Source organism: Pedobacter sp. (genome assembly GCF_031119335.1).
Classification (GTDB): domain Bacteria; phylum Bacteroidota; class Bacteroidia; order Sphingobacteriales; family Sphingobacteriaceae; genus Pedobacter.
This window is the reverse complement of sequence record NZ_JAVHXT010000017.1, coordinates 1-57,671: the sequence shown is the minus strand read 5'-3', so window position 1 is coordinate 57,671 and position 57,671 is coordinate 1. Positions and strand designations below refer to the sequence as shown.

General features: G+C 37.7%; 39 protein-coding genes. 16 read left to right on the top strand and 23 right to left on the bottom strand.

The window, feature by feature from the left end; all coding sequences use genetic code 11:
- Positions 1-133: 133 nt before the first annotated feature.
- Positions 134-2,689, top strand: a complete 2,556-nt coding sequence (locus REI64_RS15875; RefSeq protein ID WP_308851122.1) for a zinc-dependent metalloprotease — start codon at positions 134-136, stop codon at positions 2,687-2,689.
- A gap of 459 nt (positions 2,690-3,148) precedes the next feature.
- Here the strand turns inward: REI64_RS15875 and REI64_RS15870 are convergent, their stop codons facing one another.
- From REI64_RS15870 to REI64_RS15845, 6 genes are all read right to left on the bottom strand, one after another.
- A complete protein-coding gene (locus REI64_RS15870) occupies positions 3,149-3,526 on the bottom strand; it encodes a DUF423 domain-containing protein (RefSeq protein ID WP_308851121.1) in 378 nt (125 codons plus the stop codon).
- A gap of 324 nt (positions 3,527-3,850) precedes the next feature.
- Entirely contained in the window at positions 3,851-4,882 is a 1,032-nt protein-coding gene (locus REI64_RS15865; protein ID WP_308851120.1) for an LLM class flavin-dependent oxidoreductase, read from the bottom strand.
- Between the two features lie 123 nt (positions 4,883-5,005).
- Positions 5,006-5,938: a tRNA (adenosine(37)-N6)-dimethylallyltransferase MiaA gene (gene miaA / locus REI64_RS15860; RefSeq protein ID WP_308851119.1), complete on the bottom strand. Its 933-nt coding sequence runs from the start codon at positions 5,936-5,938 to the stop codon at positions 5,006-5,008.
- A 66-nt stretch (positions 5,939-6,004) separates the two neighbouring features.
- Positions 6,005-6,658 carry a hypothetical protein gene (locus REI64_RS15855; RefSeq protein WP_308851118.1) on the bottom strand — a complete coding sequence of 218 codons (654 nt, stop codon included), beginning with the start codon at positions 6,656-6,658 and terminating at the stop codon, positions 6,005-6,007.
- Positions 6,659-6,769: 111 nt separating this feature from the next.
- A complete protein-coding gene (locus REI64_RS15850) occupies positions 6,770-8,212 on the bottom strand; it encodes an HD domain-containing protein (RefSeq protein ID WP_308851117.1) in 1,443 nt (480 codons plus the stop codon).
- A 234-nt stretch (positions 8,213-8,446) separates the two neighbouring features.
- Positions 8,447-9,010, bottom strand: coding sequence for an L-threonylcarbamoyladenylate synthase (locus REI64_RS15845; protein WP_308851116.1), 564 nt, complete (start codon positions 9,008-9,010; stop codon positions 8,447-8,449).
- A gap of 165 nt (positions 9,011-9,175) precedes the next feature.
- Here REI64_RS15845 and REI64_RS15840 point away from each other — a divergent pair, with 165 nt between their 5' ends.
- A complete protein-coding gene (locus tag REI64_RS15840) occupies positions 9,176-9,721 on the top strand; it encodes a DUF4136 domain-containing protein (RefSeq protein ID WP_308851115.1) in 546 nt (181 codons plus the stop codon).
- Between the two features lie 104 nt (positions 9,722-9,825).
- Here REI64_RS15840 and REI64_RS15835 read toward each other — a convergent pair whose 3' ends face one another.
- On the bottom strand, positions 9,826-10,644 hold the full coding sequence (locus tag REI64_RS15835; RefSeq protein WP_375141999.1) for a 2,3,4,5-tetrahydropyridine-2,6-dicarboxylate N-succinyltransferase: 819 nt from the start codon (positions 10,642-10,644) through the stop codon (positions 9,826-9,828).
- Positions 10,645-10,789: 145 nt separating this feature from the next.
- Between REI64_RS15835 and REI64_RS15830 the strand changes: the two genes are divergently transcribed.
- Entirely contained in the window at positions 10,790-11,191 is a 402-nt protein-coding gene (locus tag REI64_RS15830; protein ID WP_308851114.1) for a S4 domain-containing protein, read from the top strand.
- Positions 11,192-11,244: 53 nt separating this feature from the next.
- Here the strand turns inward: REI64_RS15830 and REI64_RS15825 are convergent, their stop codons facing one another.
- From REI64_RS15825 to mnmD, 5 genes are all read right to left on the bottom strand, one after another.
- A complete protein-coding gene (locus REI64_RS15825) occupies positions 11,245-11,607 on the bottom strand; it encodes a DUF1801 domain-containing protein (protein WP_308851113.1) in 363 nt (120 codons plus the stop codon).
- Positions 11,608-11,708: 101 nt separating this feature from the next.
- Positions 11,709-12,521, bottom strand: a complete 813-nt coding sequence (gene mazG / locus REI64_RS15820) for a nucleoside triphosphate pyrophosphohydrolase (protein WP_308851112.1) — start codon at positions 12,519-12,521, stop codon at positions 11,709-11,711.
- A gap of 2 nt (positions 12,522-12,523) precedes the next feature.
- On the bottom strand, positions 12,524-12,727 hold the full coding sequence (locus REI64_RS15815; protein ID WP_308851111.1) for a hypothetical protein: 204 nt from the start codon (positions 12,725-12,727) through the stop codon (positions 12,524-12,526).
- A 100-nt stretch (positions 12,728-12,827) separates the two neighbouring features.
- Positions 12,828-13,937: an AI-2E family transporter gene (locus REI64_RS15810; RefSeq protein WP_308851110.1), complete on the bottom strand. Its 1,110-nt coding sequence runs from the start codon at positions 13,935-13,937 to the stop codon at positions 12,828-12,830.
- Between the two features lie 57 nt (positions 13,938-13,994).
- Positions 13,995-14,666, bottom strand: a complete 672-nt coding sequence (mnmD, locus tag REI64_RS15805) for a tRNA (5-methylaminomethyl-2-thiouridine)(34)-methyltransferase MnmD (protein WP_308851109.1) — start codon at positions 14,664-14,666, stop codon at positions 13,995-13,997.
- Between the two features lie 586 nt (positions 14,667-15,252).
- On the opposite strand from mnmD, the gene REI64_RS15800 reads away from it, so the two are divergent.
- Positions 15,253-15,591 (top strand): MmcQ/YjbR family DNA-binding protein, encoded by a 339-nt coding sequence (locus REI64_RS15800; protein WP_308851108.1) that lies wholly within the window; start codon positions 15,253-15,255, stop codon positions 15,589-15,591.
- An 88-nt stretch (positions 15,592-15,679) separates the two neighbouring features.
- Here the strand turns inward: REI64_RS15800 and REI64_RS15795 are convergent, their stop codons facing one another.
- Positions 15,680-17,716 (bottom strand): M13 family metallopeptidase, encoded by a 2,037-nt coding sequence (locus REI64_RS15795; protein ID WP_308851107.1) that lies wholly within the window; start codon positions 17,714-17,716, stop codon positions 15,680-15,682.
- Between the two features lie 402 nt (positions 17,717-18,118).
- Here REI64_RS15795 and REI64_RS15790 point away from each other — a divergent pair, with 402 nt between their 5' ends.
- From REI64_RS15790 to REI64_RS15775, 4 genes are all read left to right on the top strand, one after another.
- Complete coding sequence (locus tag REI64_RS15790) at positions 18,119-20,080, top strand: heavy metal translocating P-type ATPase (protein WP_308851106.1); 1,962 nt, start codon at positions 18,119-18,121, stop codon at positions 20,078-20,080.
- Positions 20,081-20,240: 160 nt separating this feature from the next.
- Positions 20,241-20,888 carry a Uma2 family endonuclease gene (locus tag REI64_RS15785; RefSeq protein WP_308851105.1) on the top strand — a complete coding sequence of 216 codons (648 nt, stop codon included), beginning with the start codon at positions 20,241-20,243 and terminating at the stop codon, positions 20,886-20,888.
- A gap of 709 nt (positions 20,889-21,597) precedes the next feature.
- The gene (locus tag REI64_RS15780; protein ID WP_308851104.1) at positions 21,598-24,132 is read left to right on the top strand and encodes an ATP-dependent Clp protease ATP-binding subunit; all 2,535 of its coding nucleotides are present in this window, start codon (positions 21,598-21,600) and stop codon (positions 24,130-24,132) included.
- 205 nt (positions 24,133-24,337) lie between these two features.
- Positions 24,338-24,691 (top strand): septal ring lytic transglycosylase RlpA family protein, encoded by a 354-nt coding sequence (locus REI64_RS15775; protein WP_308851103.1) that lies wholly within the window; start codon positions 24,338-24,340, stop codon positions 24,689-24,691.
- Between the two features lie 306 nt (positions 24,692-24,997).
- On the opposite strand, the gene REI64_RS15770 is transcribed toward REI64_RS15775, so the two are convergent.
- Positions 24,998-26,068 carry a PA0069 family radical SAM protein gene (locus tag REI64_RS15770; RefSeq protein ID WP_308851102.1) on the bottom strand — a complete coding sequence of 357 codons (1,071 nt, stop codon included), beginning with the start codon at positions 26,066-26,068 and terminating at the stop codon, positions 24,998-25,000.
- A gap of 208 nt (positions 26,069-26,276) precedes the next feature.
- Positions 26,277-27,503, bottom strand: coding sequence for a carboxypeptidase-like regulatory domain-containing protein (locus REI64_RS15765; RefSeq protein ID WP_308851101.1), 1,227 nt, complete (start codon positions 27,501-27,503; stop codon positions 26,277-26,279).
- Positions 27,504-27,613: 110 nt separating this feature from the next.
- Here REI64_RS15765 and REI64_RS15760 point away from each other — a divergent pair, with 110 nt between their 5' ends.
- From REI64_RS15760 to REI64_RS15730, 7 genes are all read left to right on the top strand, one after another.
- Positions 27,614-28,327, top strand: coding sequence for a LytTR family DNA-binding domain-containing protein (locus tag REI64_RS15760; protein ID WP_308851100.1), 714 nt, complete (start codon positions 27,614-27,616; stop codon positions 28,325-28,327).
- Between the two features lie 5 nt (positions 28,328-28,332).
- A complete protein-coding gene (locus tag REI64_RS15755; protein WP_308851099.1) occupies positions 28,333-30,447 on the top strand; it encodes an ATP-binding protein in 2,115 nt (704 codons plus the stop codon).
- Between the two features lie 89 nt (positions 30,448-30,536).
- Positions 30,537-31,145, top strand: a complete 609-nt coding sequence (locus tag REI64_RS15750; protein ID WP_308851098.1) for a hypothetical protein — start codon at positions 30,537-30,539, stop codon at positions 31,143-31,145.
- A 132-nt stretch (positions 31,146-31,277) separates the two neighbouring features.
- Complete coding sequence (locus REI64_RS15745; RefSeq protein ID WP_308851097.1) at positions 31,278-33,317, top strand: hypothetical protein; 2,040 nt, start codon at positions 31,278-31,280, stop codon at positions 33,315-33,317.
- Positions 33,318-33,390: 73 nt separating this feature from the next.
- Positions 33,391-35,070 (top strand): hypothetical protein, encoded by a 1,680-nt coding sequence (locus REI64_RS15740; RefSeq protein WP_308851096.1) that lies wholly within the window; start codon positions 33,391-33,393, stop codon positions 35,068-35,070.
- Between the two features lie 18 nt (positions 35,071-35,088).
- Complete coding sequence (locus REI64_RS15735) at positions 35,089-42,156, top strand: hypothetical protein (protein WP_308851095.1); 7,068 nt, start codon at positions 35,089-35,091, stop codon at positions 42,154-42,156.
- Positions 42,157-42,185: 29 nt separating this feature from the next.
- The gene (locus REI64_RS15730) at positions 42,186-44,192 is read left to right on the top strand and encodes a hypothetical protein (protein ID WP_308851094.1); all 2,007 of its coding nucleotides are present in this window, start codon (positions 42,186-42,188) and stop codon (positions 44,190-44,192) included.
- Between the two features lie 126 nt (positions 44,193-44,318).
- Here the strand turns inward: REI64_RS15730 and REI64_RS15725 are convergent, their stop codons facing one another.
- Both REI64_RS15725 and recN read right to left on the bottom strand, forming a co-directional pair.
- On the bottom strand, positions 44,319-45,047 hold the full coding sequence (locus REI64_RS15725; protein WP_308851093.1) for an energy transducer TonB: 729 nt from the start codon (positions 45,045-45,047) through the stop codon (positions 44,319-44,321).
- A gap of 30 nt (positions 45,048-45,077) precedes the next feature.
- On the bottom strand, positions 45,078-46,730 hold the full coding sequence (recN, locus tag REI64_RS15720) for a DNA repair protein RecN (protein WP_308851092.1): 1,653 nt from the start codon (positions 46,728-46,730) through the stop codon (positions 45,078-45,080).
- Positions 46,731-47,273: 543 nt separating this feature from the next.
- On the opposite strand from recN, the gene REI64_RS15715 reads away from it, so the two are divergent.
- Positions 47,274-49,679 (top strand): outer membrane beta-barrel protein, encoded by a 2,406-nt coding sequence (locus REI64_RS15715; RefSeq protein ID WP_308851091.1) that lies wholly within the window; start codon positions 47,274-47,276, stop codon positions 49,677-49,679.
- A 751-nt stretch (positions 49,680-50,430) separates the two neighbouring features.
- Here the strand turns inward: REI64_RS15715 and REI64_RS15710 are convergent.
- The 6 genes from REI64_RS15710 to REI64_RS15685 all read right to left on the bottom strand — a co-directional run bounded on the left by REI64_RS15710 (position 50,431) and on the right by REI64_RS15685 (position 56,791).
- Positions 50,431-52,305, bottom strand: a complete 1,875-nt coding sequence (locus REI64_RS15710; protein ID WP_308851090.1) for a M56 family metallopeptidase — start codon at positions 52,303-52,305, stop codon at positions 50,431-50,433.
- A gap of 2 nt (positions 52,306-52,307) precedes the next feature.
- Entirely contained in the window at positions 52,308-52,685 is a 378-nt protein-coding gene (locus REI64_RS15705; protein ID WP_308851089.1) for a BlaI/MecI/CopY family transcriptional regulator, read from the bottom strand.
- Positions 52,686-53,155: 470 nt separating this feature from the next.
- Positions 53,156-54,058: a DUF4835 family protein gene (locus REI64_RS15700; protein ID WP_308851088.1), complete on the bottom strand. Its 903-nt coding sequence runs from the start codon at positions 54,056-54,058 to the stop codon at positions 53,156-53,158.
- A 21-nt stretch (positions 54,059-54,079) separates the two neighbouring features.
- Positions 54,080-55,282 (bottom strand): bifunctional phosphopantothenoylcysteine decarboxylase/phosphopantothenate--cysteine ligase CoaBC, encoded by a 1,203-nt coding sequence (gene coaBC / locus REI64_RS15695; protein ID WP_308851087.1) that lies wholly within the window; start codon positions 55,280-55,282, stop codon positions 54,080-54,082.
- Between the two features lie 233 nt (positions 55,283-55,515).
- Complete coding sequence (locus REI64_RS15690) at positions 55,516-55,842, bottom strand: DNA-directed RNA polymerase subunit omega (protein WP_308851086.1); 327 nt, start codon at positions 55,840-55,842, stop codon at positions 55,516-55,518.
- 1 nt (position 55,843) lies between these two features.
- Positions 55,844-56,791 carry an outer membrane protein assembly factor BamD gene (locus REI64_RS15685; RefSeq protein ID WP_308851085.1) on the bottom strand — a complete coding sequence of 316 codons (948 nt, stop codon included), beginning with the start codon at positions 56,789-56,791 and terminating at the stop codon, positions 55,844-55,846.
- Between the last annotated feature and the right edge of the window lie 880 nt (positions 56,792-57,671).

The window sequence follows — 57,671 nt, the reverse complement described above, 5'->3', positions numbered from 1 at the left end:
CTATTTTAAAATCTGTGCATCTGTGGCCAATTAGATTTTTTACATCTTGTAACTAAGAAGTTATATCCAATTCTGAATATTTCGTAGCGCTTCGCTTATTTTTACTTCACAATTAACTTATTCAAATAAATTGATGAAGAAAAATCTATTTACCCTATTATTGGCTGCTGGTGTGGTGACTTTTGCCCACGCACAACGACCAACTCAAGGCGGAGCCCCTACTGATAGCACACGCCGGGCTCCTGGAGCTTTCGGAGCGGCAGCGGCACCTAAAGCACAACCAAAACCTTACGACCAAGTAATCACTAACAAAGCATTAAGCCGCAAAGGGATGATTACTTCTCACAAAATTGAAGACAAATTCTATTTTGAAATTGCAGATACTACATTAAATAGAGATATTTTGGTGGTAAGCCGTATTTCAAAGTCTGGAGCTGAGGTTCGTGCAGCGCAAGGTTACGCTGGCGATCAAATCGGAAGTTCGGTTATCCGTTTCGAAAAAGGACCAAACAACAGAATTTTCATGCGTAAAATTAGCTTCAGAGCTTACAGCGCAGACAGTACTGCTTCAATGTATCAGTCGTTACAAAATTCTAGCGTACAGCCAATTGCTGCTGCTTTTGATATTGCAGCTTACACTCCTGGTAAAGACGGTAGCGTAATTGACGTTACTACTTACATCAATAGCGATAATGATATTTTCTACTTCAGCTCTCCAATGTTCAAATCGAGATTTGGTATTGGTGCACAACAGGCAGATAGAAGCTATATCCAAGACGTAAGAAGTTTCCCAACTAACGTAGAGATTAAAACCGTAAAAACTTACGCTAAAGCTGCAACACCAAGCGCTGGTGGAGCTCCTTCATTTGGCGGTGCTGGTGCAGCAACAGGTTCGGTAACTTTAGAGTTAAACACTTCGTTGGTAATTTTACCTAAAAATCCAATGAAACCACGTTATTTCGATCCTCGTGTTGGTTATTTCGCAGTTGGTTATACCGATTTTGATTTAAACCCACAAGGGGTAAAAGAGGTGCAGTTGGTAAAACGTTGGAGATTAGAACCAAAACCACAAGATATGGCTAAGTACAAACGTGGCGAATTGGTAGAACCAGCTAAACCTATCATTTTCTATATCGATCCGGCTACGCCTAAAAAATGGGTGCCTTATTTAATTGCTGGTGTTAACGATTGGCAAAAAGCTTTTGAAAAAGCAGGTTTCAAAAATGCCGTAATTGGTAAAATTGCACCTACAAAAGCACAAGATTCTACTTGGAGTTTAGACGATGCCCGTAACTCGGCCATTGTTTACAAACCATCAGAAATTCCTAATGCAAGTGGTCCAAGTATTTCAGATCCACGTACTGGTGAGATTATGGAAAGCCACATTAACTGGTACCACAATGTAATGAAATTAGTTCGCGATTGGTATTTCATTCAAACTGCGGCTGTAGATAAAAGAGCTCGTACGGTTAACTTTAGCGATGAGTTAATGGGCGATTTAATTCGTTTTGTTTCTTCTCACGAAGTGGGTCACACGCTAGGTCTACGTCATAACCACGGGTCTAGTTCAACAGTGCCAACAGAAAATCTACGTAATAAAAAATGGGTAGAAGAAAATGGCCACACACCATCTATAATGGACTATGCTCGTTTTAACTACGTTGCGCAACCAGAAGATAACATTTCTAAAGTAGGTTTATATCCACGCATTGGCGATTACGATAAATGGGCAATTGAGTGGGGTTATAGATACTTCCCAGATAGCAAAAACGTAGCTTCTGATATGAAGATCTTAGATAAGATGACCTTAGAATCAGCAAAGAACAGACGTTTATGGTTCGGTACCGAAACTAATCCAGATGATCCGCATTCGCAAAGCGAAGATTTGAGCGACAATGCAATGAAAGCGAGTGACTATGGTATCAAAAACTTGAAAGTTATCGTTGCTAATTTAAATGCCTGGACCAAACAGCCCGGCGAAAACTACGATGAGCTAAGCAATATGTACGGTCAGTTGACTACTCAGTTTGGTCGTTATATTGGTCACGTTAGTAAAAACATTGGTGGTATCTACGAAAATCCAAAAACTGTAGATCAAGCAGGTGTAATTTACGAACGTACGCCAGCAGCGACGCAAAAAGAAGCAGTAAACTGGTTAAATGCACAAGTTTTCACTACGCCAAAATGGTTGTTAGATCAAACTATTTTAGATAATATTAGCGAAAGTCCGTTAGTAGTAGTTTCTAAATTGCAAAATGCAGCCCTAGCCAGAGTAATTTCTACTAGAGTTTTGGGTAACTTGATTGCTGCCGAGGCTGCCGATGGCGCAACTGCCTATAAAATCTCTGATTTGTTCAAAGATTTAAACGCTTCAATCTTTACTGAATTGAAAGGCAATGCCGCTATTGATGTATATCGTAGAAACTTACAGAAAGCTTATGTAGAGAGATTAATCACCATTATCAACCCTCCGGCTCCTGCAGCCGCTAGCGCAGCAACTTTTGGAAGAGGCGGTGCCGCTCCAACTGGTTTAACAGCTAGCCAAACCGATGCGGTTTCTGTGGTTAAAGGACAGTTACGTGAGTTAGATAAAGCAATTAAAGCAAGCTCACAAGCCGATACTTTAAGCAAATATCACTTAGAAGATTTGTCAGATCGTATCGAAAAAGCTTTAGATAAAAAGAAATAAGCAAGGACTTAAATAATTCTGGAATCCTCCGATAGTATATGTCGGGGGATTTTTTGTTTTGGAGCGGAAGGGTCAGTATTCCTATTATCGGTAGTCCCGCTTTCCGCTATAGCCCTCGTTCCCAATGCGCTGCTCCAAGCTCACTCGGGGCTGCCGCTACAATCGGGTCTATGAAACGAAGAAAAGCCATTAGCACCTGCCCAACAAACGGCCAAAAGAACCATTACCTTTGTTAATTAAACCTGTTTGAAGCGGATATACTTTTTGGTGCGTAATTTCGACGAAGTATGAGGAGAAATCTGTTTTAAGAAGCGTTTTACTTAGAGATTTCTCACATGCGTTCGAAATGATGTAGAAATGTGACAAAAAGATAGCAGCGGAAAGCAGGGCTACAATTGCCAAAATCTACTCACATTGTTTTTCAAATGATTAAAAAATTGTTGTTTAAAATTAAGCGAATTAAACAACAGAAAGCAACAAGCATCCCCAACCTAAAATCATCAATAATCCGCCAAGTGGCGTAATAGGGCCAAGAAATTTGAAGTTCTTATTTAAGTATTCGGATAATGACAATAAGTAAATACTAAACGAAAATAGAACCGTGCCAATGGTAACCAAATAATAAGACCAGCTAATTAAACTTAGCTCAAAATTTGCATTGTAGCCAATCAGTATCAAAAATAGGGCGCTGTAAATTTGATAGCGTACACCAACTTCAAAAGATGCTAGTTTTTCTACAGACAAAACTTTCTTTAAAGCGTGTGCGCCAAAAGCACCAAATATGATTGATAATAATCCGAATGTAGCACCAGTAATAATTGCACAGTTATTAGTCATGGCGTAAAGGTAGTTATAAATTTGTTTGACTAAAAAATGTCGTCATTGCGAGGCACGAAGCAATCTTATTACTATGACAGGATTATTAACCTATCGCTTTAAGATTGCTTCGTGCCTCGCAATGACGATAATAGCTTATTAATCTGAGTTCGATTGCTAAATATGTCAAAACAAGCTGTTAAAACTAGTCCCGAATTAATTTCGGGAGACGGAGTGCCAATATACTGTCGCCCTGACCATGCAATAGCTGCGAAGCAAATCAATTAGAATAAAATATATGATATGAAGCTGTAAATCAGTTAAATAATAATCGAACTGAGGTTGTTATTTATTTAATGCTTTTCTCACTTGCGGAGCGATTTTCTCCCCATAAATTTCAATAGACTTCATCATGTGATCGTGTGACGGAGCACCAACATCCATGTGTGCAGAGAAACGGGTTAGTCCAAACAATTCGTGCATCATAATGATTTTCTCGGCAGTTTCGTTAGCATCACCAATAATTAAATGGCCATGTTTCGATCTTCCGTAATCATATTGTCCACGTTGAAATGGCGGCCAACCTCTCGATTTGCCAATTCTATCCATCTGCGCAGAATAAACCGGGTAGTAGTAATCTGCCGTAGCTTGACTATCATCTCCGAAGAACGAGTGCATGTGCACACCAACTTGAAACTTGCTCATGTCATGTCCAGCATCTCCGTAAGCTTGTTTGTAGTAATCAAACAGAGGTTGGAACTGTTCTGGATTACCACCAATAATGGCAAACATTACCGGTAAGCCTAATTTTCCAGCTCTAACTACCGATGCCGGAGTGCCACCAACGGCCACCCAAATTTTCAAATTATTATCTACCGCTCTGGGTAATATCTGTTGCTCTTTTAACTCTGGTCTAAATTTTCCTTTCCAAGAAATAGTTTCCTGTTCGTTAATTTTTACCAAGAGGTTTAGTTTCTCTTCAAACAAGGCATCGTAATCTGCTAAGTTCTGACCATACAAAGGAAACGACTCGATAAAACTACCACGGCCAGCCATTAACTCGGCTCTGCCGTTAGAAATTAAATCTACCGTAGCAAAACTTTGATATAATTTAACAGGATCTGACGAGCTTAAGACAGAGACTGCACTTCCTAATTTGATGTTTTTTGTAACTGTTGCTGCTGCCGCTAAAATAATTTCTGGTGCAGAAACGGCGTAGTCTGGTCTGTGATGTTCGCCAATACCGTAAAAATCTAAGCCAACTTCATCCATCAGCTTAATTTCTGCTATAATTTCTTGTAAACGTTGTTGTGCCGATTGTACTTCGCCTTTGGCGTTAATCTGTAAATCGCCAAACATTCCAATGCCTAATTCCATAGTGTTCCTTTTATTTGATACAAAGATAACTCTATCTATAGCGCAAAGTTTTTGATGTATGTTAAGAAATGTATTGGAATGCGACAGACTTACGAAGTTTTTAAAACTTCGTAAGTCTTAACACTAGTCCTTGCCAACAAAAGCAATTACTTGTTCATTCTGTCCTGGCTCAAACCAAGTAGTTTCAGTATCCTTCCTAAACCAAGTTAATTGTCTCTTTGCAAAGCGACGGGTGTTTTGTTTAATCTTATCTATAGCAGTTGCTAAGTCAGTTTTACCATCGAGGTAATCGAAAATTTCAGAGTATCCTACAGTTTTAAGTGCATTAAGTTCTTTGTAAGCTTCTAAGGATTTTACTTCTTCCACCAAACCGTTTTCAATCATCACATCCACTCTGTGGTTTATCTGATTGTAGAGCTTTTCTCTGTCGGTATTTAAACCAATTTTGATGATATTAAACGGACGTTCTTTTTTGTTAGAAGTGAGAAAAGAACTCAGCTTTTGCCCTGTAGAAAGTACTACTTCTAAACCACGTATCATTCGCTGCGGATTGCTTTGGTCTACTTTTGCAAAATATTCAGGGTCTAATTCGGAAAGCTGTTTTCTAATAGGCTCTATACCTTCATCAGCAAATTGTTGGTTTAATTGCTCACGGATGTTTAAGTCGATATCTGGCATATCATCTAAACCATTACAAATTGCATTGATGTACAGACCAGATCCACCAACCATAACTAGCACATTGTGTTCGGTAAATAGCTTGTGCATTAATGCAAGTGCCTCAACTTCAAAATCGCCTGTGCTAAAGAGTTGTGTAACGCTGTGCGAATTAATAAAATGATGTGGTGCTGCAGCCAATTCCTCTTCCGAAGGCTTGGCCGTACCAATACTCATTTCCTTAAAAAACTGACGTGAATCTGCAGAAATAATCTCTGTTTGGAAATGCTTTGCCAGTTGAATAGCTAACGAAGTTTTACCAATAGCCGTTGGCCCAACTATAACTATTAAAGTCTTTTGATCTTGATTTTCAGGATTGTTGGATTTACTAGACAGCATCAGTTATGAAATAAATGGTTCCAACAAAAAAAGCTTTTATAATGTCTTAAAGAGGTTTAAGAAGGATTAATAATCATCCTTGTCATTACCGTAGTCGTCGTTGCTGTAATCGTCTTCGCCATCGCCAAATTCATCTTCTTGTTCATCCTCTTCATCATCATGCTCTTCTTCTTGGGTATTGATGCCTCTTCCGCCCATTGCTTCTAATTCCTCGGTATCTTCTGGTACAAAATCCATTTCATTTAAGAAATCGAAATCACTTTCTGCTGCAGCAGTTCCAGTTGCGATTTGAGCAATATTGTTTTTGTCGATAATTTTTGGTGCTTCTCCAACGCTTTTAACCAAATACGGATATTCGATTTTTGGGTCGGTATCAAGTATAATTTTAATCAACTCTACATGAAAATCGTAAGGTCTTTCGAAATTATAGATGTAGTAAAATTTTTGGTGAGGATCTTCAATAAAAGCACTTAACTTCGATTTTTCCATCAAAATTATACCATTGTCAATCTTACGCTGATTAGGGTGTATGGCAATTTCGTCGCCTTTAATCCAGTTATCTGTACTTACATAAAATGATGATGGTTTTTCAGCATTATATCCAGTACTGCGATGTATAGCTCTGTGTAAATCTTCGAAAGTTTGGTTGCTTTTGATGTCTATTTCGCGGGTAATATCGTCGTAATCTTCAAAAGAAATTCTAAATCTATAAATTGCCATGTGCTATAAAATGCTTTGTTTACGCTCGTAAAATTATGAAAAAAATGTAATTGTTAAATTGATTAATTGCTCAATTATTAAATGTAGAAACTCAAAACAACAACTAATTGTTTAATTATCTGCAACTTTTAAGCCTAAATCTTTAGCTTTCTCTAGCATAAATTTAAAAGCTTCGTCATAACTGTTGGTGATATCACCTTCTAATATCGCTTCGCGGATAGCATTTTTTAAGATGCCAACTTCTTTTCCAGCGGTTAGGCCAAAGGTTTCCATAATATCGTTACCAGATATGGGTGGTTGCCAGTTACGTAGCTGATCTCGCTCTTCAACATCTTTAATCTTCTGTTTTACCAGCTCAAAGTTGTTGCGGTATTTCTTGATCTTGTATTCGTTCTTAGTTGTTACATCCGCATTGCAAAGGAGCATCAGCGCTTCTATGTCCTCGCCGGCTTCGAAAAGTAAACGACGAACGGCAGAGTCTGTAATCTTGTCCTGAGCCAACACAATTGGGCGTAAGTGTAATAAAACTAGCTTTTGTACAAATTTCATCTTCTCATTTAAAGGAAGTTTAAGTTGTGCAAAAATTTGTGGTACCATACGTGCTCCTTTGTCTTCGTGACCATGGAAAGTCCATCCGTGACCTTCTTCGTAACGTTTGGTGGCAGGTTTTGCAATGTCGTGGAGGATGGCTGCCCAACGTAACCACAAATCATCAGTAGTTTCGCAGATGTTGTCTAAAACCTGTAAAGTGTGGTAGAAATTATCTTTATGCCCTCTGCCTTTAATCACATCGACCCCGTACAATTTGGCCATTTGAGGGAAAATCAATTCCAATAAGCCGGTATCAAATAAATAATTGAAACCAATTGAAGGTTTTTTAGCAAGGATGATTTTATTTAGTTCGTCGCTAATTCTTTCTTTCGATACAATTTTGATGCGCTCTTTCTGCGATTTTATCGCTTCTATTGCAGTTTCGTCTATCTCAAAATTCAATTGTGTCGCAAAGCGGATAGCCCGCATCATGCGCAACGGGTCATCAGAAAATGTTACTACTGGATCTAAAGGCGTACGGATCAGTTGATTTGCTAAGTCTTCTAGTCCGTTAAACGGATCTACAACCTCGCCATAATTTTCCTTATTTAAGGAAATGGCTAATGCGTTGATGGTAAAATCGCGGCGTAACTGATCGTCTTCTAAAGTGCCATTTTCTACAATTGGTTTGCGGGAATCGGCTCTGTAACTTTCTTTACGTGCCCCTACAAATTCAACCTCTAAATCTTCATGCTTTAACATGGCAGTGCCGAAATTTTTAAACACGGCAACGTTGGTTTTTAACTTCTGACCAACTTTTTCGGCGAATGCAATGCCGTTGCCCAAAACTACCACATCAATATCTTTTGATGGTCTTTTGAGGTAAATGTCGCGTACAAAACCGCCAATAACGTAAGTTTCTGTGTTTGTTTTCTCGGCAGTTTCGGCCAAGATTTTAAAGATAGAAGCCTCGATATTGCCTAGAAGGGACTTTGCATCTTGAGACTGTAGGTTGGTTTGCATAGTTTGCAAAGTTAAGAAAAACCCTTCAATTATGCCGTCTCCCGATTAGTTCTATCGTTTGGACACATCTCGGTCCTCCCCCTTGAATCCCCCTCTTCGAGGGGGCAGGGGGAGGAAATCTGCTATTTTCAATAAATGTGTCCACATGATAGGATTTAATCGGAACTTACTACTATAGTCAGATGATTAATCTTTCGCTTTAAGATTGCTTCGTGCCTCGCAATGACGAGAACGCTACTTCCTTATAAACTCAAACTGTCCGCCAGAACCTAATTTAACTATAGTTGATGGCTGTTTTGGGGTTCTATTTTCCTGTTCTAAATCTACAATGTAGTCTACTGCATCTTTAACATCTTCGCTAATTTCATCGAAGAACTTTGGCGTAGGTTCGCCACTAATATTGGCCGATGTAGATACAATTGGTTTGCGGAAACGCTGAATTAATTGCTGACAAAAATCGTGTTTTGGTATTCTAATGCCCACACTTCCGTCTGTATTAATCACATTTGAAGCTAGGTTTTTAGCATTAGAGAAAATAACGGTCAAAGGCTTTTCCGTGTATTCAATCAAATCGTAGGCAACTTCAGGAACATCGTTCACATAACTTTGTAGCTTGTTGTCGATATCTAGCAGTACAATTAAACTTTTATCCGCAGAGCGACCCTTAATTTCATTTACTTTGGTGACGGCTTCCATATTAGTTGCATCGCAGCCTAAACCCCAAACCGTATCGGTAGGGTAAAGAATTACCCCGCCATTTTTTAGTACCTCTAAAGCTTTATTGATTTCTTCTTTCATCGCCATTTGGCAAAGTTAAGCATTAGAAATGAAGCTTATCTACCTAATTTATTACATTTTACCACACAACATTTGACTTTTTGATGTGTTTCTTTATGTGGGCAAGCAGAAAATTATCAGTAAATTTATATTGATGATAAATGTATAACAACACACACAAATGTTATGAAAAGGATAATGCATTTAGGCAGTTTTTTATTAGTGGCTATGCTGCTATCTGCCTGTTCGAGTTTACGCGTTGCATCAGATTTTGATAGAGACGCAAATTTTAATAGTTATAAAACCTATAATTTTTACCCTAAAGGGCTTGAAAAGTTAGCGGTAAATGGTTTGGACAAAAAGCGGATGATGGCTGCCGTTGACACGGAAATGCAAGCGAAAGGATTTACTAAGGCTGATAAGCCAGATTTATTCGTTAATTTGATTGTGGTAAAACGCGAACGCACCGATGTGTATGATAATGGTTTCGGCGGTCCTTGGGGATGGCGTGGAGGTTGGGGAATGGGATGGGGACCTTTTTGGGGTGGCGGCATGCGAAGTGTTGACCGTTACGAAGAAGGAATGTTCATCATCGATTTGTTAGACACAAAAACCAAAATGCACGTTTGGCATGGTAGAGGAGATGGTTTCAATCTCGATAGCTTCAAAAATAGAGAAGAAAGGATTGTGGTTGGTGTAAAAGAGATTTTGGCGCAATACCCGCCACAGTAGGGTTGAAAAGACCAAAGACTAAAGAATGAGATGTCGCAGTTTAATTCCTGCTAATTTTTCTCTTTCCGCTTTAGTCTTTGGTCTTTCTGCTTTAGTCTTTCCGCTTAAACAGCTACATTATTTTCTCTCAACGCATCATTAAGAGAAGTCTTTTTATCTGTAGATTCTTTACGCTTGCCAATAATTAAAGCACAAGGCACTTGATAGTCGCCTGCAGGGAATTTTTTAGTGTAAGAACCAGGAATTACTACCGAACGAGCTGGTACAATTCCTTTATATTCTACAGGCTCATCACCAGTAATATCAATAATTTTAGTTGAAGCAGTTAATACAACATTCGCACCTAAAACAGCTTCTTTTTCTACACGAACACCTTCTACCACAATAGCTCTAGAACCTAGGAAACAATCGTCTTCGATAATTACCGGAGCAGCTTGAACTGGCTCTAAAACACCACCAATGCCAACACCACCGCTTAAGTGAACACGTTTGCCAATTTGGGCACATGAACCTACGGTAGCCCAAGTATCAACCATAGTACCTTCATCTACATAAGCACCGATGTTTACATAAGAAGGCATCATAATTACGCCGGGAGCCAAGAAAGCACCATAACGAGCACTTGCCATTGGTACTACACGCACACCTTTTTCTTTATAGTCGGTTTTTAAATCCATTTTATCATGGAAAACAAAAGGACCAGCTTTACTTTCTCCCATTTGTTTAATTGGGAAATAAAGGATTACTGCTTTTTTTATCCATTCGTTAATTCCCCAGCCGTTTAAAATTGGCTCAGCAACTCTAATTTCTCCAGCGTTAAGCCTTTGAATTACAGTTTCAATAGCTTCAGTATATTCTTTGTATTGTAATAAGCTTCTGTCTTCCCAAGCTTCTTCTATTTGTTTTTTTAGTTCAGCAATCATTGTATTTTAAAAATTTATGCAAAATAAGTGTTTATAAATTAAAAGTTGAACGTTATCAGTTAAAAGTTGCTTTACTAATTATGTTCCTAGTTTCAATTACCAAATAATAACTATTAACTGCTCAATATTGTTTAATTTTGATGTCATGGGAGAAGCAGAAAAACTTCGTGTCGATAAATATCTTTGGGCTATTCGTGTTTTTAAAACCAGAAGCTTGTCAACCGAAGCTTGTAAAGCCGGAAGAGTGAAGCTAAAAGGACAGAATATTAAACCCTCGGCAGTGGTAAAGATTGGCGATGTTTACCAAATCAGCAAAGGTTTGGAGCGAAAAGTAATTGAGGTGGTAGACTTCTCCTATAACCGAACTGACGCTAAAATTGCAGTGACCAAGTATAAAGATTTAACTCCTGTGGAAGAAACCCACGCTTTTAAATCTGTATTTCATGCACCAACTTTAAAACGAGATAGGGGAGCAGGTAGACCAACCAAGAAAGACCGACGCGAAACAGATGATTTATTGGGTGGCTTTTGGGAGAGTGAAGACTAGTTTTCAGTTGGCAGTTTCTAGTTTTCAGTTAACCGATTAACCAATTTCAACAATTAACCTTTCTTCTTCTTCGCCAAGTTCTGTGCCACACAAAAAGCAACAATCTTCTCAATCAAATCTATTGGCAGCGGTTTGTCTATTGGAAATTGAACTGTGCCTTTAGAGGTATGATAGCCTTTCAAATCTTCGGCTAAAGCTTCCACAGCTTTGCTACCGGGGTATAAACCGATGTGATTTTTATAACCAGCAAAGTGAATTAAATTTCCGTTTAGCGTAAAAGTTGGTATTGCATAGCTGATTTTCTGTTTCGCATCAGGTATCATTCGCTGCAAATCTTCTCTTAATCGTTGCAGGATTTTTTGAGTTTCTGAGGGAAACGATGCAATATATTCGTCGATAGTGGTCGGTTTTTCCATGATTTTAAGTTTTTAACCACAAAGGGCACAAAGAACACAAAGTTTTATTTTTAAAAGATAGATTGGTTGTAAAACGCTTAAAAGTCTCCCCTTTGGGGAGATTAGAGGGGCTTTTTTTTCGCCTCGTTCCAATAAACATCCATTTCGGCAAGCGTCATATCTTGTAAAGCTTTTCCGTTTGCTTTGGCTTTTTCTTCTAAATATTGGAAACGCATAATGAACTTCTTATTCGTTTTTTCCAAAGCATTTTCAGGGTTAATATCGATAAAACGAGCGTAGTTGACTAAAGAAAACAATAAATCTCCAAATTCACCTTCTGCTTTTTCAATATCGATTTCCTTACCCTCTACAATGTTAAACTCGTTTTTAAACTCTTGCAATTCTTCCTCCACTTTTTCCCAAACCTGTTGTTTTTCTTCCCAATCGAAACCAACACCTCTAGCTTTTTCTTGTATTCGCCCAGCCTTTACCAATGCAGGTAACGAAGTCGGCACCCCCGCCAAAACAGATTTATTGCCTTCTTTCAACTTCAATTTTTCCCAGTTCTGTTTTACTTGTTCTTCATTTTCTACCTCAATATCTCCATAAATGTGAGGATGCCTGCTAATCAACTTATCGCAAACACCATTCAATACATCGGTAATATCGAACTGATTTTGCTCATTTCCAATTCTAGCGTAAAAAACCAAGTGCATCATTACATCGCCCAATTCCTTTTTAATTTCCTGCATATCGCCATCTAGAATGGCATCAGAAAGTTCGTAGGTTTCTTCAATGGTTAGGTGGCGTAGCGTTTCCATGGTTTGTTTCTTGTCCCAGGGGCATTGTGTACGTAACGTGTCGAGCACATTTAGCAAACGTAAAAAAGCACCTTCTGGTGTATCGGAACTTATAGGAGGAATGTTAGCTGGCATAATTAAATGACGTTAAAAGCAATTAGGATTGTAGTTAGAAATAGTATGATTAATCCACAAAGGAATAAAATATCTGCTAGTTTTTCTAGCCTTACAGCACGACTTTCGTACTTACTGCGGATAGCCAGAAATGACAATAAGCAACTGCTCATAAAGCCCACAATTGCCAAAGTAGCTCCCTCGTCAATGTAAGAAGCTTCATTCATTTTGGTGATTTTGCTAGACGTAAGCACTACGAAACAAAATCCCAATAAATTTGCAGAGGTACTGAGAATATGAGGGGAATTCGAAGGTCGGTTGCTATGTTCACTCATCGGTTTTCGCTACTTTTTTCTTAAAAAGAGAAAGCTTTTTCCTCACTTTAACCGGTTTTTCTTCTTCGCCTAATAAAATTGCCCAAGCATCTAAGCCATCTATTTTTTGGAAGATAATTTTAAACATCGCCAAGTATGGCATACATAAAAACATGCCCGAAATTCCCCACAGCATTTCGCCAACCACAATGCCAATAAAAGCAATAAGTGCATTTATTTTTACCTTAGAACCTACAATTAAAGGCATTAAAATGTTACCATCTATTGCGTGGATGCCAACATACGCAAACAGAACAAAAAGCGCTTTGGTTGCACCAGCTGTAGCGAAAGTAATGAGCACACTGATGATTAGCGATATCGAAATACCCAGATAAGGAATGATATTAAAAATACCAGCAACTAAGCCTAATAAAATAGCATATTTAACGCCTAAAATAGAAAGTGTGAGTATCATTAATATGCTCACAATAACCATCTGGATAAACAAACCAGTAATATATTTTTTGATGATATACTGAATTTCGTTGATGGTTTCTGATACTTTTATGCGATGCTCTTCTATAAAAACGGTACTTACAAATTTGTAAAGCAAGCGTCTGTAATTTAATATGAAAAAAGTGAATAACAGCGTAAAGGCAACAAACAACAAACTTGATGAAAGCGTAATTAATGTTGTGCCTACCACTGTAGCACTAGTCGCTAGAGCTTTTTCTGCACTATCGGCCAAATACGTTTCCTGCTTGCTAATGTTTACATGAAAAGTTTTGGAAATCCAATACTGTAGTTCATGGAACGAGTTGGTTACCTGTTTTTGCAACAGTGGCCAATCGCCCCATAGTTCGCTAAGCTGTAAGGCGAAGAAATGCCCAACTCCATAGAGCACGGCCAACATAATAATTACCGTTAAAATGGTTGCTAAACTTCGTTTAAACCTCAGTTTTACTTCAATAAAGTTGGCCAGCGGCAACATTAAAAATGCTAGCAGTAAAGAAAATAAAAGCGGAGATAAGATGCTTTTACCAATAATAGCCAAGTAGCCCAGCATTAAAATGGAAAGCAGTGCGAAAGTGAGCCTAACTATGAATGGTAATTGTATTTGCATATTGCGTTTATGACAGGAATAAGTTACTAAAAAATCTACAATTAGACAGTAAATTCTTTAAATGGTTTTAATTGCTCTCAACATTTCTCTTTTACCGGGTGCCCCAGGCAGTTTTTCAATGCTAAAACCACAGCTTTTAACAGCTCTTTTTAAATTTCCGGTGATGGCGTAGGTTACAAAAATACCACCAGGTTTTAAGAAACTGCAAGCATGGGCAATCATTTCATTGGTCCAAAGTTCTGGTTGGTGCCTAACAGAAAAAGCATCGAAATACAGAATATCAAAACGCTTTTCTGTAGAGAAATTTTGTAGTGTAGTATGGCTGATTTCTAAAGTACAGTTAGTGGATATTTCAACCGAATTATCTAAAACTGCTTGATATTTTTCTATAAAATTGTTCCAAATGTTTTGCGGTACGTATTGCTGATATTCCGTAGAAACTAAGGTTTCTTTTGTTAGTGGAAAGGCTTCTATGGAATGGTAATTTAGTTTTCTGCAAGCTTCCTCAGTTTGTGCATAGCTCAGTAAAAAATTCAACCCTGTGCCAAAACCTACTTCTAAAATATCAATTTCTGGCTTTTCGAATTTTTCCAATCCGTGTTTCAATCCAGCCTCAATAAATACGTGCTTGCTTTCTTGCAGTGCCCCGTGAGAAGAGTGGTAATGTTCGCCGATTTCTTCATTAAATAGCGTATTAGAGCCGTCGGCAGTAGGAGTGAGGATATTCATGTGGTAAAATTAACTAAATTACTGGATTGTTGAGCGTAGCGAAATCCCGAAACATCGGGATTAAGTTGTTTTATTGTTGGGTAAATCAAAGCCTAAATAACTCAAATTAAATTGCTGGATTTTTTGGAAATTGATGTAGGCATTTATTGGGAGCTGTAGTCCCGCTTTCCACTACAATCTTTTTGTGAAACGCACTGAGGCTTTTAGACTTCGTAAGTTTAATTTCTCTGTTTATTTTTATTCAATGGTAAAATTGAGGGCTTCGCCGTTTCGAAAACTTACGAAGTCTTGGTTATTTGTAACAAAAAGTATTTCCGTTTCAATCGGGTTTGGGTAACTTAAACTTGTGCACAGCACTTGCATTTTAAACCCGACAGTAGTGGAAATACTTTTTGTTCAGTGATAAAAAACCTCATAGGTTTAATGAGATTGTGCAGAGGAAACCTATGAGGTTTGTGATTGGGGAAAACAAAAAGATTGCAGCGGATGGCGGGACGAACAGTAATAGTAGTAGGCATTTGCTTTTCTAAAACTATAGTATGCCAAAGCCTTTGCTCTTTTATCCTTGTTCCTTTATCTTTATCATATGGATATCGAAAGTTTTAGAGATTATTGTTTAAGCCTGCCCGGAACTACCGAAGGCATGAAATGGGACCATTTGTGTTTCATGATTGAGGAAAAAATCTTCGTGATTTTGGCAATTGATGATGGAAATAGGTTTTCTACCAAGTGTACACCCGAAGAATTTGACGAGCTTACTGCTAGAGACGGTATAAAGCAAGCTTACCATTTAGCCAAAAGGCAATGGGTGCAGATAGAGAATTTAGATGTTTTAAATGATGTTGAGCTGAAGAAACGTGTAGCACGTTCTAGGGAGTTGGTATTGGCTAAGCTGCCGAAGAAGATACAGGCGAAATATCTATAAAATCGTCATTGCGAGGTACGAAGCAATCTTAAAGCTAATAATACAACGTTGTAAGATTGCTTCGTACCTCGCAATGACGAAATGTTTATTACCAAAGTTTAATTCTGTCCTCTGGTTTTTTATAAAGTTTGTCGCCAGGTTTTACATCAAATGCGTTGTACCAAGCATCCATGTTTACTGGTGCGCCAATGGTTCTGTACGGGCCTGGAGAGTGAGTATCAGTTTTAATTAGCTGCGCAGCAGTTTCTGGTAAAACATTGCCTCTCCAAACTTGTGCCCAAGCCAAAAAGAAACGTTGGTCTGGTGTGAAACCATCAATTTTCTCGTTGCTTTGACCTTGTTTGGTCATTTTAAAAGCAGTGTAAGCAGCATTTAATCCTCCTAAGTCGCCAATGTTTTCGCCCATGGTAAATTTACCATTTACGTGTAAAGTATCTAAAACAGTGTACTTGTCAAATTGCTCGCCCAACAGTTTGGTTCTAGCGTTAAATTTAGCTCTGTCTTCGTCAGTCCACCAGTTTTTTAGGTTACCATCTTTGTCATACTGGCTACCAGTATCGTCAAAACCGTGGCTCATTTCGTGGCCAATTACGGCGCCAATACCGCCGTAGTTAATTGCATCATCAGCATCTGGGTGGAAGAATGGGAACTGTAAAATACCAGCAGGGAAAACGATTTCGTTCAACGTAGGGCTATAGTAAGCATTTACCGTTGGAGGTGTCATTCCAAAACGCTCTCTATCTACGGGTTTGCCTAATTGGTTAATGTTTTCGTTATAAGCCCATTTGCTAGCGTTACGCAAGTTTTGGAAGTAAGTAGCTCTGCTGATAACTAGACCATCGTAGTTTCTCCATTTAGTAGTGTATCCCACTTTTGGTCTAAAAGCGTGAAGTTTTGCCAAAGCTTTTTCTTTGGTGGCATCGCTCATCCACTCTAAACCTTTAATACGGATTTCGAAAGCCTTGCGTAAGTTAGAAATTAATTCGTCCATACGAGCTTTAGCCGCAGGTTTGAAATATTTAGCTACATAAAGCTGCCCCAATAAATCTCCCAAAACGCCATCAGTTAACGACGACATACGTTGCCAACGTGGAGTTTGAACTTTTTGTCCGGTTTGTGCTTGTGTAAATGCAAAGCTTGCTTTCACAAATGGAGAACTTAAGCTACTAGCCGAACCTTTTAAAATATTCCACTCTAAATAAGTTTTCCAATCGGCAACTGGAGTTGAGGTTAACAATGCGTTTAAAGTTTTAAAGAACGCAGGCGAGTTAACCAAAACCGTATCTTGTCCGTTAACTTTTAGCTGTGCTAAAGTGTTTGTCCAGTTAATGCTTGGCGTAATTTTGTTGAAGTCTGCAACAGTTAATTTGTTGTAGGTTTTATATGGGTCACGCATTTCTAAACGGCTCATTTGAGCTTCTGCCAAAGCTTTCTCAATAGTGAAAACCGTTTTAGCTTTTTGTTTTGCTACAGCTTCTGTGTTGCCAACTAAGGTAAAAAGTGTAGTCATGTAGGTGTCGTAAGCTTCTCTAATTTTTACACTACGACTGTCATCTTTCAAGTAGTAATCTCTATCGCCAAGTGTTGTACCACCTTGAGAAACGTTTACCATGTATTTGGTCACATTTTTTCTATCTTGGCCAACGCCAAAACCATACAATGCACCACCAAGACCATTTACACGCATATAGGTAATGTGGTCTAGCACTGCTTGTAGATTGTTTAACTGCTTAATTTTCTCTAAATCTGCTTTAATCGGGATATATCCCAACTTTTCGATAGTAACACTATCCATCGCGGCGGCGTAAAAATCACCGACGCGTTTAGTTACTGAGCCAGCTGGTGCAGTTTTATCAGCTGCGGCTGTTTCTACTAAACCTCTTACGGCATTTACGTTAAAATCACGAAGTTCGTTAAATGAGCCCCAACGTGTTTCTTTAGCTGGTACGGGATTTTTTTTAACCCATGCACCGCTTGCGTACGTGTAAAAATCATCGCCTGGCTTAACGCTAAAATCCATATTAGCAGGGTCGATAAACTTTTTAGGTGCTTGTTGGGCGTTCGCAACACTTACCGAAACTACGCCAAGTGCAGCAAAAAAGGTTTTAAACTGATTGATATTCATCTTTGATATAAGTTAGAAAGATGAAAATTAGGAAAAAAGAAAAATCTAATCCTATTATTAATAGAAATATTACTTGAAACTTTAATAATTCTTGCCACAGATTATTAAAGGGTGTTTTAATAGCCGAAATAATTTTTTCTAGTAATTAAAAGAGATTTGTGTATCTGTGGCTGTAATTTATACATGCTACTTATTGAACCAATCGTAGAGTTTGATTAATCCAATTTTTCGGAGAACCTCATTAGTGAAAGAAGACAATCTGAAAGCTTTCATGCTGATTTGTTTTTATATGTATTTAACATTCTTTAACACTTTTTATTGTGCAGTGAAAAAAATAATGTGACGCTACTAAAACTTTATTAGGCATAAAAACCGTAGTTTTGAATAATTCTAAACAACGATATGGCACCACATCAGCATCACGCAGATGGTTGCTGCGGACATCAGCACCCAGACGATAAACATATACATGAGCACGACCATGACCACACTCACGACCATGGCGATGCTGCCTCATTTAAAACATACTTGCCGGCAATTACCAGTTTGGTCTTGTTGTTATCTGCAATTGCATTTGATTATTTCTCAGTTTCTTTTTTCGAAGGATATTTAAGGATAACATGGTATTTGGTTGCCTACTTTTTGGTAGCATGGCCAGTAATTAAAGAAGCGTTCGCTACAGTTGCCAAAGGCGATATTTTTACCGAGTTCTTGTTGATGGTGTTGGCTACTGTGGGTGCATTTGCCTTGGGAGAATATCCAGAAGCTGTTGCAGTAATGCTATTTTACAGTATAGGAGAGTTGTTTCAAGGAGCTGCGGTAAGTCGAGCGAAGAATAATATTAAAGCACTTTTAGATGTTAGGCCAGATACAGCGCAAGTACTTAGGGACGGGGAATTTGTAACCGTTAGTGCAAAAGATGTAACTATTGGGGAAACCGTACAGCTTAAAGCAGGAGAGAAGGCTCCTTTAGATGGAGAACTGGAGAGTGAAGTGGCGAGTTTCAATACTGCAGCGCTTACTGGAGAAAGCAAACCAAATACAATTCGTAAAGGCGAAACTGTATTGGCTGGAATGCTGAATTTGGATGCGGTAATTACCTTAAAAGTTACCAAGAAATTCGAAGACAGTGCGCTTTCTAAAATTTTAGATTTGGTGCAAAATGCCAGTTCAAAAAAAGCAAAAACAGAATTGCTGATACGTAGGTTTGCTAAAATCTATACACCAATTGTGTTCTTTCTAGCAGTTGCCTTAACATTTGTACCGTATTTCTTTGTAGCCAATTACGAGTTTAATGTTTGGTTATATCGTGCTTTGGTTTTCTTGGTGATTTCTTGCCCATGCGCTTTGGTTATTTCAATACCATTAGGATATTTTGGCGGAATTGGCGCTGCCTCTGCTAACGGTATTTTGTTTAAGGGTTCTAATTACTTGGATTTAATTACGAAAGTGAATACCGTAGTTTTAGACAAAACTGGCACTTTAACTGAAGGCGTTTTCAAGGTTAAGGAAATACAAAGCGAGATATCAAGAGAGGAATTTGTCACTTATTTGGCAAGTATCGAAAGTCAATCTACACACCCTATCGCAAAGGCAATCGTAGCTTACGCTGATGGAGCAAAGTTGCTACCAGTTGAAAATGTTAAAGAAGTTGCAGGCCACGGATTAAAGGCAGAAATTAACGCTAATGAAGTGTTAGCTGGCAATGGAAAGTTACTTAAACAATTCGGAGTAGCTTATCCTAACGAGGTTGATGAAAAAGTAGAAACCACAGTTCTGTTAACTGTTAATGGAAGATACGCAGGTTTTGTAACCATTGCTGATGAAATTAAACCTGATGCGAAACAAGCAATTATAGCTTTACATTCGGTTGGCGTAAATAAGGTAGTCATGCTAAGTGGCGATAAAAATGCCATTACGCAGAAAGTAGCAGAGGAATTAGGTGTCGATTTGGCTTTTGGCGATTTACTGCCTGAAGATAAAGTGACAAAATTGGAAGCGATAAAAGCCGAACCAAATAGAACGGTAGCTTTTGTTGGCGACGGTATTAATGATGCACCCGTTTTGGCGCTAAGTGATGTTGGTATTGCTATGGGCGCTTTGGGTAGTGATGTTGCTATTGAAACTGCAGATGTTGTAATACAAAATGATATGCCCAGCAAAATTGCAACAGCGATAAAAATTGGGCGTGCTACAAAGAAGATTGTTTATCAGAATATCGGACTGGCTTTTGGTGTAAAAGCTATTGTTCTCATTCTAGGTGCTGGTGGTTTGGCAACCATGTGGGAAGCCGTTTTTGCAGATGTCGGCGTGGCGTTTCTTGCTATCCTTAATGCTGTTCGTATCCAAAGGATGAGGTTTTAGAAGCTGTTTAAATTTTCTTTGCAAAAAATACAGGTGTCATGTTGAGCTTGTCGAAACATTCTTCATAGAGTAGTCTTCGATACCGATTAAATCGTCACAGGCTAAGCTCAGACTGACAAGTAAAAAGTTTTACTGAAATTTAAACAGCTTCTTAGTTAGTGTGCTGAATTTCTTATATTTGGATATGCCCAATGTAAAAACATACCCACTGCCTGATGAAAAGGTCTATTCCGTTAATGAACTTGATGAGAGTTTAACTTACAGCTATGCAAATTATCTCAACTGGTTTTTTGATGAAAGGTTAGAGCTGATTAAAGGGAAAATCTACAAGATGAGCCCTGCACCTTCCAGATATCATCAAAAGGTGTCTGGAGCAATACATACCCAATTTGCAATTTTTCTAAAGAAGCATTCTTGCGAACTATATGCTGCCCCTTTTGATGTACGATTTCCTTCAGGTAATAAAGAAGACAGGAATATTTATACTGTTTTGCAGCCTGATATTTGTGTGGTTTGCGATAAAAGTAAATTAGATGAGAGAGGTTGTTTAGGTGCGCCAGATTTAGTAATTGAAATTCTATCTCCAGGAAATAATAAGAAAGAACTTTTGTATAAGTATAAAATTTACGAAGAGTTTGGAGTTAAGGAATATTGGATTGTAAGTTTAAGTGATAAGACTGTGCTGAGATATACTTTAAATGAAGATGGAAAGTATGTGCCGTCTAAGTTATTTACTTTAAGTGAGGAAGTTAGTTCTTCTGTATTGCCAGGCTTTGTATTGAAGCTGGATGATGTTTTTGAAGACTAGTCATTGATGTAATATTTCTTTGCGCAGCTTTGCGAGAACTTCCAAAACTTTGCGGTTAATTTTAACGCAAAGATTTTAAGGAATTTCGCAAAGAACGCTAAGTTTGGTTTGCCTAGGATTTTAGTGCAAACAAAACTAAACGTGTCAATCTTAATAAGCAAAAGGATAGAAAGATTAACAATTTACCTGTACAGGCTTTTGTTATCTAAACCCGATTGAAGTGGAAATACTTTTTGTTGCGTCATTTCGATGAGGTACGAAGAGAAATCTGTTAGATAGTAGCATTTAGCCATAAGATTTCTCACATGCGTTCGAAATGACGCCGTCAGAATTCAAAAAGATTACAACGGAAAGCGGGACTAACATTAACAGCATCCCAATTTTTGCTTTTCAAATTAAAATTCAACTGCCAAAAATTCTACTTATAGACTAGATTTTGTAACTTTTGTCAGTAATTTAAGGCGTTATAAAGCTTACAAAAAACCGACAATCGGAGTGCTCTCGTATATTTTATTGTAAAAATCTTATTTAAATAGCGTAACAAATGCATCGGTTAAAACATATTTATAGGAAAAGGCTGTTATAGATGAAGCGATAAAGTAGCGTAATCCACCAATATGGCGTAATTGTTGATAAAATATAAAAATCGAGACGCCGTATTTATAAAACAAATTTATAGTTTAGTGTCGTCCCCGATAACATACAGATTATGGAAGCTAAATTTTCACCACAAGTTAAAGACGTGATTTCTTTCAGCAGGGAAGAAGCCCTGAGGTTAGGACACGATTATATAGGAGCTGAGCACTTGTTGTTGGGCCTTATTCGCGAAGGAGATGGTATGGCAATTAAGATTTTAAAATCGTTAAGTGTTGATACGTTGAAACTTCGCCGCTCTATTGAAGAGGCCGTAAGAGGCACTTCGAGCGTTACGGTTAATTTGGGCAATATCCCATTAACCAAACAGGCCGAAAAGGTTTTGAAGATTACCTATTTAGAGGCAAAAATATTTAAGAGCGATTTAATTGGTACGGAGCATTTATTGTTGTCTATTTTAAGAGATGATGATAACATTGCATCGCAGATTTTATTGCAATACGGTATTAACTACGAGATTTTTAAACAAGAAGTAGAGGTTAATAAAAACGGATTTAGGGATGAAGCGCAAGGTGGCGGCACCGCTGGTGGCGATGACGATTACCAAGAAGAAGAAAGCTTTACTGCTCCTAAAAAAGTTTCGGATATTAAATCGAAAACTCCGGTTCTAGATAATTTCGGTAGAGATTTAACACGTGCTGCAGAAGAGGGAAGATTAGACCCAATTGTTGGTCGTGAGAAGGAAATTGAGCGTGTGTCGCAAATTTTATCGCGTAGAAAGAAAAACAACCCGATTTTAATTGGTGAGCCTGGTGTGGGTAAAAGTGCCATTGCCGAAGGTTTGGCATTGCGCATTGTACAACGCAAGGTATCTAGAGTATTGTTCGGCAAGCGTGTAGTTACGTTAGATTTGGCGTCTTTAGTGGCTGGTACAAAATACCGTGGCCAGTTTGAGGAGCGTATGAAAGCCGTAATGAACGAGCTAGAGAAATCTACGGATGTGATTTTGTTCATCGATGAAATTCACACTATTGTAGGTGCAGGTGGTGCTTCGGGCTCGTTAGATGCTTCGAACATGTTTAAACCGGCATTGGCCAGAGGCGAAATACAATGTATTGGTGCTACAACGTTAGATGAATATCGTCAGTACATTGAGAAAGATGGTGCTCTAGACCGTCGTTTTCAAAAAGTGATGATTGAGCCTGCTTCTCCAGATGAAACGATAGAGATTTTAAATCGTATTAAAGAGAAGTACGAAGACCACCACGGTGTAACTTATACCGAAGCAGCAATTAATGCTTGTGTGGCTTTAACATCTAGATATATTACCGATAGATTTTTACCTGATAAAGCGATTGATGCTTTGGATGAAGCTGGTTCGAGAGTTCACTTGACCAATATTCACGTTCCAGATAATATCATTGCTATTGAAGCTAAAATAGAAGATATTAAGGTAGAGAAAAACCGTGTAGTAAAAAGCCAAAAATATGAAGAGGCTGCTAAACTACGTGATACGGAGAAAAACTTGCTTGAAGAATTAGATAAGGCTAAGGCTGAATGGGAAGCAGAAACTAAGACTAAACGTTACGAAGTTTCTGAAGATAACGTAGCAGAAGTGGTTTCTATGATGACTGGTATTCCACTACAACGTGTTGGACAAACTGATAGCACTAAGCTATTAAACATGTACGATACGATTGCGGATAAAATTATTGGTCAGGATGATGCAATTAAGAAATTAACCAAAGCTATTCAACGTACCCGAGCAGGATTAAAAGACCCTAAAAAGCCAATTGGTTCGTTCATTTTCTTAGGTCCAACTGGTGTTGGTAAAACGGAGTTGGCTAAAGAATTGGCTCGTTTCATGTTCGATGCGGAAGACTCGCTCATACAGATTGACATGAGTGAATACATGGAGAAATTTGCCGTTTCTCGTTTGGTAGGAGCGCCTCCAGGATATGTTGGTTATGAAGAAGGTGGTCAGTTAACTGAAAAAGTTCGCCGTAAACCTTATTCGGTGGTGTTGTTAGATGAAATAGAGAAAGCACACCCAGATGTATTCAATATCTTGTTGCAAGTGTTGGATGAAGGTCAGCTAACCGACAGTTTAGGTAGAAAAGTTGATTTCAGAAATACCATTATCATCATGACTTCTAACATTGGCGCACGTCAGTTGAAAGACTTTGGTGCAGGTGTAGGTTTCTCAACTACTGCTAAAACAAGTCAGACAGAAGCGCACAGTAGAGGTGTAATTGAAAACGCTTTGAAACGTGCTTTTGCTCCAGAGTTTTTAAATAGAATTGATGATGTGGTTGTGTTCAACTCACTTGGAAAAGAAGAAATCTTCAAAATCATTGATATCGAATTGAGAGGATTGTTCGGCAGAGTACTTTCATTAGGATATGAAATTAAGTTGACTAATGAAGCGAAAGATTTCATTGCAGAGAAAGGTTTTGATAGTGCTTTTGGTGCACGTCCGTTGAAACGTGCTATTCAAAAATACTTAGAAGACCCAATTGCAGAGGAAATTTTAAAAGGCGAAGTAAACGAAGGCGATACGCTTGAAGTGAACTATGATAAGGAAAAAGAAGAAATTGTAATTTCATCTAAGGGCAGTAGCAAGAAGAAGAAAAAAGAAGAAGGAGCTTAAAACTGAATATAGTCCCGAATTAATTTCGGGACTTTTTTATTTTATTAAAAAAACCTTACCAACTGATGCTGACCTGTAGCGAAGCGGAAAGCTACGCAGTAAAATAAATTCAGCACGAACCGCACTTCACCGTCATCCTGACCATGCAATAGCGGCGAAGCAAATTTATTTCAGGGTCAGTTAGCATAACTAATATTTAAATAACATGAGAATATTGATACTACTTTTTGCAGTGACTTTGTTGCTCGCTTGCAGCCCAAAGGTTAGCCAAACAGGTAAAGCTTCTTATTATGCAGATAAATTTAATGGTAAGAAAACGGCAAGCGGCGTTACGTTTAGAAATTCTAAAAAAATTGCTGCACACAAAACGCTGCCTTTCGGTACAAAAGTTAAAGTAACAAATTTATCAAACGGAAAAAGTACCAAAGTCGTAATTCAAGACCGTGGGCCTCACGTAGCAGGTAGAATAATAGACTTATCTAAAAAATCCGCTCGTAAAATTGATATGATTAATCAAGGTGTGGGCAATGTAAAAATTGAGTATAAGAAGAAAAAATAGGGTAATTTATTTTCATGCAAACGTGTGAAATGAGTGCTTTTTAAAAGTTTAATATTCTTTATTTGTTTGGTGTACAGGCTGGTTGTGAGTGTTTTAGCGTTGGATGGTCTAAAAAAGTAGATAAATTGATTTTGCTGCAAACGTTTGTGTTAAGATTGTTTTCAGAGCTAATTATTTAGCATTTACATTTGTAGCCCGATTGGTTAAAAGCAATCGAAATCTACCAGACCCTATATCTACCAAATGAAAAACGCATTATGAATTAGCCGTTACCCAACGAATTAATAATTAGAGATTTGTGCGCAATCAAAACAGATTTAATTGAGCTTGCGGTTTTTTAAATAAAGAACTGTTAAGCTCAATTTTTTTGATGTTTAAATTGTTTAACCTGCAATGCAATTTAAAAGTAGTATTAATCATTTCAGAGAAATTCCCTTCGCCACGCATTCTAGTTCCAAACCTACTATCGTTTACATTTCCACCGTGGCAATCTTGTATTTGGTGCCACACTTTATCAAACCTATCGGGAAAATTTTTTCTGAGCCAATCTTCAAATATTTGATGGATAACCCCATTTAACCTCACTACTGTATAACCAGCAGAAATAGCTCCCGCATTGGCACTTGCTTTTAAAATTGCTGGTATTTCGTAGTCGTTTAAGCTGGGTATCATTGGTGCTGCCATTACACCCATTGGCACGTCTGCTAAACTCAATTGTTCAATTACTTTTAAGCGCTGTTTGGCCGTTGTGGTCCTGGGTTCTAGTTTTTGCCTTAAATCCTCATTTAAACTAGTGATAGAAACAAAAGCGAAAACTAGTTTATACTTTGCCATTTCTTGTAGAATGTCTAAATCTCTAAGGATAAGCGAATTTTTAGTGATTAAAGAAATAGGTTGCTTGTATGCTAAAGCAATTTCTAACATCTGCCTAGTCAGTTTATATTTTCTTTCGCAGGGCTGATAACAATCTGTATTTCCCGAAAGGCTGATGGGGTAAGCTGGCCAGCCTTTTTTTTCGATGAATTTTTTGAAGAGCTCGGGTGCATCTTGTTTTACGATGATTTTGCGTTCGAAATCTAAACCAGCACTAAAGCCCCAATACTCATGAGAGTTACGAGCATAACAGTAAATACAGCCATGTTCGCAACCTTGGTAAGGGTTAAGCGAATACATCATGCCCACATCTGGGCTTTCAACTTTGTTAACGATGCTTTTTGCAGAGCTGTAAATGAAGGATGTTTTTTCGTTTGAAATTTCCCAATCATCTATGCCCTCAATGTGTTCTTGGCTCAGTGAGTTTTTTAAAAATTTGTTGCTTGTATTAAGCTGTGCACCTCTGCCATTTAAATAAACATTTCCTTCTTCATCTGTTTTCATAAGATGAAATTACTAAAAATATTAGTATTTTAAGATGATTTTTTACTGGTTCTTTATGAAAATATACGGCTTTTGGATGGAGCAAACTTAAATAGTTGTAGATGGTTTGTATGATAAACCCGATTGCAGCGGATCCCGATTTTATCGGGAATTGCAGCACAAAGCGGGGCTGAGTTGACCGAAATGAGATGGAAATGCTTTACAAAAACTATTTTACAGCTATAGGCTTAAACTCTATTGGTACAGCATCTGCCATTTTTTCATAAGCCCAATAACCCTTATACAAGAAACTTCGAGGGTTGGCAATGCTCCCATTTTTATAGAATAATATTGGCGGTGCCACCAAATTGATTAACGACACTTGATAATTTCCCATATCTGGCGAACGACTTACCTGAAAACCCATTTTTCCGTATTCTTCGTCTTCTTTTTCTTTGGTATACATCACAAAAAGCTCGTCGGTGTAGTTAAGACTTTTTAGATCTTGGTTGTAGATTTTCACCAGCGTATCTGTAAGTACTTTAGCCTTATTTAAAACGGCCATACTTTTAGGTTTACCGCGTTCTTTTAACCAATAATTTAACGAATCGTCTTTGTTAAAGGTGAGTGCGTTAATAGCCTTTGGACCTATTGTTAGCTTCCTGATATTTGCACTGATGACACTGTCTGGCTGTCTGTTTTTATTACCAATGGTAGCTAATTTATGGATCACGAAACCTTCTTCATCAATTTTATTGTTGTACAGCGATTGATAAAAGTGCTGCGATGAACCGTAATAAGCCATATTTCGCTTTTTGTTCCATCTGTTTATTTTAGATTTGGAGCCTTTCATTTCTTCGAAGAACGGAAAGCCAGCAAAATAAACAATACGGGTGGTGTAATCGTACTCGAAGTTTTGCAATAGGTACTTAATTCGGTAGCCTAAAGCCTTGTTTTCTATAATTAAGAATTCGTTGCTACTAACAGTAAGTTTTCTGCCTTGTTTATCATAATCGATAATTAGCACATCGCTATTTAGTATTTTACACTCTTTTGCATTCGGTGTTCTGCCGATAAAGAAATCTTTAAAAACGTTAAGGTAATGCAAGCGGTTAGGATCTGGCTTAATTACTACCTCATTTAATAATACTGTGTTGGCTTTTAGCGTAGCATCTATGTGGATGTTTTTATCGTTAATAATAATGCTTCTGGAAAAAGGTAAATAACCAACTACTTGGATTAGTACGTCGTAACTGCCTGCTGGTAATTTGGGTAGAGAGAATTTTCCTTCGCTATTGGTGATGGTTGAAATTTTAGTGCCACTTAAATAAACTGCAGCTCCAGGAATAGTTTCTTTATCGTCGCGTACGGTACCGCTAAGGGTAAAATTTCCTTGCGCAAAAGTCACAAAAAAAGAAAAGATTAGAAAAAAGAATAAAGGGAAAATTAATCTCATATTCTAAGTTAACTAATATATTAGTTTTTAAAAGAATTTTTTACGAAAATTTCGTAGGTAACTTTTTTGTTGTCTTTTCTGTATCTTTAATATCAAGAAACCAAATACCTATGAAAGAGAAGTTAAACTGCATTATTATAGACGATGACGACCTTGACCGAATGGCGGTAGAGGCAGAAGTCAATCTATTTCGGAACCTACAACTAATAGGCAGCTTTGGCAACCCTATAGAAGCATTATCGGCAATGCAAACCACTAAGCCAGATGTACTTTTTCTGGATATTGATATGCCAGAGCTTAGCGGGCTAGATTTTGTGAGGCGTATCGCTGATTTGAATAGCATTAACGTTATTATTTCTTCACATCCAGAATATGCACTAGAGGGTTTTAAGTTAAATGTGTTCGATTTTATTCTGAAGCCCTTGGAAACCGTCAGGTTTGAGCATACCGTAAAACGTATTTATGATTTTGCGCAATTGAAAGACAAGGCAAGTGCTTACGATGTGCTTTTTGAAAACGAAAAAATCATTTTTAAAGAGGGACATAACATGATGTATTTAAACGCTAACGAAGTGATTTATTTGGAAGCGTACGGAGATTACACCAAAATTGTAACCGATAAAAAAGACCACCTAACGCTAACCACTTTGGGAAGTTTTTTGGAACTGTTGCCCGAAGGGAAATTTAAGCGAATACATCGAAGCTATGTAGTGCCAACCAGCGGTATTGCGGGCTATGGCACCAAAACACTTACCTTAACTAATGGGATTATTTTGCCCATCGGTAAAACCTATTTAAAAGAAACCAAGCAAGTCTTTAAATAAACAAGATGAAGAATTATCTACTTACATTATTGCTAGTTTGCTTAACTAGTTTGGCTTTTGCACAGGGTAATGAGCATACCGATAAATTAAAAAAGCAACAAAAGAAATGCGATGAGATTATGGCTACGTTTAGTGGTAAGCCAGAAACTTTAGAAGCATTAATTAAGGAAGGGAATATTGGTTTAAAAATGACTAAACCTAGCGACCACGAATTTAGGTTTGCTTTTAACATGGCTATTGGTACTGGCTACTATTACAAGCAAGACTTTAAAAATACACAGCTACATTTTGAGCAAGCATTTGATGATGCACAAGATGCAAAACTATTAGAGAAAAGTCTAAAACCGCTAGGACATTTGGTGGTTTTGTATCATTATTTGGGTTTGCAAACTAAAGCAGATGCTGCTGCGGTAAAACTAAAATACTTTGTAGAAAGTAACGATACGCTAAAAACCAAATCGCACATTTACTACAATTTAGGTATTTACAATCAACAGCAAAAATTTTATTATAGTATAGCGCTAAGCAATTTTTTAAAGGCGGTAGAGTTGCATAAACCTATTGCAGATACTACTAAAATTGTAAAGCAAAAGCTAGATTACGCTGTGATGTTATCGGTAGTTGCCGAGGTTTATATTTACATGAAGCAGCCCAAAAAAGCCATTGAGTATTTAAACGAAGCAAAACCATACCTAGGCTTGTCTAAGATTATTGACATTAGCGCTTACGGAAAATTTGTACGCAGTTATGTGCAGCTAAATAATAGAGCAGAGGCGCTAAAATACTATCAACTGTTACATGCTACTGCAGGAGAAGGGCAGGGCAATTGGTCGGAGATGGTGTCTTCTAGCTTGGAGATAGCGGCGCTGGAAATGAAGGCTGGCAATTTTGCACAGGCGAAAAAATATATAGACAAAGCAGATGTACAAGCAAAGAAAGATAATAAGGAAATCCTTACATCGTCTGTAAATGCTACTTATGGCGATTATTACAAAGCGTTAAAAAATTATCCTTCGGCCATTAAGTATTATAAATTGGCAGAAAATGGTTCTCGAACCTATAATAAAGAGCAATATGTAGATTTATTGAAGTCGCTTACAGCTGTAGAAATCTTATCAGGAAATCAGCAATCGGCACAAACCCACTTTAACCAATATGTTTCGCTGTCGGATAGTTTGAACCAAAGCAAAATATCTTTGAATTTGGCAGAAATGGAAGCTAAATTTCAAAATCAATTTAAAGAACAAAAAATTGGAGCATTAAATAAAGAAAATGATATTAAGGATTTGCAATTGCGGCAAGAGAAAACTACACGAGCTTTGTTAATTGGTGGAGCTGTATTGTTGTTACTTGTTTTAGCGGCAATTTTATATAGCTACAGAACTAAACAGAAAGCTAATTTGCTGTTGGCTTTTAAAAATGCGCAGTTAGATGCTTTAAACGAGGAGTTGAGTAATGCCAATCAGACGAAGACTAAGTTGTTCAGTATCATTTCTCACGATTTACGAAGTCCAGTGAGCCAGCTTTTTACATTTTTGAAATTACAGCAGGCCAACCCAAATGCTTTTTCGGAAGAAAATAAACAGCAACATCAGCAGAAATTAATGCAGTCTTCAAGGCAATTGCTAGCTACCATGGAAGATTTGTTGATTTGGTCTAAGAGCCAGATGGAACATTTTGAATTGATGGAGAACCAAATTGATGTGGAAGGTTTGTTTAGCGAAGCAAAGCTATTGATGCAAAATCAAGCGGATGCTAAAAATTTAGAGATTAACATTGCCAACCTTGGTGTTCAAAGTTTGCAGAGCGATGAAAATCTGTTAACCATTGTACTACGGAATTTAATTCAGAATGCCATCAACCACGCTTATGAAAGTACAGCAATTGATTTAAGCACGGGGGTGAATGAGAAAAATCAGTCGTTTATTACAGTGGCAAACAAAGGGGATGTAATTTCTGAAGAGAAAATTAACGCATTGATGAACGAAACCCATGTGCAAAGTAAATCGTCTGGTTATGGTTTGGTGATTGTGAAGGAGTTATTACAGAAGATTGATGCATCATTGCAGATAGTAAGTGATGAGAATAGTACTAAGATGACGGTGTTTTTTGCAAAGTAATTCCTTCATCGATTATTTGATATACTTTATAGATTAAAAAAAGATACAACTTCCTATGATCCATAGATTTAATATCAAATCTTATGGATATGAAGACGAATTTAAAATCATCCCAAAAAAATGTACAGCTGCTATTATTGTTAATGATAGCCACTGTATTTTCTTGCACCTCTAACTCGGGTTCAAAGCCAACTGATGGAAATACCCAAACCTCAAAAAACACAAAAGAATACTTCTCCGTAAAAATTGACGGCGTATTATGGGAAGCATTTCCATCCAAAGAGTTTAAGGCCTACAACGTTAGCTATAAAGAGCTGGGTCATCAGTTTTCTATTTTCGCAGAGGCGGAAGATGGTTCACGAATGGATGTGTCATTTCATTCGGCAACTGAACTGAAACCCGGCAACTATCCATCCACTAGAAACGACAATGGCATGTTGAGCGGTGTGTTCTATTTCCCAGAGGCTAAAAGTTCGGATAAGGAAATGGCCAGTACTACTTTCGAATATCCTGTTCAAGAGAACACTGTTCAGCTCCTTAGCATCGACAAATCTGATAAAAAAGCTTATGTAATTGAAGGCACATTTTCGCCAACCTTACATGCTGTTTACGAAACTAACCCTAAAAAAAGCAGCAAGTTAACCGAAGGAAAATTCAAGGTAATTTACAGACCAGATGCCATGAACCCTGCATTTTAGCTTAGGCGTTTCCCTTTGCCGATTATTCCTATCCCTTTATCGATAATTTAAGCTACAGAGGGCTGCGGTTCTCTAACTTCAATACGTAAAATCTTTAATGCCAGCTAAAAAACGCTGAAAAAATATAAAGACATGAAAAAAAGCCTACTCTTCCTAGTCATCATCACTATCGCTCTGTTGTTTAATGCTTGCTCCGAAGCAGGTTTAACTGGCCCCGAAGGCCCTGCTGGTCCGAGTGGTCCTGCAGGTGCAGTTGGTGCGGCAGGCAAAGATGGCAGCATTATGTACAGCGGTACGGGCGTGCCTGCCACAACGCTTGGTGTAAACGGCGACTATTACCTCGATAAAAACAACGGAAATTTGTACGGCCCAAAAACAGTAGCGGGTTGGGGCACTCCTTTTACGCTAATGGGTGCAACGGGAGCTACTGGTGCAAACGGAACCAATGGAACTAACGGCACCAATGGAAGTACAACTTTGAGTGGCAGCGGTACACCTTCTGCTGCGGTAGGTATAAACGGCGATTATTTCCTCGATAAAACCAATTATTTGCTTTACGGCCCTAAGTCGGGTGCAGGTTGGGGAACACCAATTTTGCTGAGAGGTGCAGATGGTGCGCAAGGGCCAACTGGTGCTGCTGGGAAAGATGGCAGTATCATGTATAGCGGTACAGGAGCGCCTGCAACAAGTATTGGCATAAATGGCGATTACTACTTAGATAAAAACACAGGAAATTTATACGGCCCTAAAACGGCTGCTGGTTGGGGAAGTCCACTAATTTTAAAAGGTGCGACTGGCTCAACTGGTGCTACTGGTGCCAATGGTACAAACGGCACCAATGGCAGCACTACTTTGAGTGGTAACGGTGCACCATCTTTAGGCATTGGCGCTGTTGGCGATTATTATTTAGATAGAGCCAATTACCAACTTTATGGGCCTAAATCTGGCGCTGGTTGGGGTACGCCACTTTTATTAAAAGGTGCTGATGGTGCGCAAGGTCCCACTGGGCCAGCAGGAAAAGATGGTAGTGTAATTTATAGCGGTGCAGGTTCGCCAGCGCCAGGATTGGGTGTAAACGGCGATTACTACTTAGATACCACTTCAGGTAATTTATATGGGCCAAAAACTACTGGCGGTTGGGGAAGCCCAACTACGTTAAGAGGTAACAATGGAACTAACGGAACCAACGGTAGTGTAACGCACAGCGGTTTGGGTACGCCAGATTTATCAACCGGTGCAAATGGCGATTATTACTTAGACAGAACCAATTATTTATTATACGGACCAAAAAACGTAGATGGCTGGGGTGTTGGCCTTTTATTACGCGGAGCTGACGGCGCACAAGGTCCAATTGGCCCTGCCGGTGCAGATGGTTCTGTAATTTATGCGGGAGATTATTATCCTGCCCCAGCACTAGGTAAAGTTGGTGATTTTTACGTGATGAAGTATCCTGCTACATTTTTAGGGCCTAAAACCATAGCGGGATGGCCATCAACAGGCATAAATTTAAAAGGAGCCGACGGTACAAATGGAACGAACGGAAACAGCATTTTAAATGGTGGCGCTCCTCCTCAAAACACCCAAGGTAACGACGGCGATTTTTACATCGATTTAACTACCTATACCATGTACGGTCCTAAAGCTGGAGGTGCTTGGCCATATCCGGGCACTTCACTAAAAGGTGCTGATGGGAACTCAAACGTAATTGCATTGGAAACTGCAGACACATTTACTTTCTATTGGAAATATCAAACTGGTGATACGTACGTGCTTACCAAACAAGGTACATTTGCAAATGACACCACTTCAGTCTTTAATATTCCTGCCGCAAATGTTGCAGCTGCAAATACGGGAACAGTACTAGTGTATTTGCGTAACAATGGAGGCCCAGGAGTATCAAGTTGGAAACAACTGAACTATACAGATTACGGTATTGGTGTGAGTTATTTTTACAATTATCATCTTAGAATTGATGCCACAACTGCAAAAGTGAGAGTAGTCTGTAAGTTTAATACCACCTCACCAACTTTTAATGCAGTAGATAAAGTAAGGATAGTGATTGTTCCACCAAGTTCAACTGGAACGCTGAGCAACATTAACCAAAATACGCCAATGTTGCAAACCATGCAAAAGCTCAATTTGCGAGATAAGGATTTCAAGAAACTAAACTGATAAAGCCTAAAAGTGACATTTCTATACGGAGATGGCACTATTCAAACATTCTTACATTTTAATTATTGAACTTATGAAGAGGCTAGTCATTCTTTCGTGCTTATCAGTTACATGTTTTCTCTTCAATGCAAAAGGACAAGATGTGGCACAAATTACCAAGCAAAAACCTTTTGCTTTAAGCGGCACTTTGGGTATTGGTTTGGGTACTTACAATGTAAAAGGTATTCCCGCTAGGCAAAGAGATTTTAACTACATATTTAATGGCGCACCGACTTTATCATTGTATGGGGTTTCTTTTCCGTTTTCGGTGGTAGTTAGCGACCAACAGCGTAGCTACACACAGCCTTTTAATCAATATGGCATTAGTCCAACCTATAAATGGGTTACAGTTCATGCAGGTTGGCAAAGTTTAGAGTTTTCCCCATTTACCTTAGCGGGACATAATTTTTTGGGCGGTGGAGTAGAGTTAAATCCTGGTAAGTTACGCTTAGGTTTTGTGTACGGAAGATTTAACAAAGCCATAGAGGAAGACCTGAACCAACCCTTAGCTTTGGCACAACAACCTGCTTACAAACGTACGGGCTATAGTGCTAAAATTGGATTGGGCACAGAACGCAACCACGTTGATGTGATTTTCTTAAACGCAAAAGACGACCCTACATCACTTACTAGACCAGTAACCTCCGGTATTTTAAATCCTTCAGAAAATATGGTGTTAGGTATTTCTTCTAAGTTCAGTTTCTTAAAAAGATTTGTTTGGGATATGGATGTTGCAGGCAGTATTTACACCAGAAATGTATTGTCTGATACCGTTAAAAACTTAAAATTAGATAAAATAGATTTCATTAAGGATTTGGTGACACTAAACTCGTCTACACAATTACTTACCGCCGGACAAACAAGTTTAGGCTACAATGCTACCAATTACAATATCAAGCTACGATACCGCAGGGTAGACCCCGATTATAAAAGCATGGGTGCTTACTATTTCGAAACTGACGTACAAAATTATACCATCGAAACCATGGTTAGGCTGTTAAAAGGTCAAATGCAGGTAGGGGGTAGCTTTGGTTTGCAGAATGATAATATTTTAAAAGATAAAGCATTGCGCTCTAACCGAAAAATAGGCTCGGTAAACGTATCATTTAATAGGCCAAGTTACGGTGTAGATTTGCGCTACACCAATTTTGGCATTACACAAGACCGCGGTTTAAACCCGGTAATAGACCAATTCCGTGTGGCGAGAACAAACCACAATCTAAGTTCTGTTTTAAGGTACAGCATCAATAAAGAAGCCATTGCTCACGGTTTTATTTTGGTGGGCAACCTACAATCGCTGGTAGATTTAAACAATTTTACTAAACCAAACAGCAAGTCTAATAGTAAAATGTTAAACTTTTCTTACCAGTTTGGTTTGCCTAAAAAGGCATTTGGCGCCAGTGCAAATATGAGCTACACCGTAGCTGATGTTGCTTTCGGTAGAACTATTTTTTATGGACCAACTTTGGGCATTAATCAGGCAATAGATAAAGGTAAGCTAGGTTTAGGCGCATCCCTAAGTTATCAGTTACAAGAAAATAACAGTGTTGATGCAGGTAGTATTTTTAACGCCAATTTTAACAGTTCTTATCGCATAGGAAAAAGAAATGCCGCAACATTTACACTTGGCTATCTTAAAAGTAACTCTAAAGACATTACGCTGCCATCTTTTAATGAGCTAAGGTCTAACCTTGGTTTGGTACATTCTTTTTAAAACTCAATAATCAACGTTATGAACAATCTTTATCATTTTAAGCAAAATTATAAAAGCATATCAATTTTATTTTTGTTGTTGATTATTGCACTTGGTAAATCGCAGGTTTTTGCACAAACAACTGTAACGCCAACAGTAAATATAACCATAAATATTTCGCCGCCATACTCGCCATTTTACTCAGATTATAGTGCTCAAAATGCCAATAAGGTATTGCTCATTATCCAAAATTTAAGTGCCACGCAAAAGAATATAAAGTTAACAGGAGAGTTGCAGGGCGATAATGGCATTAGGATTTCTACCAAATCTAACTATGTACCCTTACAGCCCATAGTGTTAGGCCCTAATGAAACTAAACAACTAAATGGCTTAGCCTTAAAAGATATTTTTGATTTAAACACGCTTAATGTTTACGGTGTAGATAAAGTGAAAATAGTACAGACTTCTCGTTTACCAGAAGGCAATTACAGTTTTTGCATCAAAGCTGTTGATATGGCCAACAATCAGGTTTTATCTGCAGCGGCGCCAATGGGCTGTTCTTCCATCAACATTTTTTATCCAGATGCGCCAGTGCTTATCAATCCCACGGCTAATGCTACCATTCCGGCAATTGCGGGCCAGTCTTTTGTTTGGGTAAATTATTTGCCTTTAGCTGGTATTAACTACGAATTTCAGGTGGCGGAGATGCCCAGTGATGTTAGAACAGACCCAAATCAGGCTTTAAATGCCACCTCTAGGCTGTTGATTCAACGTACAGTAGTAAATAGCACAACAACCATATTATCACCATCAGATCCTCCTTTAAAAATAGGCAAACGTTATGCCTGGAGGGTAATCGCATCAGACCCAACTGGCAAAATCGTATTTAAAAATAAAGGCATCAGCACTGCTGCAGAATTTAGATACGGCGAAGAACTGCCATCTTTTTTTACCATAAATACCCCTGCAACAGCAAGAAGAATTACAAATCTTAACGACCTGGTATTTGATTGGAATTTTATCGAAAATGTCAAAGATATAGGCTTTTTTGATGGAATAGCCAGAAGGCAGCCTGCTTATAGCAGCAGTAAATACGAACTGCATGTAGTTAGGGTTAAAACTCTCGAAGAAAAAAAGGCAGATAGTCTTTCGCAGGCTAATGCACGTAAATCATCAGCAATAAGAACCTTAAATGTGGCTCCGGTTGCAGTTAAAGATCTAGGTGTTATCGTGCCAACCAATAACACCACAATATCCTATAAAACAGCGCAGCAATTAAAAGATTATTTAAAAGATGCCAACAGTTATGAGTGGTATTTAAAGCATGTGGCTAGCGGGACTGTTTCAGAAACACGCCAATTTGCCGTAAAATATGAAAAGGCTATTGTTAACTACACCATAACAATAGCCGGCGACCTAAAATATAATTTTGGTAAAAACTACGCATCAAAAAAGGATAAGCAAAAGGCAAATCCAAATGCGGTGCTTAGCGAAGAAGAAAAAGGTTATGCTTTGGCCAATAAGAATATTCAGGTATTAAAAGTAACCTTGCTTGCTCCAAAATATAAGGTAAACAGAAAAGTTACCAAAATAGTAAACGGTCAGCAGGTTTCCAATTTCGAAATGCAGGATAGCATTGCCTTGGTAAGCGATTTGATGCTTTATCCTTACGGTACCCCAAAATTATCTGCTTCGGCAGTGATAGCAAATGCTACCACAAACGCATTAGGTAATTTTAAAATAGAAGTGCCCATAGAAAAAGCCAAATTTAAGGTGTTAGATTCTAACGCAGTGGTGTTAAACGGTACAAAGCCCTATGCCCTGGTAGAGGGTTTGGTAGTTAGGGTAAACGATAGCCGTTTCTCAGACCCGAATTGGTTTATCGTACCAGATGCAAACAAACCACTATTAGACTTAGCAGAACAAACTGTAGAAATATACGGCTACAACGCCAATGTAAAATTAGCTTCGAGCAGCCAGAGAGATTTTAAAGGGAAATTGTACGTATTGCGCAACAGCAATAATTTACTTAAAGGAGAGGTGGCTAATATGGTAGGTATAACCAAGGAAATCCCAACCTATACCACCATGACTAATGCAAAAGGTAAAAAGATAATAACCGGTAGCAGTTTAGCTACTTATACCGTTGTTGGCGTAAATAATATTGATGCCAAGGCCACTGGCGAACTCAATTCTGCCTTTACAAACTTGGCCGTTGCCGGCGATAAGGTTAATGATGGTTATACAGTTTACTTTGAGCCTGCAGACGAACAAGATGGTTTGTTTTTTAACCCCAGATACGTGAGCAATGGGCAGGGGAAAGGCAACACCTTTACCGCAACCAATTTTGCCAACCGCAACCTTAGTCAAGAGGTGTCATTTGCCCCACAGTTTATCTCCATGAAAATTTCTGGCAGGTATGTTTACCATTGGAAAGATGCTGATGGTAAAACCAACAATAAACTGCCCTTGCCAGAGGGAACAAGTTTAACCTTGGTTAAAGGCAACATGGTTGGTAAAGACTTTTTTAAAGATGGAACTGTTTTAAAAGACGATAGGATAATTGGTAGCACTACAGTTAAAAAGAACGGAGAATACAGTTTTGATATTGGTTTAACCGATTACAACGATTTTAACAAAGCCGGCGCTCATTTGGTGATATTGGTATCTGATACCTATTATTATTCGCAGCCTTACACCATAACCTACAACCAAAATGAAAATATAAAACTGCCAGAGTTGACCGCAACAGTTAGGCAGTACAATTATATTTCTAAAGTTGGTTACATGGAAGCACCTCTCAACCTGGTGCGCAAAGACAATATCAATGTTTATTTGTGCAGAAAGATAAGCGAAGAAAAGGCAAACGCTGCCAGATATGTGGAAAGGCCGGTAAATATTGGAAATCCGGACCGCAATTACTTCAAAAAAACGATAGAAAGTAATGGCGAACAGTACGAAATTATAGATATGACAACCTCTTCGGGCGAAGGTGGAAAGGTTGGGGAATTTATGTTTAAAAGGTTGGTGGTATCCAAAGACGCTGGGGAGAAGTATTACATTATCGCAGAGTCTATAAGCACCAGTCAAGATAATTATGTAACCAAAGAGGCTTGGGATTTAACTTCAACCGATAACATGGATGGCATTAAGTCAGGAGGCTCGTTGGGTGGTGTATTTACCGACGACCAAAAGATTGGAAAGTTAGATTTTAATATCGAATATGCGCACATTCCTTTAACACCGTTAGAGCCTTATGTAGATGGCGCTGTTTATCCATCTAGCAATGCCAGTACCAGTGTACTATCTGGTGTTTTTGTAGAAATGTTTGACATGACAGGCTTGGAAGGCACCGCAAACAACCAACAAATTGCAGATTTTTTAAAAAACAAAAAACCAGTAGACGACGATATTACCCAAACCAACGGCCGCTTTTTATTCGAAAAAGTAAATGCCAAAGCCAATGGTTGGAAACTGTTGCGCTTAACCAAAAAAGGCTTTTTGATTACCTATGTGAAGTTAAACTCGGGTAAACCTTTTGTTAAAGGTCAGCGGGGTAACTTGCAGAAGGTTTTTATGGATTTGCCAGCAAATTTAGCCGTTTATGTAGTAAATAAAGCAGGTAAAAGAGTAGATGCGAGAGTTATAGTAGGCGATGATTTTAGCTGGGGCGATTATAACTCGCTTTATGTTACGGGTGCATTGGTGCAATCGCCAACAAATAGTGTCCGTTTTACCATTATTCCTAACGATAGGGTTAATTATAAAACTACAACCCAATATCAAACCATACAGAAACCGCTAGACGAAAAATCTTTGCAAAATATCACCTTAACGGTAGGCTATAACGAGCATGTATTAAATGTACTTTGTAAAATAAAGGGCACTAACAAATATCTGGCAAGCAAAGTTACTGTGCTAAATACTACTAATTTTACGCAAAGGCAATTGACTTTAGGCAATCCATATACCGAAGTAACTATACCTGCGGCAGGTACACAGTTCGAGTTAAAGGTAGTGCCAGATGATGTAAACTATACCATTGCCAAAACTCAGGTAATTTCAGATGGCACCTCGCCAGTAAGCATCACAGTAGAAGTAGAACCTGCAGCTACCTTAACCATAAAGGTAACCGAAGAGTACAATAAGTTTGTACAAAATGGCCTTTTCGGCACGTTTGAAAAAGCAAAGCAAAAATCCTCTTATTTCAGCTATTTTATAGATGGAATGGACGAAGATGAATACGAATTGGTAAACCCTTATGGTAGCGGAATATTTGCTACTGCAACATTGGCTTCAACAGATACCAGAACATTAAGAAGACTGCCACTTAGTAAGTATATCTACGTTGGCGCAACTAAAGAAGGCTATATAGGCGATAGTAAATTATGCTATTCGTACGGAGCTAAAACAATGGCGGTAACACTAGATTTAAAATTATCAGACCTAGACATAAAGGCCGTACATGGTTTCCCGGTAGAGCTAACCGCTGCAGTTAAACAGAGCAATGGCCAGTACTTAATTTCGGGCAGGTTAAACCCAAGTGCAGGCAATAATATCAACCTAAAGGTAAAATCAACAACGGGTAAACTAGAGTTTTACAAGGTACTGATTGATGTAATTAAAATTAGCGGAAGAGGAACCTTGGCTGTTCCGGCTAACGGAATGACCTTTGTACAAAACAGTATCGATGCCAGGTTATTCGATAAATATGACGTGAAGATAACCAGTAAAGGGGGGCTTTCTTTAAAGCAGGAAAGAGAATTGGGCAGTATTTTGGGTAAAGTAGCTGTAGATTTGGTATCGTTTTCAAAAGGAGTAAGTACTTCTAGTTCCGATGATTTGGGCGATAAAAATTACCTCTACCTTAACAAAGAAAGCGCTAATTATGCCTTAATCACATCTTTGCCTGCGGATAAGACAACACCTTATTTTAGTACTTTTTCAACTGCAACTTCAGATATGCTGGCCGGCAATTACATGGTATCTACCCAGGCAAAATCAAAACCAATATTTTATGGCGCAGACGATATAGCCATTACACCGCAGGGAAAGGTAACATTAAGTAGTGCCGGAATGGAATTTACAGGTGCAATTACCCCAAATTTAGAGGCTGTAGCCCTTGTAAATCCGGCAATAGCAAAGTATAAATTAAGTAGTAGTGATTTCAGCTCATCAGAAGAAATACCTTTTAACATTAAACTGCGTGATTGGGAATTAAAAGTTAATACCTGGAAATATGGTGCTAAAGGTTTGTTTGTTGCTGGCGATTTATTTACAAATGGATTGACCGTACCTTTCGATAAACTGCAGATTTTTAATAACAAAATAGGTTTCGGCAACTTTAACGTAACCAGTTTAAAAATATTGGGTGCTTTTCCCATCACCATTAACGGTAGCAAGGCTTTGGTAAGTTTTGGCTACGATAGAGGATATGCTAAAGAAAAAGGAGCATGGTCTTTATCGGTTTTAGCCAAACCTACAAACGACCAGCAAACCTATTTAGCAGGCCTAAAAGGATTGGATGATTTGCTGCCTACGGATGTTATCCAGATTAAAAACATCAATCTTTATGATACGGGTAATGATGCCGATACGAGGTTAATTCTTGATGAAAACCAACCAGCGGTTACTTTAAACACTATCTCTAAATTTAAACCGGGAAGTATCTGGGGCGACGCATCTTCTATAACCATAAGAGGCGATTTAAACATGGAAATACCTGGCTTTACAGGTTTAGATGCCGTGGTTTACGATTTGATTTACCGCAATGAAAATGGCGTTTTGAAACACAAACACGAAAAAACCTTTAAAAATGTAGGCTTAGATACCAAAGGGATGCTAGTTAAATTCTCAGACAAGCCAGAAGACCAGAAATTTAATGGTGGCGAGTTGTTTTTGAGAGGCGTATTAATGGATAAAGACCCAAGTGCCAGTTACCAGATTGCTGTAGATCTTACAAAGACTAAAGACGAAACCAAATTGGCAATCCCTCAAAAAATTAATGGGAATATACCTCGGGTTTACTTGAGTTATAATACAAATTATCTCAACCACGCTCAGAGCTACAATGCCAAGGTTGCCAACACATCGGAGAGCTATCTGAATGGTGCCAATGGTTTTACTACAGTTACAAATAACCAATGGAATTACTTTACATTCCAAGGCGATTTAACTGGAGCTTCTGGCGTTAATCCATCGCCAATGAGTTTTACCATTAAAGGAGATGTAGTTGCCAATTCGGCTAATGTTGGCGTACAGAATATGGATGCTGGTGGCGTAAAAGGTTTAAGTATTGTATACGATTTTAAAGAAAAAGCACTCATAGGTTCGGGGCATGTAAACCAGGTTACCAGCTTTGCCACTATGGATTTAGACCTGGAAATGAAACTGGGCAGCAGCAATTGGTACATGTTTGCAAATGGCACAGCCGATATACCGCATAGTCCGTTTACAAAAGTTGGGGTAGGTTTTATGGTAGGTAATTCTAACATCACGCCATCTCAAAAAGCTTCATTTTATAAACATTTTGATGGTAGAGACTTGCCAGATAAAGCAGAAGAAACCTTTGGTTCTATAAAAGGGATATTATTTATTTTATCGGCAGAAATGCCGATACCTAAATTACCGCAATTTGATTTGCCTTTAGATCCGGTAGCTAAAATAGAACTGAAACATGGTTTGTATGCTACGGCCTATTTCAAAGCAGATTTTCCGAGCGATCCTGAAAAAATAAGTTTTACCATTGGTGGCAGGGTGGGTGCTTTTGTAAAATTAAGTGCTGCCGCCAGTATTGGTTTAGCCTGCGCAGGTGTTAGCCTAGGGGCAGATATGAATTTCACCTTAGTAGGCAAAGTAGAACCTTTTGCACCTTCATTTTATGCCAGTGCAGCAGTAGCACTAACCTTAAAGGGCGAAGCTTATGTAGGTGCCGGAATATGCAATTCCAGTTGCCAAACCCCATGTTGGGATGCTGGTTTGTTCGAAGTTTGTAGCCCTATTCCATGCGTAAGGGTAGGTTTAAACAAGCAGGTGAAAGTATCCTTTGGCGCTAACATAAAAAATGCATCTTTTGGCTTTGAAGAATTTAAAGTAGATTTCTTTTAAAAATGAGCTGTTCAACTAACAATATCGATATGATGAGTTTGAAAAAAATATTTTCGGTTTTACTTTTATTGGCCTACTTACAAGTAAGTGCACAAAAAGAAGCACCAGCAGCATTTAATGGTTATAAGGCCAATTACATCTATAACATATTTAAACCGGCTTCGGCAGCACACCCCGATGGCCAAGTGGTTGGATTTAGGTTAGATAGAAAAGCAACACAAGAAACTGCTTGGCAAACCCTGTATAAATTTAGCACACCTGCAACTTTCGAAGAACTGCAAAATAACTACCAAAAAGCTTTAAACAATGTTTTTGAGTTTAATGCGGTTACAGCCTATACCGCTGCAGAAGTTTGGCCAATTTTTAAAAAGAAGTTCAATTTCGATTCGCTGGGCGTACATCTAACGCAACAACACTTGGCCAGTGCCTTTAACATTTTATTGGTTGATAGCACAGCCAGAAAGGACGTGGTTTATCAATATCGGGTAATTCAAATTAAAGCAGATGGAACAGAAAATGGAAAATATACTTCGTTACCAGTTTCCAGTAATGATAAGTTCATCGCCAATAGGCCTAAAAAATCTGGGCGCAAAATTAGCGGCGATATATTTAGAATGGAATGGCGTGCTAAATTAAACGGCGAGCTGCCAGAAGTACTGTTAATTAACAGAAGCGAGGGGTTGAACATGCCTTTTAAAAGGTTGCTTAATTCCTACAGCATTGAGCAAAAAGGAGATACTGTTATTTATACATTAGAAGATGGAAATGTAACTAAAGAAACACTTTATCAATACACCATTACGCCCGTAAACAGATTTGGAGGTGGTGCAAATGCAGTTTCTGATACTTTGCAAATGGTCTTGGTAGATGAGAAAATGCTAATCCCTAAAATTTTTACCGCAACTGCCGATACCATTAACAATGCGATGGCATTAAATTGGTCGTTCATTAAGCCAGATTTTGTGAGCGTGGTAAATATTTTTCGCTCTACCGAGTATGAAGATGGTTATAAATTGATAAAATCTACCACAGGTTATAGTTATGTAGACAGAGATATAGTAGCCGGGCAAAAGTATTATTACTACTTAACGGTTAACGATAAAATGGGCCGTACCACCGAAAGAAGCGTTAAAATTTACGGTCTTTCACAAAAAAATACTAAATCACAAAAGCCAACCCATGTTTCGGTGTCAAAATCTAAAGAAGGAAATGTAATCTCATGGATGGATAACGCGACCGATAGTCGTGGATTTTACGTGTACAGAACAAACGAAGTGGCTGGTGCATTAAAACCTATTACCGAAATGATTTATGTAAACCCAAACGCCAAAAATAGCTACAGCTATATCGATACCGCAAGTAATTTGCAGGGCAAAATAGGTTACGCCATTCTTGCAGAAAACTTAAGTAACGTTAGAAGTAATTTTTCTGCTATCGAATATGTTGAAAACATCATTAAAACTACCTCTCAACCTACGCTAATAGACATTAACAAAGTAAATGATGGTGTTTTTGTTTTTTGGAGAGATGAAACTGCTGCAATGGTAGCAAGTGGCTACAATATTTACCGAAAAGTAGGTAAGGAGACTTATGTAAAGGTAAATAAAACTGCGGTTTTGCCTATTAAAACTTCTTATAAAGATGTGTTTCCTATCAACGATATGGCAGTTAGCTATAAAATTACAAGTGTCAATTCGTCTGGTGAAGAAAGCAATTTTAGTAATGAGCTGTCTATTAACCAATTTGAAATGGTTTATCCGCCGGTAAGTGTTAAATCGTTTTACAGTGCCGATTTAAAAAGTGTAATATTGCAATGGCAGGCACCGCAAAGCAGCGTAGCCAACTATGAAGTTTATAGGTATGTGCGTGGTGCCGAGCCAGTTAAAATTGCCACTTTGGAGGCAAAAGAATTAAGCTATACAGATACTGGTTTCGATAAAACGAAGAATAACTATTACTTTATTAAAACAGTTGGGCTAAACGGAAATGTTTCATTACCATCATCAGAAACTTTTAAAGTGGTGGTTGACAAGTAAAGAAATCGAAACTTAAATTTTGTTGCTTTATTCGTCATTGCGAGGCACGAAGCAATCTTAAAGCTATAGAAATCGCTTTTCCGAAGTTTATGAGTAGTGTAATAAGCTACTAATTGTATAATTTGATTAATCCACTAGTTTAAAAGGGATTTCGATATAAAACTTTGTTACTGTAGGTTTTCCTCCACTCGTACCCGGATTCCATAATCTACTTTTTCTTAACACCTCTATTAATGCCGTAGAGCAATCGTAGTCAATGTCTTTAATGATTTGGAAATTCTCTAATCGTCCAGTTTTAGTAATATTGAATTCTACTCCAACAATACCCTCTATATTGGCGTCTATTGCTTTTTTGGGATATATTAAATTATCTTGAATGTATTTATAAAATTTCTCTATCCCGCCAGGATAAGTTGCTGGAAATTTGTTATTAACAAATCCAGGTGGGTAGTATATATATTCTAAAGGAACCGGATTTTTCTCTTGTGTCCTTTTAGCTTCTATCTTAATATTGTTGTCGTATGTGGATAGTTGGTTTGCAGAGTTTACTAATCTATAGATGATAAATCGACTTTGATTATTGAATAAAATATCTGAAAGTGTGTCGCAATGAAAAAAAATATTCGATTTGAAAGTAAAACCTTTTAGTTCGAAAAATCCATTTGAATTAGTCTTTACTCCAATGTGACCTGTCGAAACTTCTACGTCAGCAAATGGCCTATTGTTTTCGTCGACAACATAACCCCTGATATTAATTGTATCTGTTAAAACTTCATTACTATCTAACTTAGATTGGGCAAAAACTGTAGTAGATAATGCTGTTATATATAAAATACTAAATAATATTTCTGTCATATAGTAAAGATGCCAAAATAAATTCCACAACTAGCCCAACAACTCCTTCGCATTTTGCAAAGCAGAAGCACCCGGATTTTTACCGCTCAACATTTCTGCAATGGCGCCAACACGTTCGTCTGCATTTAGTTTTTTAATACCAGTAGTGGTTTTATCTGCTTTCTCATCTTTGTACACAAAGTAATGCGAATTGCCTTTAGCAGCAATTTGTGGTAAATGCGTAATCGCCATAATCTGCATATCTGCAGCCAAGGCATCAATTACTTCGCCCACACGCAAAGCTGTTTCACCAGATATACCAGTGTCAATTTCATCGAAAATTAACGTAGGCAAAGCTGTGTGTTTGGCTAACAAAGCTTTCACTGCCAACATCAACCTAGAAAGTTCGCCACCAGAAGCAACTTTGCCAACTGGTGCCGCCTGCTGACCAGCATTTGCCGTAAATAACAACTGTACTTCGTTAATACCATTGCTGTTAAGCTGAGGTTGTTCTACCAAATTGAAGCTCAAAGCTGCGTTTGGCATATTCATTTGCTTCAAAGCTTTACCAACTTCCTTCTCTGCAATGGTAATTGCTTTTCTTCTATTGCTATCTAATTCCTTCGCTTGCTTAAATAGTTGCATATTTAGTGCATCAATTTCTTTTTGTAGTTTTTCCAAATGCTCGTCGCTATTTGCAATGGCATTTAAGTTATCAGAAAGCTGATTTTGTATCACTAAAAGTTCAGTATTGCTACCCACACGATGTTTCTGTTGCAAGCTGTAAAATAAATCCAAGCGCTCTTGAATAGTTTCCAATCGCTGTGCATTATGTTCTGTACTTTCTTCAACGCTGCTAATCTCACTCGATACATCCTTCAATTCAATCAATACAGACTTCAATCTTTCATTAAGTCCAGCAATTGCGGTGTCAAATTTTTCAACCGAATTTAACTGCGAACTTGCTTCCTTTACCAGATTGATGGCTGCGGTTTCATTGTCGCTAATTAAATTGGCACTTGCCAATAAAGAACGTTTAATGCTCTCGGCATGCGTTAGTTTCTCTAATTCTTGCTCTAAATCCTCCTGTTCGCCCTCTTTTAAAGCAGCCAGTTCTAGTTCGTTAAACAAAAACTGCTCGTAATCTTGCTTATTTTTAGCCTCATCCGTTTGCTGCTTTAAAGTTGCCAATTGCTGTTCGGCAAGTTTTAACTGCTTGTATTCTTGCTTATATTTTTTTAGCAGTGGCTGATGATTTGCCAAAGCGTCTAAAATCAGCAGTTGAAAATCAGCATTGCTAATTTCTTGGGTGGCGTGTTGAGAATGGATAGCAATTAAGTTTTCGCCAATCAGTTTTAACGTACCCAAGTTTACGGGTGTATCGTTAATAAAAGCTCTCGATTTTCCGTCTATTGCAATTTCCCTACGTAATAATGTTTCTGCCTGAAAATCTAAATCATTGCTTTCAAACAAAGGTTTTAATTGTTCGTCCGCTAGTAAAAAACTTCCTTCAATTACACATTTTTTATCTTGGTTAAAAAAGTATTTGCTTTCTGCCCGCTGACCTAAAATCAACGATAATGCACCTAAAATGATAGATTTACCAGCACCAGTTTCGCCAGTAATGATATTCAAGCCTTTATTGAAATCAATCTCTAGAGTATCTATTAAAGCGTAATTACGTATCGAAAGTTTTTGTAGCATATCTACCGCTAAATTAAGCTAAAAGAATAAAATAAGAACTATTGTTTTTAGCAAAATAGTTTATCATGTAAACGAATGTTGGCGGGGATGCCAACATTGAGCACTGCTTACGTTGGCATCCCCGCCAACGTATAAAAATAGAACTGCATTAAGCATAGAAAAGCAGCAAGTTTTTTATCAAATTCCTGTTAGTATATCGTCACTTGCTAATGGTTTTAATTTATAAATGTGTTTTGGTTTTCGAAATACTTAAATGAACTAAGGTGTCTTAGGTGGTATAATTTTAAACATTTCTAATTTTTTGAACCATTAAGGAATTAAGGCTCATTAAGGTTTTTCTTAACTAATCTTCACTTCCTAATATTTAAAAACCAATCATCCAAATCGTACAAATAATCTTTCTTCAAAACTTTAATGTTTAAAAATCAATCACTTCTGATGATTACAATTTTTTGTTACGAAACCCGTGCAACGTTCTAAAAAGTTTAGCGTCTGTTGGAGTAGCGGTGCAGCAATGCTTCGCACACCAAACAAAATTTTATAATGAGCAGATACTTTCTATTTTTTTCAATTGCGATGCTTTGCATCTTTAATGCAACTAGCTTAAAAGCACAAGACAAATCCTTTCAAGTAAAAGGTATTATTATCGATAGCCTTACCCAAAAACCAGGAGAATATTTCACCATAGCTTTGAAAAAAGACTCTGCTGTTTTAAAAACGGTCATTTCAAACGAACAAGGGAAATTTTCATTCACGGCAGTTAAAGCTGGACAATACCAATTAATTATTGGTTCGTTAGGTTACAAATCGAAACAAATTCCATTAGCTATTACAAACGAGGTAGATTTAGGTAAAATACTGATGAAACCTCAGGGCAACGACTTAAACGAAGTTTCTATTGTGGCTAGTAAACCCATCATTAAGCAAGAGCCAGATAGAATTGTTTACGATACACAGGCCGACCCCGAAAGTAAAGTATTGTCTGTATTAGATATGATGCGTAAAGTGCCATTATTATCGGTTGATGCAGATGATAACTTAAAACTGAAAGGAACTGGAAACTACCGCATTCTTATTAACGGCAAACCATCGGGTGTTTTAACCAGAGATCCGAAAGAATTTTTAAGAAGTATGCCCGCCAACGGTGTGCAAAAAATTGAAGTAATTACAACACCACCATCTAAATACGAAAGCGAAGGCTTATCGGGTATCATTAATATCATTACCTCAAAAAAAGTAGGAAATGGTTATAACGGAAATTTGAATTTACGTCATCAAACACCGGGTGGTCCGGGAGCAAATGCCAATGTAACCTTTAAACAAGGCGATTTTGGTGCAAATTTATACGGCGGAACAGGCGTTTGGAACGTAAAAGGGATTAGGAATACTGATATTAGAAACAGCCGTAACACCGCAATCGAATCGAGCTTATTTTCTGTTGGCTACCAAAATATCAACAACTTCTGGGCCTGGGGCGGTGGTGAGTTGAGCTACGAAATCGATTCTTTAAATTTAATCACAGCCGAGATTAACCCATACGGTGGTTACAATGATCAAAATTTAAATCAGCATTTCGATATTAAAGACGGCTCAAATTTATCTAACTACGATATGAACAGTGGTACACGATACGAGTGGCGAGGTACAGATTATACGCTTAATTTTCAGCGTGGCTTTAAAGATAAAAAAGAGCATTTGCTAACTTTCTCTTATAAGTTTTTCGACAATACGGAACCTCAGCTTAATGATGTTCGCTTTTCAAATGCGTTAAATAATTACCAACAAGATAATATCAGTAAATCTAAAGAACAAACTGCACAATTAGATTATATCAATCCATTTAATAAAATAACAGTAGAAGCAGGTGTTAAAGCAATTTTACGAAGTGGCGAAAGTAACTTTCAATTTTTAAATTTCGACGCTGCACAAAATAACTATATCATAGATCCTTTACAAAGTAACGTTTACACTAATGATCAAAACATCTACGGTGTTTACAATACCTACACTTTGAAAATGAAAGATTGGACCTTCAAAGCTGGCGCACGTTTAGAAGCAACTTATGTAACTGGTTTGTTCGAAACCACTAATTCATCAGTTAAAACAGACTACTTTAATTTAATCCCATCGGTGTCGTTTAACAGAACTTTTAAGAATAGCCAAAGCATGAGTTTAGGATTTACGCAACGTATCCAACGTCCGGGTATTTGGGATTTAAATCCTTTTGTAGATAAATCTAGACCTAATTTCGAATATTTTGGTAACCCAGATCTAGAAGCCGTTTTAAGCAACAATTTCGAATTAACGTACAGCAATTTCAAAAAAGGATCACTAAATGTGAGCTTAACCTATAATTTTGCTGACAACACCCAACAACGTGTTTTCCAGTTTATCGAGGCAGAAAATCTTACAAGAGTAACATCGCTGAATATTGGTAAAGACAAATTATTGGGAACAAATATCAACTTTAATTACCCAATCACTAACAAATGGAACCTCAATTTGAGTGGAAATTTAAACTACTTGTGGCTAGAGGGAATGATTAACGGTCAGCTTGCAAAAAATAGTGGTGTTACCGGATATGCCAATTTCAATACTAGCTATAAATTCGAAAACGCTTGGAAAGTAACCATTTCGGGTAACTATGGTGCGCCAAATGTGATGTTGCAAGGTAAGTCTAACGATTATTATTTTCTAGGTTTTAGCGGTAGCAAAGATCTCATTAAAGACAAATTAACCTTGTCGGGTTCGGTGTCTAATCCTTTTCAAAAGTTTAGGGCTTTTAGAAATTACACCGAGGGACCAAACTTCACACAAGAACGTATTCGCGAGAATTACTTCCGTAGAATTTTCTTCAGTTTAAACTGGAAATTCGGGAAATTGGAAGGCTCTATTAAGAAGAACGAGCGCAGTATCAATAACGACGATACCAAGAAATCTAGCAATTAATTGTTTTGTTTTAATACCAAAGCCGGACTGTCAATCAAAGTTCGGCTTTTTTATTTTTTGAAGCACAAGGCCACTGCTACTATCAATGTCAGTCCGGCTTTTTGCTCCAATTCCCGATAAAATCGGGATATTTCCGCTTCAATCCGGGCTATTTAACACCCACCAATTCTAATCACCAAATGCTAGGCGCAAAAGGTAATAATCGTATATATCAACGAACCATAATTGTTCTAAACAACAAACCTTTTTGTGCTTTGCGTCTTGGTGGTAAATAAACTTTCAAACTTTTTTCTCAGAACCAGTAACTAGCGTTGCGAAACAAATGTGTGTTGGCGGGGACGCCAACAAAAGCCATTCTCACTTTGGTGTACCCATCAACGTGTACTCAATAATAACGGTTTAAATTTCTAATTTACAGGTGTATATCTGTTGTGTATTTAGCCACAGCACTTGTTCCGATTTTCGGAATGCAAAGATTTTTTTGGTTTTGAATCAAATTGAAGTGAAATATTGTCGCTCAATAAAGGGTTTTAATTAAAAAGTTCAGTTTTTGTATGTTTTAAATCTGTATTTCATTTGTATATCTGTGGCTAAACCTCACAAATGCACAAGAGGTAGGTATATATTTTTACGACGCAGCTTTAGAAACATCGTTAAACTTTGTGCTCTTAGTGTCTTTGTGGTTAAAAAACACCAATAAAAAAGGGCAAGAGTAAATTCTCTCGCCCTTAGCTATCATTTGTGTGGTTTATTAATTTACTACAGTTACATCGGTTAAAGCTTTAACAACTGGTTCTGCACAAACTTCAACTTTAGCTTTAGGAGAAGTTACAAATACTTTCTTGATAGTTTCAATAGCGGTAAGTGGAAGATTTGCAATTTGCATCGGCATAGAACTATCGTAGATTAAGAAAGCCTTTTCGCTAGAAATTCCTTTTTTCTTTTTCAGTTCTTCTACGTCCTTTTCATATTGTTCACGTAGCTTTTTGTACTCTGGAGACTTTTGCAATTCCTCCATTTCCTTCATTTTTTTCTTCCACTCAGGCGAGTTGAATTTTTCATTTAATTCTTTGCTCTTAAATTCGATATCTTTCATTTTCGCTTTCCACTCAGGCGAGTTAAACTTTTTCTCTAACTCTTTACCATTAAGCTCAATTTTAGCCATTTTTTCTTTCCATTCTGGTGAGTTGAATTTCTTTTCGAGTTCTTTGCCGTTAAATTCTATTTTAGCCATTTTATCTTTCCACTCTGGCGAATTGAACATTTTCTCCATTTCCTTCGCATTCAATTCTATCTTCAACATCTTATCATTCCAATCTTTCGAATCGAACATCTTTGAAAGCTCTAAACCATTAATCTTTAATTTATTTAGCTGCTCGTTCCATTCGGGCGAGTTAATGGTTTTTTCCAAGTCTGTTAATTTGATTTTCAAACTGTCTGGCAATTCATCAATAGAATTGTAAACGGTTCTCTTTCCGTCTTTGCTTTTGATGATAATTTCTCTTTTAACTTTCTTTTTAACGGTGTCGGTATCTGCCGGCAAACAAAACAATTCGTTGTTACTAGTTGCCGAATTAATAATGGTCGAAACTGTAGTAACTTTCTTTTTGGTAGTTTTTTCCTCTTTTTTGGTGGGATTGATCCAAGCTAACGATACCACCGTAGCTAACGTTAAGCAAAGCGCTAATATCTTTTGCTTCGCATTCATGTAATTGGTTTTCATATCGGTAATTCTTTTAATACGTTGATACAAATGTTGATTTTTACCTGTAGCCGCCAAACTAAGCGCAGGTTGTGTTTTGTCTTTAATGAGCTCTAATTTTAACAAGGCATGGGCGTAGGTGATAGGTGCTTCCGTAAACTTTACTACTAAGTCGTCGCAAGCATGTTCTCTTTCAATATGGATAAATCTAGAAGTTAGCCATACAAATGGATTGAAGAACAACACCGTTTCTATACCTGTTTTAATTAGGTTTAAAATGTAATCGTTTCTACGAATGTGAGAAAGTTCGTGGATTAGAATTGCCTCCACTTGTTTAATATCTAATTGTGCTACCAGCGCTACAGGGAAAAGAACCACTGGTTTTAAAAAGCCAACCGCCAAAGGCACATTCACTCTTTCCGACAAATAGAATTTAACTTTCTTAGCAATACCAAGTTTCAACAATGTTTTTTCCGCAACGGCTAACCATTCTGCAGGTATGGCAGCAATTTGCGTTTGTTTCAGTTGTTTAAGTTTAATGTAGCTCGAAACCAACACAACAATCTGGAAGCTAATTCCTATAGCATATAGCGCAACAATAAAAGGAAAATAGCTTTCTGTTTTAAAGCTCCAACTTTCTGTAAAGCCGTATAGCTGTGCTAAAGCAGCACCACTTAAATCTGTAGATGTTTGATTAGCAGCCACAGTTGTAGGCATATTAAACAACGAAGCAAATGTTAAGCAAAAGCTTATAAAAGTTAGAATTAATGAACCCATAGCTAAGTTGTGCTTTAACCTTGCGCTAAATTTAGATTTCACCTGTAGGGCGATAAATAAAATCGCAAAAATGATTGCACCTTGCCATAACGAATGTAAAATGCTCCATCCAATAGCTTTAATAAGGTTGTTGATAATGGCTTCCATGATTATTTGTTTTCAAGTTTGTCTAGATATTCTTTAATTAAATCTATCTCCTCCTTGCTTGCACTTTTGTTGCCTAAAGCCTGCATCACTAATCTCGCCGCCGATCCATTAAACACATTGTCAATCATTTTTTTGACCAAATGTTGTTGAGTGGTTTCTTTATTGATCAATGCTCGGTAAACATGGGTTTTAGCACTAGTATCTCTATCAACCAGTCCTTTTTCATGCATAATCTGCATTAATTTCAGGGTAGTAGTATAACCTGATTCTTTTTTGTTTAAAGCTTCGTGAACTTCCCTTACTGTACAATTGCCCTTTTCCCAAAGCACTTGCAGTATTTCCATTTCTCCTTCTGTAGGTTTGACGTTATTATTGCTCATTTGTTGCATACGAATTTTTTCGTACTCAAATGTACGAACATATTCGTATAATCAAAATGATTTAACAAAAAATTAACAAATTTGGATTTCGGTACAACTTTATAGCTGTTAAGCATTAACAATTAGGAGTGTTCGAAACAAGTTTATCGAAAGTTCGAAGAGCTTGCTCCGATAAAATCGGAGACTGATATTTTTATAGAAATAAGAGTTGAGATAATTATAAACCACGAAGTGGTGACATTATTTTTATTCCAAATTCACATTAAGTTAAGGTTTCGAACACTCCTAATTAAAAATCATGTAGATACCCAATGATCAATAGGTTTAAAAGCCGCGGCGCCTACAAGGGTATGGGAGCTACGAAATTAAGCTCCCGCGGAGCTATTGCGAATTATAGAAACATGGTGTGTTGAGAATTGATGTATTACACTAAAGTAATAAGTAAGATTAAGACCCAACCCGTTAATAAACTAATTCCTTTTTTTCAATCCTTCGTATTTCTGTGTATTCGGTGCATCAATCTCTACCAAAAGGTTGTAAGCTTTTAGTTTGTCTTGTGGGTCTGCCAATGACAGCACATTGGTAATTTCATCAGCCTTTGCTGAAAAATACACGTTTGGAAATATTGAACCTAATTTCTGTTTATCAAACTGCTTTAAATCTGATAATGAAGACATGATACTTTTTGTGCCGCCGATGCTATTAGCTTGTAATTTGTCTAAACCATTTAAGTGATACTCATAAATAAATGTCCTCAAACCTTTAAATGAATTATTGAGCAAATTTTCGTTTAGCCAGTATCTATTTCTTAAACCATCTACCGGTCTCCAGCCCTTGCCGCCTCCAGTTTGTGCCAAATTAATCAAATTTAATGCCTTCTGATAATAGGACGTGCCGCCTAGTTTTCCGAAACTATCTTTATCTAATCCGATAATGGTATAGGCATAGAAACCTAATAAAGAACTCAAATTGGTAATGAAATTTTGATCTGAAAAATCTAGTGCTTGTCCTTCGTTAAAACTGAATGCGAAATCCTTATCGCTCATATTTAGTAAAGTGGTAGAGTACGAACTTCCAAACACAGGCCTGCTCGATTGGATTTGCGCTTCTGCGGTGTAACCGGCATTACCATCCCAAGCGGTTATGTTAATTACCAAATTACAATCTATTTTTTCTTGGGGTAAATAAGTTTCGTCAGTCCACTTATTGTTGTTCATGAAATCTCTAATGGTATTCTGTAGCACATCCAAGTTTCTACGATTGGCATTGTTAACTGTAGGAGCCAATACTTGAACACGTGTATTTAATTCCTGGGCATAAGCCGCCATAAAGCTTGTCAAAAATAAGAGCAACAGAACAGTGGTTTTCTTCATTAGGTTTTTCAATTATAGGTATTAACTTCTATTCAGGAGTTTTAGTATTTCGTTCGCAATGTCTTTGGCTACGGCCATTTTCGATTTAGTTTCAAAAATGGTTTTATCCAATGCTTTGTTAAAGATAGTGATTTTGTTAGTCTCGGTTTTAAAACCGGCACCTTTATCATTCAAAGAATTAAGTACTATGAGATCTAAATTCTTCTTTTTAAGCTTTTCTTTAGCATAGTTCTCTTCATCGGTAGTTTCTAAAGCAAAGCCAACTAACAATTGTGCATCAGTTTTTTGTTGGCCTAATGTGGCTAAAATATCTGTTGTCTTCTTCAGTTCAATACTAAATTGATCCTCTTTTTTCTTAATTTTTTGCTGAGCAACATCGATAGGAGTGTAGTCGGCAACAGCAGCGCTCATCACAGTAATCTCACTACTGCTAAAACTGGCAAGGCAAGCATCTAACATTTCTTTGGCACTTACCACATCAATTCGGGTAACACCGGTAGGAGTGGTTAAAGCACTTGGACCAGAAATTAAAGTTACTTCTGCACCAAGGTTGTACAGTTCTTCAGCAATAGCAAAGCCCATCTTGCCAGAAGAGTGGTTTCCTATAAAGCGAACCGGATCTATGGCTTCGTAGGTTGGTCCGGCGGTAACCAATACTTTTTTTTCCAACAGCGGAAGGTCTTTCTTAATATGGTTCTCCAGAAAAGCAATGATTTCTTCTGGTTCGGCCATCCTGCCTTCGCCATGTAATCCGCTAGCTAGTTCGCCACTTCCTGGTGCTATCATCACGTTGCCAAAACTTTGCAGTCTCGCTACATTATCTTGAGTACTTTCATGCTTCCACATATCCAAATCCATTGCTGGAGCAAAAAGCACCATACATTTTGCAGAAAGGTAAGCGGCTGTTAGTAAATTATCACAAAGGCCATTGGCCATTTTCCCAAGAGTATTGGCACTTGCCGGAGCTATAACCATGTAATCTGCCCACAAACCCAATTCAACGTGATTACTCCATACGCCAGTTTCTTCTTCAAAATACTGGGTGTACACAGGGTTTTTAGAAAGCGTAGCTAAAGTAAGCGGCGTAATAAAGTTGCTGGCATCAGCAGTGAGGATTACCTTAACATTGGCTCCAGCTTTAACTAATAACCTAATCAGCAAAGCCGATTTATATGCAGCGATACTGCCGCAAACACCTAAAAGAATATTTTTATTGTTCAGCATCTAAAAGCAAACTTAGATAAATTCCTTCTATGCGCAATAGAAAATTACGTTGCATATCAAAAGAAATTGTCAATCTCTCCTTGACCGATGAGCAAATTTTTATAGGAAATATAAAAGAGAACCAAACCCCATAAACAATTTAAGCCACAGGCACACAAATTTCAAAATCTGTGCAGCTGTGGCTATCATATGTTGTTTACACGTAAACGCTTTAACGCATTACGCCAAACTAATTATTTTTGCTCTTTGCTTGGGTTTCTGTGATAAACTTTGTCGTTTAAGAACTCATCCATTGCAATTAAGCTAGGCTTAGGCAAACGCTCGTAATGCTTGCTAATCTCAATTTGTTCTCTGTTTTCGAAAACTTCTTCCAAGTTATCGTTAGATGAAGCAAACTCGGCTAATTTACCATGAAGTTCCTCTTTCATGTTGTTAGAGATCTGATTAGCTCTTTTAGCAATAATCACTAACGACTCATAAATGTTATCAGTAGATCTATCCAAATCATGAACATTTCTAGTAACCGTAGTATTTGGGATCGCTGGTTTTGGAGTACTCATTTTATTTTTGTGTTTTATTATCTAAATTCTTGTTAGTAGTAGTATCTTTTTGTTTACCGCCCTTCTTATCAGCCTCTTCAAGCGCCTTATATTTTGCAATCATAGCCGCTTCTTCTGCCATTATTCTTTTAGCGTTTACAATTCCCGCATCACTATCTGCTTTCAATTGTTTTGCCTCCTTGGCAAATTTACTATTCGGGTAGGCTTCTATAAACTCATTATAATATTCAATAGCTTCATTAAAACGATCCTCTTGTCTCAAAGGATAACTATTTTTAGCATACATAAACTGCGCTTTCACTATTAGTAAGTTCATTTCCTCTGCATATTTAATATCCGGAAATTCAACTTGTGCATTCTTCAAAGCTACCACTGCAGACTTATAATTGCTAATATCATAGCCACCTAAAGTGTAGTAAAGTTTGGCGTTGTCAAATGCTTTAGTCTCTAATTTATCCCTCAAGTTCGCAATATATTGCGCTGCTTGCGTAGCTCTATCACTTTTCGGGTAAAGGTTAATAAACAATTGAAGCGCATCTATTGCCTTATATGTATTCTCTTGGTCTAAAGAAGATTTTGGCGAATCCAGATAATAGCAATAAGCACCCATATATCTACACTCTTCAGCATTTTTACTCGCAGGGTAGGTATCAGCAAACTCCTTAAACTTGTAACGAGCCGTGGTATAATCCTTCAAACGATATAAGGTATAAGCATAGTAGTAGTTCAAATCTTCCGCTTCAGCTGTGCCTCTATATTTCTGAACCAAGCCTTCAAACAAGATCAACGCCCTATTATAATCCTTCTTATTATATAATCTAATCCCTTCTTGGTATTTTTTGGCAACGTCATTACTTAAACGCAACTTTTCGAAACGACTTTTGCACGCACCAAAGCTCAAAAGTGCAATGGCGAAACAAGAAATAATAAGGTGTTTAATTTTAAACATTTTGCAAAGATAAGGTAATAATACGATAACGTCAATTAAATAATAAAGGCTAAGCTACTTAAAGCCAGCAAAGCTGTAAAAAACTTAACAAATTTTAACAATATATATAACTAGAAAATATGCTATCCTGCTACTATCCACTGTTGGCCCTTCTGTCCATTACAAGTCCTCGGTTTCGCTGCGCTACACCTGTGGGCTTTTCATTGCCATCAGGTTTAGTTAACAAAAGGCATTGCTTTCGGCACATTCAAAAAACTTACAACATGTATATATAATATATGTAGGTGAACGAGCCGTATGTAATCATTAGCCTGCCAAATCTTGTCGCCTTTTGCGTAGCTCTTCTTTTATTTGCATTTATTTAGCCCGTCTGGTTTAGTGATCGCTGAAATAGCGAACACTTAAATCTTAAAAACCGAAACTGAGGACTTTGTATCGAGATATAGCACAGGCAAACCATGATAGCATGATGCTCTAAAGTGCTCGTTCTTTCAAAAAATAATACAGAAAGCTATTTCGGTCTGGAGCCTTGGTTTTCAAAACGTGGTTTAAGTCGTCCTTCGGAAGACTTAAAACCAGAGAGGGGTAGACCATTCTATATATAATACATAGTTATTCCAACTTTCATGCACCTTATCTCTTAAAAGTATAATGTCATTAGGCTAAGGCTCCAATTTCTAAAGCGTCCTATAATGTCGAGGTTGCGTATATTTATTCTAGGAGTTTTCTCGCTACGCTCCTAGAGACTCCGGTCTGGCATCTTTGGGAACTTAGCGATCTCTTTTTCCTTTTACGATGTGCTATATATAGATATTTAGTGTTCCGAGAATATTTCGATTATATTGTAGCTACCAAGCCAAAACGCGTAATATTTAATCCA

Bases quoted from the DNA above. Each gene is read 5' to 3' on its own strand.
- REI64_RS15795 (WP_308851107.1), bottom strand. From the start codon at position 17,716: ATGAATATCAATCAGTTTAAAACCTTTTTTGCTGCACTTGGCGTAGTT.
- REI64_RS15775 (WP_308851103.1), top strand. From the start codon at position 24,338: ATGAGAATATTGATACTACTTTTTGCAGTGACTTTGTTGCTCGCTTGC.
- REI64_RS15710 (WP_308851090.1), bottom strand. From the start codon at position 52,305: ATGGAAGCCATTATCAACAACCTTATTAAAGCTATTGGATGGAGCATT.
- coaBC (WP_308851087.1), bottom strand. From the start codon at position 55,282: ATGCTGAACAATAAAAATATTCTTTTAGGTGTTTGCGGCAGTATCGCT.
- REI64_RS15855 (WP_308851118.1), bottom strand. From the start codon at position 6,658: ATGGCAATTTATAGATTTAGAATTTCTTTTGAAGATTACGACGATATT.
- REI64_RS15790 (WP_308851106.1), top strand. From the start codon at position 18,119: ATGGCACCACATCAGCATCACGCAGATGGTTGCTGCGGACATCAGCAC.
- REI64_RS15715 (WP_308851091.1), top strand. From the start codon at position 47,274: ATGAGCAGATACTTTCTATTTTTTTCAATTGCGATGCTTTGCATCTTT.
- REI64_RS15845 (WP_308851116.1), bottom strand. From the start codon at position 9,010: ATGAAAGAAGAAATCAATAAAGCTTTAGAGGTACTAAAAAATGGCGGG.
- REI64_RS15705 (WP_308851089.1), bottom strand. From the start codon at position 52,685: ATGAGCAATAATAACGTCAAACCTACAGAAGGAGAAATGGAAATACTG.
- REI64_RS15685 (WP_308851085.1), bottom strand. From the start codon at position 56,791: ATGTTTAAAATTAAACACCTTATTATTTCTTGTTTCGCCATTGCACTT.
- REI64_RS15750 (WP_308851098.1), top strand. From the start codon at position 30,537: ATGAAGACGAATTTAAAATCATCCCAAAAAAATGTACAGCTGCTATTA.
- REI64_RS15745 (WP_308851097.1), top strand. From the start codon at position 31,278: ATGAAAAAAAGCCTACTCTTCCTAGTCATCATCACTATCGCTCTGTTG.
- REI64_RS15815 (WP_308851111.1), bottom strand. From the start codon at position 12,727: ATGAATGAAGCTTCTTACATTGACGAGGGAGCTACTTTGGCAATTGTG.
- mazG (WP_308851112.1), bottom strand. From the start codon at position 12,521: ATGCCAGCTAACATTCCTCCTATAAGTTCCGATACACCAGAAGGTGCT.
- REI64_RS15825 (WP_308851113.1), bottom strand. From the start codon at position 11,607: ATGGAAAAACCGACCACTATCGACGAATATATTGCATCGTTTCCCTCA.
- REI64_RS15810 (WP_308851110.1), bottom strand. From the start codon at position 13,937: ATGCAAATACAATTACCATTCATAGTTAGGCTCACTTTCGCACTGCTT.
- REI64_RS15725 (WP_308851093.1), bottom strand. From the start codon at position 45,047: ATGACAGAAATATTATTTAGTATTTTATATATAACAGCATTATCTACT.
- REI64_RS15735 (WP_308851095.1), top strand. From the start codon at position 35,089: ATGAACAATCTTTATCATTTTAAGCAAAATTATAAAAGCATATCAATT.
- recN (WP_308851092.1), bottom strand. From the start codon at position 46,730: ATGCTACAAAAACTTTCGATACGTAATTACGCTTTAATAGATACTCTA.
- REI64_RS15740 (WP_308851096.1), top strand. From the start codon at position 33,391: ATGAAGAGGCTAGTCATTCTTTCGTGCTTATCAGTTACATGTTTTCTC.
- REI64_RS15835 (WP_375141999.1), bottom strand. From the start codon at position 10,644: ATGATTGCTGAACTAAAAAAACAAATAGAAGAAGCTTGGGAAGACAGA.
- REI64_RS15760 (WP_308851100.1), top strand. From the start codon at position 27,614: ATGAAAGAGAAGTTAAACTGCATTATTATAGACGATGACGACCTTGAC.
- REI64_RS15770 (WP_308851102.1), bottom strand. From the start codon at position 26,068: ATGAAAACAGATGAAGAAGGAAATGTTTATTTAAATGGCAGAGGTGCA.
- REI64_RS15840 (WP_308851115.1), top strand. From the start codon at position 9,176: ATGAAAAGGATAATGCATTTAGGCAGTTTTTTATTAGTGGCTATGCTG.
- REI64_RS15765 (WP_308851101.1), bottom strand. From the start codon at position 27,503: ATGAGATTAATTTTCCCTTTATTCTTTTTTCTAATCTTTTCTTTTTTT.
- REI64_RS15870 (WP_308851121.1), bottom strand. From the start codon at position 3,526: ATGACTAATAACTGTGCAATTATTACTGGTGCTACATTCGGATTATTA.
- REI64_RS15875 (WP_308851122.1), top strand. From the start codon at position 134: ATGAAGAAAAATCTATTTACCCTATTATTGGCTGCTGGTGTGGTGACT.
- mnmD (WP_308851109.1), bottom strand. From the start codon at position 14,666: ATGAATATCCTCACTCCTACTGCCGACGGCTCTAATACGCTATTTAAT.
- REI64_RS15800 (WP_308851108.1), top strand. From the start codon at position 15,253: ATGGATATCGAAAGTTTTAGAGATTATTGTTTAAGCCTGCCCGGAACT.
- REI64_RS15755 (WP_308851099.1), top strand. From the start codon at position 28,333: ATGAAGAATTATCTACTTACATTATTGCTAGTTTGCTTAACTAGTTTG.
- REI64_RS15850 (WP_308851117.1), bottom strand. From the start codon at position 8,212: ATGCAAACCAACCTACAGTCTCAAGATGCAAAGTCCCTTCTAGGCAAT.
- miaA (WP_308851119.1), bottom strand. From the start codon at position 5,938: ATGCTGTCTAGTAAATCCAACAATCCTGAAAATCAAGATCAAAAGACT.
- REI64_RS15830 (WP_308851114.1), top strand. From the start codon at position 10,790: ATGGGAGAAGCAGAAAAACTTCGTGTCGATAAATATCTTTGGGCTATT.
- REI64_RS15700 (WP_308851088.1), bottom strand. From the start codon at position 54,058: ATGAAGAAAACCACTGTTCTGTTGCTCTTATTTTTGACAAGCTTTATG.
- REI64_RS15865 (WP_308851120.1), bottom strand. From the start codon at position 4,882: ATGGAATTAGGCATTGGAATGTTTGGCGATTTACAGATTAACGCCAAA.
- REI64_RS15690 (WP_308851086.1), bottom strand. From the start codon at position 55,842: ATGAGTACTCCAAAACCAGCGATCCCAAATACTACGGTTACTAGAAAT.
- REI64_RS15780 (WP_308851104.1), top strand. From the start codon at position 21,598: ATGGAAGCTAAATTTTCACCACAAGTTAAAGACGTGATTTCTTTCAGC.
- REI64_RS15730 (WP_308851094.1), top strand. From the start codon at position 42,186: ATGATGAGTTTGAAAAAAATATTTTCGGTTTTACTTTTATTGGCCTAC.